The following is a 57,671-nucleotide window of genomic DNA, read 5'->3' on the forward strand; positions in this document are numbered from 1 at the left end:
GGCCAAAAAAAATTGCGAATAGAATTATTTTCCACTTTGCTAATACTATCGTTCTCCAGTATTGTGAGAAGTCAAATGTTTCATCGGCAACAGGTGTATCTGAAGACATTTTACGAGTGTCTTCTGCACTCTTGGTAGAGTTGGTACTCATAATAGTTCCCTAGTCTCGAATCAAAAAAAGCTTTCTTTTACCGTGATAACATCACCTGGCCTTACTTGCGAGCTCAATGTCAAATTTTTAATCACTTCGCTTTTCCCACCTCTTATAACTTCAATTGATTCTTTTGATGCTCGCTCTGTAAAACCACCTGCCAAGACGACCGCTTTTTCAATAGTTAGGTCCTTTCTATAAGGATAACTTCCAGGTCTCTCTACCTCACCATTAATGTAAAATGGGCGATATTCTATGATCGCTACTGTTACATTAGGGTTCTTAAGATAGTCACCAAGCAATAAGTTAGTAATTTTCCCTTCAATCTCTTCTACTGTAAGAGACTCTACGGTTACTTGGCCAATGAGGGGCATTGATATTCTCCCGCTACTACTCACCCTCGCACGTCCTATACTCAATTCTGGCTCTTGGAAAACCGTAATTGATAATTCATCATCAACTGACACGCGATACGAATTCAAATCTTCGGCGAAACAGCAATTCATAACTGAGAATGATATTATAAATACAAGTAAATTTTTTATTTTTGCCTTCATCTTAAATACTCTACTCAATTAACATTTAATTCTATACCAATTTGTACTATGTGAGCATCAAATTTGAATTGCTCTAAGTCGGACTTACGTTCTTGCTTTATAAATTCAACCATCACTTCCATCCAGCTTTTTAAATTTCTCCTTGCACCAATTTTTAATTCGCTACGTATATCTTTTCTATCGTTCTGAAGTTCAATGTCATAGGTGTAAAATTGAAATTCCCCATATGCTCGTAATCTCTCGGTTACCGAGTGCTCTGCGCTAATTGTATAACTATTTCTTATATAGCTTCCAACATTTAGTTGAGCTGACTCATGAATAGAACGTGCTAGCCCAATGCTTACGCTAGTAAATGTATTTGGCGACCAAGTTGAATCAATTGAATATGAGAGCAAGTCAACATCCTCCAATTCGATACCATCTTTAAACTTCTTGATACGGTATCCGGCTTTAACGCTTCCATTCAGTTTTGCAGTTGCTTTATATTCTGCTCCGATCATAAGAGAATAGTCTCTACTAGACTGATCAAAAATATCTGTATTGAGATATTCTATATCACTGATACTGGAGTCCAGGAGCAATCTTGTATTGGGCGCAGCACGATAAAAGAATTGCCCTTCAATATCGAATCTTTCTACGTCTCTAAACTTCTGTTCAATTTTTTTAAACTCTCTTTTATTGTAGTCTAAAGAATATATAAGTTGTCCCTGACTACTATCTCTTCCATAACTCTGTTTTACCTTAATTTCTTGGTACTTGTACTGGTTAAAAGTGTTCAGTCCGACTGTGGACTGGTTATTTATACCTGGCTCTTCAATCGTATCTTGATACTCAGCAGTTAGGCTCGTTTTAAATTTAACTGAGTGTTCAAAATTTGCAATGAAATTAACTTTGTGATTATTATAGTCATATTTTGAATTATTACCATCGTACTTTGAATATTCTCCAGCATATTCGAGTCCATAGGTAGATTTAACATTTCCACCATATAAACTTATATCTGGAGATATAGAAACACTTGTTCCCGATTCTTCGTCGAGGTTACGCAATATGTTACTATTATATCTCGTACTTAAATTCACACCACCAGTCATCCCATAATCTTCTTCTGCTAAAGAATCTTGAACATAAGAAAAAATCAGAAAAAGAAAAAATGCCTTTTTTTTAAAATTTTTCACAAATATTGATTTGTTTACTTTCAGTATTTTCATTTTTACATCATTATTTAATTTACGCATTTAAAAAGTTAAAACTTATTTTAACTAAGACGTTCTCTAAGAATTATTAATAGCCAATCCAGACCCAAACAGTAATTTACCTTTTACATTCTATAAGTTTCGCACATAATACATAGGCTGTTTTTCGAGAAAAAATAGTTTCTTTGTTATACTATTTTTCCAGAATTTACTTTGCTAGAGACGCTAATTCATTGCACACAGTCGAATTCATACAAAAAAGAAGATTCATCGTACGCTTGGGAAAGATGCTACACAAGTATGGTACGCCATCCTTCCGTCTGGAAGCGTATCTGTTGGAAGTGGCGACCTATTTGGGCGTTCGCGCCTCTATTATAGCGACGCCGACTTCTCTTACATTTGTTATCTGGTCCGATGGCCACGAAGATGAATATACTCACGCGGCAAGGTTACAACCTGGTGAATTAGACTTAAATTCCCTTTCTCACGTCGATGGACTGGCAAGTGAACTCCTTTCCAGTAAAGTTACACTATCTGAGGCCGACAGGCTACTGTCAGATATCGATGCCATGCCTTCTCCTTATGCAAAATGGGTAACCGGTTTCTCATTTGCATTGTCAACAGGTGCTTTTGCCATGTTGATGGGTGCAAGCTGGCCAGAAATTGGCTGGTCAGGCCTGTTGGGGCTATTGTCTTACATCTGGTATTTGTGGGCACTGCGTTCCAAACGCGTGAACATGATGCTGGAACCTATGACCAGCTTTATGGCCGGTATCGCAGCCAGTGCTATAGGCCGTTATATCGATCCAGGCATTAATATCCCGCTTATAGTTCTCTCCTCTGTAATTGTACTTGTTCCTGGTTTGGCTTTGACCATGGGGCTATCTGAACTTGCTTCGAGAAATATGGTGTCGGGTACAGCGCGGGTGATGGATGCGTTAATGCAATTATTCAAATTGTATTTTGGTGCGTTCCTCGGTGTTTCTGTTGGTTTTTCTTTGTTTGGTGAAAACATATACGTGCCTGCTGAATCGCTACCTGAATGGGGCACTTGGCTTGCGGTATTCCTGTTAAGCATGTCGCTGGTTGCTATCTTCCGAACCCGCCCTAAACACATTCCCTGGGGAGTGGCGGCTGCATTTATCGCTTACGGTGCATCGGTGTGGAGCGCGGATTTCATGGGCGCGGGAATGAATACCTTTGTAGGCGCTTTTGCGCTGGGCGTATTTGCTAATATGTTTACCCGCATTGCTCGTCAGCCTCATACCATTGTTGGCATGCATGGTTTGATTGTGCTGGTGCCGGGTTCAAAAACCTATATTGGCTTAAATTCTTTTATCTCGGGGCAAGACTTTGTCGCTGCTGAGCATGTTGGACAGGAAGTATTTTTGATATTTATGTCGCTCATCGCAGGGTTAATTTTTGCGAATGTTGTAGCACCAACTAAAAAGGCGCTCTGATGATCTTTTCGATGATTCAGCGCAAATTGCATTTCCGAACTCTTTGATGAACTAAGGCGTATCCAAATTAGTTTAATTTACGGATACGCCCATGCCCGAAACTACTAACGCTGTCGATACCTGGAACGGTCTGCTTAGCGATTTAAGCACCCATCTGCCTGATGTGCTTATCGGGTTTGGTATATTCATCGTCCTCGTGCTTATTGCAGGTCGCCTGTCTAATTTGCTGATCAAGCCGTTTGGCTATGTGTCGCAAAGTCCGCTTATCCGCTCTGTCACCCGCCGCACTATCAGCGCCCTTATCATGCTGTTTGGCTTGTATATCTTCCTTAAAATGGCCGGACTTACGGAATTCGCTGTTGCTATTGTCAGCGGTACGGGTTTGATTGGTCTTATTCTTGGTTTTGCGTTTAAAGATATCGCTGAGAATTTTATTTCCAGTTTGCTGCTTACTGTACAGCGTCCCTTTCGTATTGGCGATGTAGTGCAAATTGAATCGTACACAGGTGTGGTTCAAAAGGTGACGTCCCGTGCCACCACGCTGGTCGATTTTGACGGTAATCATATTCAGTTACCGAATGCTATTGTGTACAAGGGCATTATTAAGAACCTCACGGCTAACCCGAATATGCGCGGACAGTTTGTAATTGGCATTGGCTACGACAATAACATTGCTGAAGTGCGCGACCTCGCCATGGCCCTGTTAACTGAACACCCTAACGTGCTGACTGAACCAGAGCCGCAGGTGCTGATTGATACATTAGGTTCTGCCACGGTAAACCTGAAAGTGTATTTCTGGATCAATGTGGAAACCACCAGCGTGGTGAAAATGGCCTCTTCGCTCATGCGTATTCTGGTAGAGAGCTTTACGCAGGCAGGAATTTCTATGCCGGACGATGCCCGTGAGATTGTTTTTCCTGATGGTGTCCCGGTTCGCCAGTTATCCGGACAGGATAGTTCCGCGCAGGAACAGTCAGGGCAAAAGGGATCTGAGAACAGGCAGTCTGGATCCTCTGTGCCTTCCGTGCCGTCTTCATCTACAAGTACGTCGCCATCCCCTGCCCCGTCTGCGGCTAAACCGGAAAAGGTTGTTGTACCGGCGGCCATTGACCACAGTGAAGACGTGAGCAGTGAGAATGATGATATACGTCGTCAGGCAGAGCAGGCCCGTGATCCGGAAGACGGTAGTAATATTTTATAGAGGGAGTAAAAACCCCGCGCACAGGTCTCAATCGTTCCGGGCGCGGGAAAAGGCCTGAGCGATGAGCTTGTCAGGCCTGAGGGACTGGCGGTGAATTAACGTTTCACTGTGTGTGCTTAGCGCAATAACTTAATGAGTGTTCTGCCAAGGCGCACGTTAAGCGCACCGGCGGCCACAGCTTCTGCTGAGTTCTCTACCACTTTGGCGGCCAGAGATCCGCTTATTTGATTGGCCAGTTCATCGGTAGCCATATCAAACAGGCTTTGTGCTGCCAGGTTCTGTGCCAGCACTTTAAATAATCGCCAGCTGCCGGCAGTGCCGGGGCGTAATCCGAATACTCTTGCGATACGCCGGATGGTACGAAAACTTATCCACGCAATGGCCAGTGTCTGAATAAGATGGTTCGGACTGATAAATGCCAGGCTTCCGCTCACCACAGCTTCTTTACGTAATACTTCTTCGGCTTTTTTGGTTACAGGCACCGCGACCATGCTTTCATACAGGCCAACTGCGTCTGCTGCGGTCATATCTGCATGCAATGCACTCTGGTACTGCTTGTAACATCTGGCGGCGTAGCTGTCTTTGCCGAAACGTTGGGCGTGCTCCCGGATGCGTTTTTCAGCAACGGCGCGGTCGTCAAGCTTTGCCAGTGCGGGCAGATTCAGTGGCGTTTCAATACAGGCTTCTACCGCACGAAAGCCACGCCATTCTTTTACAATGAGCGCGATAAGCGCAGCCACAAAGCCGCCGAGTAGTACGCCAAGACCGGTAGATATCAGCGGATACTCACTGAACTGTGTGACCAGAGAGTCGATGGCATCGAACACCATAAAGCCGGTAACGGTAAGTGCACCCAGCACCAGAGTAATGACTTTCAGGGAAATTCCCTGCTGACCGTCGATATCCCATTCGGAGGTATCTATTTTTGCCGGCATCTGCTGGCTGGGAGCCTGCTGCTGCAGCGGCGTTTCGATGGTACGTGACCGGTATTCCGGCGCTTTATAATCGGTTTCACTCATGTTTAAACCTTTAACTAACGGGTTGTCAGTAAAAACTGAAACAGTTTATCCAGTCCCCTGCCGTTTAACATGCGGGGCAGATAGTCTGCGGGCACCGGCGGATACAACGCAGGATAATGCTCGTCTGCCGACATATCTTTAATACGCACCGGCAGAGGTTCGAACTGTACTTCCACATACTGTTTATGTTTATTGGTGTAACGCAGTGCACCGGGCTTGCTGCCCTCATCGGTGGCCTGAATGGCTGACACCAGAAAATGCTCGTAAGGTACCTCTTCCCGTTCGAGCTTGGCGGTGGCGCCGCCGCATACGTCTTTCAGTAACGCCAGTAATTGCGGCTTTTCAGCGTCGGGGACGAGATCGGCTTTGGTGCCCACAAATGCCACTTTGCCGATTTCCTGTTTACGTAACACGTGTTTCGAGAACCAATCCTGTTCACCGTACACAAACACATCTGCCAGGTGGCTTAAGGTTTCTTTTAACTGGGCCAGATGCTGTTTGCTATGATTCAGCCCTTCGAATAAGTCCACCAGAATAATTTGCTTATCTGCTTCACGGAAGGTACCGGCGCGGAGCGGTTTCAGCCAGTCTTGCTGAAATTCACTGAACCGTGCGTTGAATGCTTTGGTCCAGGGATGGGTAATATCACTGCTTATCTTTGCAGGCAGCGGCGTGAAGCCGGTTTCCCGCCAGTTAAACCCGCTGCCATCGAGCAAAAAACTGCCCGGTTGCAGCATGGCAATACCGGCCTGTTTCGCCTGTTTTAAATAATCACGGTAGCTGCTTGTGAGCGTGAGCATGGCTTCGGGTGTGGGGTCGCTATCGAAATCAAACTGTTCCAGGGTGTGATGCCAGTCTTTGGCGTAGAAACGCTGGGGATCGGTCATTTGCTGGGCCAGCGCGGAATCAGACCACTGGGCAAAAGTTTTGCCGGCCATGGGTAAATCGGTGATCCACTCGCCGGGATAGTCGATGAACTCAAACACCACATGGGTATGAGGAAACAGGTACTTTTTGAACTGACCGGTTTGCTTTAACCGCACCACCATTTTAAACGCATACACGTTCTCAGTGGGCGCAGGCCATTCCCCCTTTTCCAGTGAGGCAATGTGATCGTCGATGGGGAATAACGGAAAGTCGTCTACCGGCTCCAGCCACATGCTGTCTACCAGCTCTGCGGGTAAATGCTTAAGCAGCGGCAAACACTGATACTGATGTTCACTGCGATACTTCAGGATGGTCATTAAACTGGTGAACAGCATGGATTTACCGCTGCGGCTTAACCCGGTAATGGTAAAACGGTGATTTTCACGTGTGAACCAGTCGCCTGCCGAAGTCATGCCATCAAGCAAGGGTTCCAGCGGTGACAACACATTCTTCAGAAAGCTCTTCATTGATACCCGTTATTCGCAACACATACCGGTATGATATGGGGATCACCGGTGAATTTAAAAGCAGTTGTCACATTTGGATACAAATGATGCGGGATTCCCTCCCCCTCATGTTACGTGTAACATCACCGGCATAAGAAACGAAAAGAGAGACGTTATGCCTGCCAAGCGCCCTACACTTCAGGATATTGCCGACATTGTTGGTGTGACTAAAATGACGGTAAGCCGCTATCTGCGGGCCCCTGACTCTGTGGCACCGGCTACGCAGGCCAAAATTGCAGAAGCTTTAACGTCGCTGGGGTACATTAAAAATCGTGTACCGGCCATTTTGTCGAAATCCTCCAGTAAGACCATCGGCATTATTATTCCTTCGTTGTCGAACCAGGTGTTTGCTGATTTGGTGCAGGGGGTTGAGAACGTCACCGCCGCCAATGGCTACGACACCCTGATTGCTCACACGGGTTATAACCCGCAAACCGAAGAGGACAAGATTGATATGATGCTGTCGTATCAGATTGACGGACTGGTGCTCACTGAAACCCAACACACACCGCGCACCAGGCAGATGCTGAAAAAGGCTGGCATTCCGGTGGTGGAAACCATGGAAGTACCCGCCGAACCGTTGGATATGGCTGTGGGTATGAACCACGAACAGGCCGCGTATGAGGTCGTTAAGCGGATGCTGGACTCAGGCAAACAGAATACGGTTTATCTTGCCGCCAGGTTAGACAGCCGTACCCTGCTGCGGCAACAGGGTTACGAACGGGCCATGAAAGAAGCGGGGTTACAACCGGTTACGGTTTCCACAGCGGAACATTCCAGTTTCACCCGTGGTGCACAATTGATGGCGCAGGCCTTGTCGTTCCATCCGCAAACGAACGGCGTGTTCTGTACAAACGATGATATTGCCATCGGCGCGATGCTGCATTGCCGTCAAACGGGAAAACAGATCCCTGCAGACATGGCAGTAGTGGGATATAACGGGCTGGATATCGGCGGCGCAACCACGCCGGTATTAACCAGCGTGCTTACGCCCCGGGAACAAATGGGAGAACAGGCTGCCCGCCTGTTGCTGGCATCGTTGCAGGGAGAGGCGGTAGCAGAGAAGCTGATTACCTTGCCTCACAGCCTGACAGCGGGGGAAACATTGTAAGCTAAAAACCGGTACAAACTAAGTTAGTAAGCGCCAACCAACAATCTGATTAGATACAGTTTCGCGCTTTTAAACGCTCTGTTACCCGGCTGACAATTTCCTGCGGCGTGCTGTCGATGGTGACTGTTAATACATCCTGTTCGCTGATGTCCGGGCGCTCCAGCGCGTCGAACTGACTGTCGAGCATATCCGGTTTCATAAAATGCCCTTTTCTGGCAGCCATGCGCGCTAAAATCACATGCTTAGGCCCGTCGAGAAACACGAACACGAGGTTTTTATTATCTTTGCGAATTGCGTCGCGGTAGCGTTTTTTCAGTGCCGAGCACACAATCACGCCCTTGCGGCTGCGCTGCTCCAGGTTATACACCGCATCATTGATGCGTTCGAGCCAGGGCGCACGGTCTTCATCGTTAAGCGGGGAGCCCTCGCCCATTTTTTTGACGTTGGCTCGGGGGTGTAAGTCGTCGCCGTCGATGAAGGTGGCCTGCATGTCTGCCGCCAGCATTTCAGCCACGGTGGTTTTACCTGAACCACTCACGCCCATGACCACCACAGAGAAGCCTGCCGGCGGTTGTTTGCTCTCGCTTTTACTCATAATGTTGCAGCCTGCTCCACGGTTTTGGTGTTAAATAATTGTTTACCTTTTTAGCGTAACATGTACCATGTTACCGGTAACGTTACTGATTGTGAATGGCTTTAAAGCGTAATTTTTTCTGCCGCCTTTCAGCAAACGCTTCTGAACCTGTAAAACGCTGTGAATAAGAGAACGTGCTATGGATGTTGGAACCGACCCTACTCACCTGTTGCTCACCGGCCTTGGCGCGGTGGTGCTGCTGGTACTGCTTATTATAAAAATGCGGGTGCATGCATTTGTGGCATTGATCCTTGTCAGCGTATTGTCGGCTGCGGTGGCCGGTATTCCGGCTGATGACATTGTGCCGGTGATGATGAAAGGGTTTGGTGGCACGCTGGCCTCTGTGGCCTTGCTGGTAGGGCTGGGCTGCATGATTGGCAAATTACTGGAAGTCACCGGTGGTGCCAGAGTGCTGGCTGATGGTCTTATCAACCGCTTCGGTGAGCAAAAAGCCCCGTTTGCGCTGGGTGTTGCCTCATTGCTGTTCGGTTTTCCTATCTTTTTTGATGCCGGACTGATTGTGATGTTTCCCATACTGATGAGTGTGGCGGCTAAGTTCGGTGGCTCAACAATCAAATATGCATTTCCTGCAGCCGGTGCTTTTGCGGTAATGCATGCTTTTGTACCACCTCATCCCGGCCCGGTGGCAGCGGCTGATTTACTGGGGGCTGATATTGGTCTTCTGTTGCTGATTGGTTTGCTGATTGCCATTCCCACCTGGTATCTGGGCGCGTATTGCTTTGCCCTGTATGCGGGCAGGAAAACCGTACTTTCCCTGCCGCCGCTGTATAAGAACACTGATTCTTCCACATTAACCACCCCGCCGGCATTCGGTACGGTGCTGGCTGTGCTGCTAACGCCGGTGCTACTTATATTTATGGATACCGGTTTGAACACCTTGCAGGTATCCGGCGCGATAAGCGGCGATGCTTTATGGGTTGATATTCTGCGTATGCTGGGTAAAACCCCTGTCGCGCTGTTGATCACTCTGATCCTGTGTTTACTTCTGTTCACCCGGGATCTTGGTCGTGAGAAAACCGAAGCGCTTTGCGGGGAATCGCTGGCACCCATCTGCGGTGTGATTCTGGTTACCGGTGCCGGTGGCATGTTCGGTGGTGTACTGCGCAGCAGCGGGATTGGTGAAGCACTGGCAGGATTATTACAGGACACAGGTTTACCGGTGATTGTGGCCGCGTTTGTGATTTCAACCTGTTTACGGGTCGCACAAGGTTCTGCCACAGTAGCACTGACCACCACAGCGGCTCTGATGGCGCCCATCGTATCGGCCACTACTGGCCTTTCGGCGGTAGACATCTGCTGTATTGTGATTGCCATTGCCGGCGGCGCAACTGTGCTGTCGCACTTCAATGATTCCGGCTTCTGGCTGGTATCCCGCCTGCTGGATATGGATGAAAAAACCACCCTGAAAACCTGGACGGTAATGGAAACCCTGCTCGGCAGCATTGCATTCCTGCTGGCCGCGTTAATGAGTGTGGTGTTTTAGAAAGTTGCCCCGCCAGCACATTTTCTGGCATGCTAACCGCTAATTTCTGTCATCAAACTGATGTATTTTCTGCATGAATACAGACCCGTTGCGCTTTTGCCCGAACTGCAAAAGCGATGCTTTTTCGTTATCTGAAAACCGCTATATTTGTGAAGACTGTAGCTTTACTTACTTCCTGAATGCTGCCACGGCGGTAGCCGGTATTCTGGTGTGTGACGGCCACCTGCTGTTTACCCTGCGGGCGAAAGCCCCGGGTAAAGGTAAATTGGGTCTGCCGGGCGGATTTGTGGATTTTCATGAATCGCTGGAACAGGCACTCGTGCGGGAAACCCGCGAGGAACTGGGTATTCATGTTGCTGACTGGCAATATTTGCTGTCTGCATCCAACACCTATGATTATGCCGGTGTGCGTTATCACACCTGCGATGGCTTTTTTGTTGCCACGCTGAAAAAGCGCCCGGAATTTTCGCTTCAGGCCAGCGAAATTGCCGGTGTAAAATGGCTGAAACCGGGTGATATTAACCCCGACAACATTGCTTTCCCTTCTATGCGCCGCGCGGTGAAGGTATACATTGATTCTGTCAGTTAAACTGCCTGCTCATTTAAGGATAAGAGTATGAAGCGTTTTTTCCTGTCTCTGGGTGTCGTGATTGTTCTGCTTATTGGTGTACTGATATTTAACGCCATGCGTTTTACGCCACAGGAGTCTGCCCCGTCTGCAGACATTACGTTAGTTCAGCCCGACGATGAATTACTAGCTAAACAGCTTTCTGAGGCACTGACCTTTAAAACCGTGTCTTATGAAACCGGCAACCCTGACAACTACGCCAGTTTCACCGCGTTTCAGGAATGGCTGGCCGCCACCTATCCGCTGGTATTTGAAAAAGCAGAACCGGTGCGCCTGAATACTCACACCTTACTGTTCCGCCTGAAAGGTCAGGATACCGCGTTAAAGCCGGTGTTATTCTCTGCCCACTACGATGTGGTGCCTGTTAACCCGGGTACAGAGCACGACTGGACGCACCCACCGTTTGGCGGCGTCATTAAAAACGGTGAAGTGTGGGGCCGTGGCGCACTGGATGACAAAAATTCTGTCATCACACTGATGGCTGCTGCCACACACTTGCTGGAAGAAAACATCACCACGCAGCGGGATATTTATATTGCCCTTACCCACGACGAAGAAATTGGCAGCACGGACGGCGCGATTGCAGTCACCCAGTGGTTTAAAAGTAAAAAGATCACGCCTGCCTGGTCGCTGGATGAAGGTTCTTACGTGCTGGACGGTATTGTGCCGGGTATCGATAAAGGCATTGCCAGTATTAACCTGTCGGAGAAGGGGTATTTAACACTGACACTCACCGCAGAAGGTGAAGGCGGTCACAGCTCCATGCCACCACAGGATACTGCGGTAACTATTCTGGCCGCAGCACTGATGAAGCTACACGAAGCGCCATTACCCGGCGGGCTGGAAGGCATAAGCGAAAAGATGTACAGCGACATCGCCCGGCACATGGATTTCAGCAAACGGCTGTTATTTGCCAATATGTGGCTCTTTAAACCCCTGTTGAATGCTGTTGTAGGTAGCAGCACCAGCGGTAATGCCATGCTGCGCACCACCACTGCTCCCACCATGCTGTCAGGCAGCGTGAAATCTAACGTATTACCCGCCTCCGCAACGGCCACGATTAATTTCAGGCTGCACCCGCGGGATTCAGTGAAATCCGTGACTGAATGGGTGCGCGAAGCCATAAATGATGACCGGGTAACAGTGGAAGCGGGAGAGTTCACCGAGCCTTCACCGGTAGCATCAAGTAGTAACGAAGGCTTTTTACAGATGGTACAGACCACGCGGGCTGTTTATCCGGATGCGATTATTACGCCGGGCCTGACCATTGCCGCTACAGACAGCCGCTTTTACAGCGAAATAACCGACAGTTACCGCTTTGCGCCTATGGTGTTACGTTCAGAAGATCTTGGCAGTATTCACGGCACCAATGAAAAGATATCGGCAGCGAACCTGGTAAAAGCCGTGCAGTTTTATACGGCAATGATGGCGCAGCAATAAGATAAGAATACAGAAAGAAAAAGCCCGCCTGCCCAACCACAGGCGGGCAGGCTGTTAACGGGAAACTTCCATCATTAACCCGTTAACGAGCAACACAGGGTTGTCCGGTTTTACCGGCGCGGGAATGGTGGTTTGCTCTGTCCACGCATTCTCCCATTCAATCAGTGCCTGCTGCTGTGCCGCATCATCAAAAGATGAGTCAGACACCACTGAAGCACGCAGGGCTGACAAGTATTGCGACCAGCGCGGCAGATAGAAATCTTTGTACATGCCCTGCCAGGCTTTAGACGCATAGTCTTTCAGTTTAGGACCGCCCCACACGGTAATTTGCTGGCGGGCGTTCTTCACATAAAAGTCAGATTCTGCTTTGTTGTCACCGTAAGCGGCTGCATCTGACAACCAGGTATGCAGAGATTCCTGATGCCATCCCATCAGCGCATCAAGTTGCGTAACCAGTTTGGTGATTTGTGCCGTCAGCGCATCGCCTTTTTCAATGTCTTTCGCCTGATAAGCCGCCACGGCTTCCTGCAACATTAAATCCACGTGTAGTGATACTGACTGCTTTGTCACGTCCACCAGATCGTAGATAAACAGCGGGGAATCTGCGTATTCGTCAGCCAGAGACAGCAGTTCCATAATGGCTGCGTCGAGGCTGGCGAGATCGCCCGGGCTACCTTCGAATTCAGTGATATCTGTTGTCGGGCGCTTGAACAGTAAGTAAGCACCTGCTGACCCTTCCCACCAGCGGGTGGTCCAGTAACGTACCGAGTACACTCCGTCGATAAGCTTATCCCAGGCATTCAGCAACGCCGGAGACGATTTACCGTACCGCGCGTTGGCGTAGGTGGCTATCCAGCTTTGCATGTCCGGTTTTGCCTGCCAGGGTAAATCGAACAGGAACTCATAAGCCACAGAGTTATTGTGAATACCTTCAGGGAATACACCGAAACCGGTTAATGCACCTTTATTTTCTGAATGCGTTACCACATCCAGCTGCTCTGTGTAATCTGCAAAATCAGCGTAAACAGGGTCTGATCCGCCGTAGTTATGAATGAATCCGAAGATCCACGGCTTACCTTTAAAACCTTCTGTGCGCTGCCACACATGATAACGGTCGTTGCCGATATCGTGGATCATCGCTTTGCTGTCCGGTACATCTTTCAAAAAGGCTTCTATGGATTCCAGATCCCAGAACTCTTCATCGGCACCGAACATCCAGCCCTGCATCACCCAGGTAGCATCCGGCGCAGCCTGTTGAATAGACTGATAAATGCGTTTTCCATAAGACGCCAGGTCGGCGTAACGGTTGTCTCCTGATACCGGCGGCAGCATTTCATTAAACGCATCAGATAAATAATATTCATGTTCGCCGTAGGTGGCGGTGTAGATTTCGATAAAGCGTTTTGCCACTTTATCGAATAACGGATCTGCCGGGTCCAGCCAGTAGGTTTCGTGTTCGAACCCTGTCCATTTGGGCATTTCGTAAATTTTTGCATCGGGGAAACGTTCGGTGAACGCTTTGGGTACATACCCGCTGAACGCCGGAACGACAGGCTTCATGCCGAGCTCGTCCATCCGCGCCAGAATTTTTTTCTGCAGTTTGTGTTTCTTATCAATCCAGCTTTGCGGTAACGGGCCTTCATGACCTTCAATGTTACCCATGCGCTGCCAGGGCGTAAACGCAGGTCCTGAAAAGTACGTATCCAGTTCGCTGTCTGTTACACCGAACTCTTTCCACAGGGCTTGCCACACAAACTCCTGACCTTCCATTGCCACGGGGTTATTCACACCGTGCAGGGCCATCCAGTCTATTTCCTGCTCCCAGCGCGCCCAGTCCCACCAGGGTGTGGTATAGCCGTAGGCACACACATTCAGATACGCGCGCTGATCAAACGGTGTAGCGATTTTCGCCCCGTCGTAGTCAGCAAAGTGTTCAGGCATGGCCACGCGGTTGCCTTCCCAGCTTACCGATAACGCGCCCTGCTCCCGCAGATACTGATATGCACCGTATGCCATGGCAGCATCGCTGTTGCCACTGATTTCCGCCTGTCCGTCTGTCACATTCACTTCGTACCACTCAGGTTCGTTGTCGGTGACTTTGCGGGTGGAAATGTGCCCTGCCTGACCACCGGTGACCCGGCTGAGAACGGCCTGCACAGGCGTTTGCACGGCTACGGTTTCACTTTCACTGGCGCGGGATTGCTCTGCCGGTGTACCGCAACCACTTAAGGCGAACGCCACTGCCAGACACAGGGCACTGACCGGCATAGACATAGGTTTACGCATTGATTTTATCCTGTAAAAAAACGTGCGCTGCGTTAACAGGCAGCGCACACCGCGTTTTTAAAACGAGTACATTGCACTCAGGTAGTAGCTTGTACCCAGTACACTGGTGGTCTGCCAGACCGGCTTCTCATCGGTGTAGTAGGCTTCTTCATCGTTACCGTTAATATTCAGCGCGCCGAAACGCAGGTTCAGTTCTTCAGTCACGTTGTAGCTCAGTACCACGTCTATCTGATCGCGGCCATCTACCACGCGGCCTTCACGGGCAAAGAACGCATCGTTGCTGTCCTGAATATACGGGCTGCGGTGGTTCAGTGCGACCCGCGCGCTGAACACTTCATTTTCCCAGTAGCCGATGAAGTTCCAGGTTTCTTCAGAAGAATTGGTCAGTACAAAGTCTTCACCTTCTTCCGCATCAATGAAGGTATAGTTTGCTGAGAAACCGAAACCTTTGATGGGCAGCCATTCGTCCAGTCCCTGGTTCCAGCCAAGCTCATAACCTTTGATGGTAGTACCGGAGTCATCGTTGTAGGTGCTGGTAATCTCATAAATATTACCTTCATTGTCGGTACAGTCTGCTGCCGTGCCGCTCAGTGCCACACCGTCATAACTGTCCGGACAAACAAACTCGGTCACAGAGCCGTTCTTAATTTCTTTCCAGAACAGGGTTAACGCCAGGCTGTCACCTTCACCGTAGTACCATTCCAGACCTAAATCTGCCTGATCTGCGGTCATTGCCTTCATTTCCGGCTGACCCAGATCGATGGTGTAGGTAGTGGTACCGAAGGAGTTAGACGCTGAGGTTTCTGAAGCAGCAATTTGTGTATTGGACGTCAGAATAGGACGCACCAGCACTTTTGCTGCCGCAAAACGGGCCTGTACTTCATCGGTGAGCTCTAACACCAGGTTCATGCTGGGCAGGAAGTTGGTGTAGTCATAATCGATATCGTATTCACCCACCACCATGCGGATTTCTTCGTTATCCGGATTCTGCTCACCGGTAAGGTAAGTATTGATAGTCCGGTCTGTGGTTTCGTAACGTCCGCCGAAATTACCGCGGAACGGGAAATCACCTAACATGGTATCGAACTCAAGCTCGGAATAGAACGACAAGATGTCACGCTCGATACCGTAAGACGACTGGGCCGCAAAGAAGGTAGGAATGGTCACGCCCTCTGCTACCAGCGCATCGCGGTAAGCCTGAATATCCGGTGCGATCCAGGCATGCTGAATAGACATCTGATTATCGAGGAAGTCCGTCACCATGAAGTTATATTCAGACATCAGCGGTAAGTCTGCAGGGTCTGCATCACCAATGGCGAAACGGTCTGTACGGTATACTTCGCGGTTGAACTCTTCCTGACGGTATTTCACGCCGAATGCGAAAGACGTGAAAATGTCGCCGTCGAGAATGCGTTCAGCATCAAATTGCAGGGCCTTTTCGGAGGTATCCACAATCCGCGTTGCACCGTTCGGATATTCGTTACGGGGCATGTCGTAGGGATACAGCGCCGGGTCGGTGAGATCTTCATCCACATCGAAAATAACATTGCTGCTGTCGGAAATGTCCATAGTGGCAGACACGGTGGTTGCCAGAATAGCGGCTTCTTCGCTTTCTGTGGCATCACCGGCGGTATAGTGCGCCACGCCTGAGATTATCCAGTTTTCCGTTTCGTATTTAGACTGTAAGGTAAAGGCTTTACTGGTCGCGCCTTTTTCCTCGATTTGACGGTTATTTTCCAGCGTGAAATCATCTATTCTCACATTGGTGTATACGCCGTCAACCGGCTCGCCAAGCAGGGTGATGTCATCACGGTCGAACAGGAATACCTGCTGGTTTAAATCCTGATAGGTGTCGTCATCGGCATAAATGGCAGTAAACGTGGTTTCAAAGCTGTCAGTCGGACGCCACTGCACGGCACCGTTCATCAGATAACGCTTGGTTTCACGGTCGATACGACGGTAACGGGGACGGCGGGGATAATCATTGCCTTCGTCGTCCTGGAACCAGCGGCCCATCCAGAAGTTATCGACTCGGTCATCCAGTTCCTGATAACCGGCGTTCAGGAAAATACCCACGGTATCGTCAGCAAACTGATCGATATAGGTAATGTTTCCTTTCGGCGTAACATCGTCAGTAGGTGAAAATTCTGAATACTGACCTTTTACCGATGCCACAATTTTACGCTCACCGTAAGACAGCGGCTTGGTAGTATCGATATTGATTGTGCCGGAAAGGCCACCGGTGTCCATGTCGGCGCTTGGAGATTTAATCACCGAGATGGCAGAGGCCAGTTCAGACTGAATAATGTCGTAACGGAAACCGCCGGTGAAATCGGCGTTTGCCATTGTCTGACCATTAACGGTTGTCCGCGCATATTGCGCACCTAAACCACGAACACTGATCGTGGAGCCACGACCGTTAATGTTGGAAATCTGTACACCGGGAATGCGCTGAATAGCTTCAGCAATGTTCTCGGTGGGGAATTTTCCGATATCTTCTGAGGTGATGATATCGGCAACTTTGGTTTCATCACGCTTGATAGCCGCTGCCTGCACAAGGCTGGAGCGATAAGTCACGTCGATGCGTTCAATCAGGTCTTCATCTGGCGTAGCAGTTTCCTGCGCGAAAGCAACAGGGTTCAGAGCACAGAGCAGCGCACTGGCAATGAGGGTTTTCTTCGGAAGTGCATAGTTCATTTGCGTTTCCCATCAGTTCAACACTTTTATCGTTTCAGCTTCAGGCAACGTCGCTGAATATGTTTTCTTTTATTTTTGTTTTACGGTGATTTTTTCATCATCCTGTTTTCGACGCTATCACCGCGTGTCAACGTTGTCAAACATCAAAATGAAAAATTTATGACACGGTTGTTCCGGAATATCAGGAAATTAATTCAGCGGCGCAGCGGAATCCCTGACCACCAGTTCGAGGCTGAAGCCTTTAGATTCCACGGTGTGAACATCTTTCGCCTGCATCATCTTGATCACCATTTCTGCGGCGGAAGCGGCGATATCAAAATTTGGCTGATTGATGGTAGTGAGGTGTGGCCAGGTTTGAATGGAAAACGGACTGTTCTCGAATCCGGCCACGGAAACATCTTCCGGCACCCGCAGCTGATTCAGGCGCACCATGAACACCGCGCCGGCTGCGATTTCGTCGTTACATGCAAAAATAGCAGTGGGTTTATTGTCATTACTGAGAACCTGTTTCGTCATCGCCATACCCGAATCAAAGGTAAATTCGCCGTCTACGATAAGGTTCTTATCCACTGCAAGACCCCGTGCTTCATGGGCTTCACGAAAACCACGCAGGCGGCCGAGGCTGGATTCATGTGAGGCATGATAGCCGAGAAACGCAATACGCTTGTGCCCGAGATCAAGCAGGTAGTCTGTCATTTTACGGCTGGCTTCCACATCGTCCACGTGGACCACCGGAGCGAGTGTATCCGGCGCTTCTGAACCGGACAGGATGCGTACAACCTTGGCATCACGGTTCAGCAGAAAAGTAACCAGTTCACGGTTTTCGGATAACGGCGGCGTAAGAATCACCCCGCCTATCTGATTTGAGCCAATCATGGCCGCCAGTTCTTTACCCACTTCTTCGGAACGGGAGTCGGTGGGATGAATAACCAGTTCGAACCCGCGCTTGCGGCACTCTGAAATGATGCCGTTCTGCATTTCAATCACATAGTGACTGTTCGGGTTGTCGTACACGAACGCCAGTGAGAAAGGCGCTTTACGCATAGTACGAGCGGTGTGATTAGGCTGATAATTCAGTTTCTGAATACATTCCTGCACTTTGGTGCGTACTTCATCGCTGACGCTGGCTTCGTTGTTGACCACACGGGAAACGGTTTTAAAGGAAACTCCCGCTAACTTGGCCACATCCTTAATTGTCGGCTTCTTCATAGTGACTGCCATGATCAAAAAAATTCCTGTCTTTCAGGAGCATAAAGGCTATGGAGACGGCCCGCAACATTCCTGTCCTGCCATTCTTCTGTCTTATCGTATTTTATTTCATCAAAATAACATTTGACAACGTTGACAAAGCAAGGTTAACGTAAAAACCCTGATTACTAAAGAAGCAGTTGATCATGACAAACACGGCTGATAACACCGAAAAGAAAAACCGTTTATTGTCGCTGGACGTGTTCCGCGGCCTGACCATCATGGCCATGATTGTGGCAAACAGTCCGAATACCTATGGTGAGTTGTCCCATGCATACTGGGATGGCATTCACTTCGCCGACCTGATATTTCCCTTTTTCATCCTCATTGTGGGTGTGGCAATTGCCTTAGGTTTTAAGAATATTCATGCTGATTCCCCAAATCTGAAACCTGTGCTGCAAAAAGTGTGGAAACGCACCTGCATCATGTTCGCCCTGGGATTAGTGGTGAACCTGTTCTACACCCACTTCGAGCAGGTTCGTATTCTTGGCGTGTTGCAACGTATCGCAGTGGTGTATCTGGTGTGCTGCTATCTGGCGGTTTACTGCTCTGTACGTACAATAATTAAAACCGGCATTGCCCTGCTGGTGCTGTACTGGCTGTTTGTGCTGTTTGTGCCGGCCCCGGGTTTACCCGCCGGTCACCTGGAACGGGGCGAGAACATTATTAACTGGTTCGACAGATTCATGCCCGGCATGTTGTGGCGTGGTGAATGGGATCCTGAAGGTTTACTCAGCACCTTCCCTTCTGTGGTTACCGGCATCATGGGTATGCTCATAGGCCGCATTATCATCGCCGCCAAAGGTGAGTTAAGAGATGCCGTAATGCATCTTTTCTTATTCGGCTTTCTCACTTTTTGTGCCGGTTGTGTGTGGAGCCTGGGCTTTCCGTTCATCAAGCAAATCTGGTCCAGTTCCTTCGTACTGGCTACCGGCGGCATCGGCGCAATGATTCTGGCGGTGATGGTGTGGTACACCGATATTAAAGGCCACCGTGCGGGCACGGCCATTCCGGTCATCTTTGGCGCCAATGCGATTACCGCCTATGTGCTGCACGTTATTATTGAGAAGTGCCTGGACTGGGAAATAGCCGGCACATCTGTTCACGGGGCATGGGTTGAGTGGTCTTTGCAGGCAGGCTTCAGCGAATTTGCCAGTGCCACTACCTGGGTAGTGATGTTTGTGGGTATTTGTTTTATTCCCGTCTACTGGCTCTACCGCAAACAGATTTTTATCAAAATCTGATCTTACACCGTCTTTAATTCTCTATTTTATCTATCCAACAGCAAGGAACCCGTGAGTGATTCAGCAACAGTATTTTCTTGGTATCGATGGCGGCGGCACTAAATGCAAAGCCCGCCTTGAATCCCTGAACGGCGAACTGCTTGGCGAAGGGCTTTCCGGCCCGTCTAATCCTGCACAATCTGCAGAGACCGCATATAACTCGGTGAATGCCGCTGCCATGCAAGCATTAAAGGAAGCCGGATTGCCGGCAAATGCACTGTCACAGGTGCATGCCTGCCTGGGACTGGCCGGGGTGAACATTCCAGCCTACCGGGAAATTGCAGAAAAGTGGCAGCTTCCCTTCGCCAGTACCATGATTACTACCGATTTACACATTGCCTGTACCGGCGCACACGGTGGCAGCGAAGGTGCCATTTTAATTACCGGCACGGGCAGTTCTGCCTTTGCCAGCGTGAATGATGTGCATACCTGTATTGGCGGTCATGGATTCCCCCTGGGCGATAAGGCTGGCGGCGCCTGGCTGGGCTGGCGGGCAATCAGCCACACGCTGGAAGCGATGGATGCGTTACAACCGGTTTGTGATTTCACGGAAGCGGTGTGTCAGCAACTTAACGTAATAACACCGGAAGATATTGTCGCGAAGGCCCTGCACTACCGCTCCGGCGATTACGCGGCACTTGCACCGCTGGTACTGGACTTTGCGAAGCAGAATAACGCCGGTGCGCAGGCCATTATTAACGAAGGTACTGTGTACCTCACCAAAATGCTGACAAGATTACAGGCGCTGGATGCACGGCGTATCACCATGATTGGCGGACTGGCATCGTACTGGAGCAGCCAGATCCCTGATACTATTCAACGGCTGCTGAGCCCCCCATTGTGTTCCCCTGAATACGGTGCGGTTTCGCTGGCACGGCAGGCATTTAAGGAGGCCTGAATGGCACACGCAACAAAAATGGCTGCTGAAGCGTCGCAGACCCCTGACGTTTTCCGCACACAATTACGTGACAACGCAGCGCAAATCACTGCGCTGGCGGCAGCAATTAAGCAAAAAGACCCGGAATTTGTGTACATGATTGGCCGTGGCACATCTGACCACGCCGGTGTTTTCGGCAAATACCTCATTGAAACAGAGCTTGGTTTGCCGGTAGCCGCCGCAGCACCGTCGGTGAACAGTGTATTTGGCAAGTCACTGCGGTTACAAAAAGCGTTAGTGTTCGTGATTTCCCAGTCTGGCCGCAGCCCTGACATTCTGGCTCAGGCAAAAATGGCGAAGGAAAAAGGCGCACTGGTTGTTGCGCTGGTTAACGATGAAAGCTCACCGCTGGCAGATCTGGCTGATTTCTTTGTGCCCCTTAAAGCCGGCCCGGAAGTGGCAGTGGCAGCCACGAAAAGCTATCTCGCCACTTTATATGCTTTGCTGACCATTGTTGCTGCGTGCTCAGACAACCGGGCACTTCGCGAAGCACTGAGTGCCTTGCCTGACCGGCTTGACGACACCATTGCACAGGTACCGGTACTCACTGCTGAGGTACTTAAGCCTATGGAGCGCTGCGTGGTACTTGGCCGTGCATTTGGTTATGCGGTGTCCCGTGAAATAGCCCTTAAAATGAAAGAAGTACTTGGCGTTCAAGCCGAAGCGTTCAGTAGCGCAGAGTTCCTGCACGGACCGGTAGCCTTGCTGAACCGTGGCGTAGCCATTATTGACGTACACGTGCCGGATGCTTCAGCCAGTTTTCACAGCGGACAAATTGAAGAAGTGAAGCGCCGTGGTGCGCCGGTATTTCCGCTGTTAAAAGTAGATGACGAGGTGCATCCGCTGGTTGCGCCGCTGCTGATCATGCAGCGTTTTTATCTGGATATCGAAATTGCAGCGAGAACCCTTAACATGGACCCGGATAATCCGGTAGGCTTGAAGAAAGTCACGGAAACGGTTTAATTCATGGGTTATTTTGCTTCACAATTTTTTGATGGCTACCGCCTGCAAAGCAACGTGGTATTCACGGTGGAAAACGGGCGCATTGCGTCGGTGACACTTGATGCTGAGCCGGGGCAACACGATGTACTGGATGGCCTGATCATGCCGGCCATGGTAGATGTACAGGTTAATGGTGGCGGCGGTGTGCAGTTTAATGAAGCGCCGGTGGCAGATTCTTTGTTGCAGATGTCACGCGCATATCTGACTACCGGTACAGGCAGTATTATGCCTACGCTGATCACAGACGATATAGCCGTCATGTCTGCCGGTGCGGATGCTATAGCTGAAGCGCATAAGGCCGACCCTGCCGCCATTCCGGGCGTTCACTTTGAAGGCCCGCACCTGTCTGCTGCGAAAAAGGGCATGCACAGCGCTGCGCATATCCGCCCCCTGAGTGACGACGAATTTGCCCTTTTTACCCGCAAAGACTTAGGCCGGGTATTGCTTACCGTTGCACCGGAAACCGTATCTCCTGAAGACATCACCCGTCTGGTGGACGCCGGAGTGATTGTATCAGCCGGTCACACCAACGCAGATGCAGACACCTGTTTTAAAGCCTTTGATGCCGGCGCAACCGGCGCAACACACCTTTACAATGCCATGTCTGCCCTTACCAGCCGGGAACCCGGCGTGGTAGGCAGCGCGTTATACCGTGATGATGTGTATTGCGGACTGATTGTTGATCATCAGCATGTGCACCCGGTAAGTGCCACTCTGGCTATCCGCCTGAAAGGTGACGACAAGCTGATGCTGGTGACCGATGCCATGGCCCCGGCGGCCAGCGATGCTGACCACTTTATGTATCAGGGCATTAAGGTGCTGCGTCAGGGACCAACGCTGAAACTAGCAGACGGCACACTGGCCGGTTCGGTGCTGACCATGGAAGAAGCCATTCAGCATACCCGTTTTGATTTGAACATTGCGCTGGAAAGTACACTGAAAATGGCCACTTCAACACCGGCAAATTTTCTTGGGCTTTCATCAAGTATCGGCACATTACAAACCGGCTCGCAGGCCAACTGGATAGCGGTAAACGACGCCTTGCAGGTTCAGCGCGTCTGGCGTAACGGGGTTTGCATGTCGTAAGGCTTGCAGGGCCCGTCCCTTTTAATCTGAAGGAAATAATAATGACAACAGGTAAAACCTCTTCTTCCGGCAGTGCGGTATTGCTGCCCATGGCCATTATCGGCACCTTGTTCTTTGTGTTTGGTTTCATTACCTGGCTGAACGGTGCGCTAATCCCTTTTCTGCAAATTGTCTGTCAGTTATCGGGCATGGAAGCGCTGCTGATTGCATTCAGCTTTTATATTGCGTACGTCGTCATGGCGCTTCCCATGTCGTTTGTGTTGAATAAAACCGGTTACCGTAATGCCATGTCGCTGGGTCTGGTAATGATAGCCGCCGGTTGCTTTTTGTTTGTGCCGGCTGCAGAAACCCAAACCTTTGCCCTGTTTATCACCGCACAGTTTATTGTTGGTTCAGGACTGACTATTCTTCAAACAGCATCTAACCCGTATCTGGTAAAAATCGGGCCTTCTGAAACCGCAGCAGCCCGTATCTCAATTATGGGCCTGCTGAATAAAGGCGCAGGCTGGCTGGCACCGGTGGTATTTACCGCACTGGTACTGGGGGAATTCTCTGGCGTAACAGCGCAGAGTATTGCCGCTTTACCGGAAGCAGAACGGGCTGCACAAATTCAGTCTCTGGCTGACAGCCTGGTAACACCTTATATCGGCATGGCCGTTGCGCTGTTGTTACTGGCAGTCGCGCTGCGTTTTTCCGGATTGCCTGAGCTGGATTTAGACAAAGAAGATGAAAGCCTTGATGCCAGCGGCATGAGGAACGGCTCTATTTTGCAGTTTCCCCAACTGGTGCTGGGTGTGGCGGCGTTGTTTTTCTATGTGGGCGTAGAGGTCATTGCCGGTGACACTATCGGGCTTGCCGGTTCTGAGCTTGGCGTGGAAGGCGCATTGGGGCTGACGTCCTATACCATGTTCTTTATGGTGATAGGTTACACCCTGGGACTGGTACTGATCCCGCGGGTATTAACCCAACATCAGTTACTAACTCTGTCAGCTGTACTGGGCATGTTACTCGCGGTTGCCATTCCGTTTACTGACCCTGCCAGTGACAGTATTTCTGCCGTTATCTGGGGCTGGACCGGTGTCACCACGCTGCCCGATCCACTCGCCTGTATTGCTCTTCTTGGCCTGGCCAATGCCATTGTCTGGCCAGCGGTGTGGCCACTGGCACTGGAAGGTCTGGGTAAATTCACTGCCCGTGGTTCAGCCCTGTTAATCATGGGTATTGCCGGTGGCGCAGTATTGCCAATGGTTTTCGGCGCGATTGCTGATGCATACGGTGTTCTGAATGCTTACTGGATGACTATTCCCTGCTACGGTTTCATTCTGTTTTATGCCCTGAAAGGTTGCCGTATAAAGCACTGGTAACTTATTGATGCGGAGCTGGAAGGCTCCGCACCTTTCTCCTGAAAAAGTGTATTTTAACCATTGCTAAATGTGCGAAAAACACGATAATTCAGAGAAGATTTTTGCATATTACGCATAAATGAATTTATTGAATCAAGTCACACTCCGAACTCTTAAGCTATTCATCGCGGTTTATGAAGCCCGCAGTTTGTCAGCCGTCGCCAGGCAGGAAGGGGTTTCACCGTCTCTGGTATCAAGGGCCATTCAGCAACTGGAAGATGCCACGGGGCAGCCGCTGTTTTATCGCAACACCCGTTCGCTGGCTCCCACCGAACAGGGAAAGATATTCTTTCGCTATACGTCAGAAATTGAAAAATCTTTGATGGAGATGCAGCAGCATTTACAGGACTTCGATGGCGAACCCGGTGGCATACTGAGAATTAACGCACCGGTTCAATTCGGACAACATCATGTTGCCCCGTTTCTGGCGGAATTTTCCGAACTGTTCCCGGATGTACAGGTTGAGCTTACTTTAACAGATGCATTTATCGATCCTCATGCAGGTGACGCCGATGTGATTATCCGCATAGGTGCCCTGCCGGACTCTTCCCTGCGGGGAAGAAAAATCTGCGAACAGCGTTACTTTCTGGCGGCATCACCGGCTTATCTTAAGAACAATACACCGCTGACATCCCCTGCTGATTTAAAACAGCACCGGTGTCTGGTGTATAAAGGTTTCAGCGGGACTAACCCGTGGTTTTTCCACGAGCCTGATTCGGGCTGGACACAACAACAATTTGTACCGCTGATGACGTCTAATAATGCGGAAGCGCTGCTGACGGCTGCGCGGGAAGGAATGGGACTGGTTTTATTCCCGGACTGGCTGGTCGGAGAGAGTGTGCGGGAAGGAAAACTGATCCCTGTACTGGATGCGTTTAAACCGGCTATCCGGAAGTCACCACAGGATATTCACTTTGTCTATCCGAAATCACAGCACACGCCGGTAAGCGTGCGCCATTTTATTGATTACATGCTGTCGATATACGGCGATACGCCGTACTGGGCAATCGACTAGTGCTTTGCATTCATGTAGGACACAGCGCAAATAAGCCCGCGCAGTTCTGCAAGACCTTTCAGACGGCCAAGATAAGAATAGCCGGGTTTCAAATCCGCTTTGCCCTGCTCATCACTTAATGTGTGGCCGTGGTCAGGGCGCATGGGAATTTGGCATCCCAGGCTGGACTCGCACTTCAGCAGCGCCTGTACCAGCCCCACCATATCATTGTCGCCGTCGAGATGGGCGGCTTCATAAAATGAACCGTCATCTTCCCGTTTCACATTGCGTAAATGCACAAAGTAAATCCGCTCTGCAAACTCGTTAACCATGGCGATAAGGTCGTTGTCGCCTCTGGCACCGTAGGAGCCGGCACACATGGTGAGTCCGTTTGCAGGGCTTGGCACCGCTTCGAGGATCTTCCTTGCATCCTGTTGGGTAGACACCACTCTGGGCAAGCCAAAAAGAGAAAACGGCGGATCGTCAGGATGAATACACATTTTCACACCGGCTTCTTCTGCTACCGGAATGACGGCTTCAAGGAATTCAAACAGGCTGGCCCGTAAGCCGTCTTCGCCGAGATCGATAAATTGCTGAATAGTATCTCTGATCCCTTCGCGGTTATAAGAGCCTTCACCACCGGGTAATCCGGCAATGATATTTTTCTCCAGCAATTCCCGTTCAGCATCAGACATGGCATCAAACCGGGCTTTCGCCTTATTCAGCAGATCAGAAGAATAATCATTCTCTGCTCCCTGACGCTGCATCACAAACACATCGTAAGCAGCGAAGTCTGAATATTCGAAGCGCAATGCATAACTTTTATCAGGAAGTTGATAAGTCAGATTCGTGCGGGTCCAGTCCACCACCGGCATAAAGTTGTAGCACACGGTCGTGACACCGGCAGCGCCGGCATTGCGCACCGAAGTTTTATAATTCTCGATAAGCTCACGGTAATTACCGGTACGACTTTTTATGTCGTTGTGCACAGGAATACTTTCAATAACATCCCACTGCATGCCGGCATCTTCGATCATCGCTTTACGGGATTTTATGGTTTCGAGTGGCCAGGCTTCACCGGTGGGCACATCATGCAGCGATGTCACGATACCGGTCGCGCCTGCCTGGCGGATTTTTTCTAGCGTAATGCTGTCGCCGGGTCCGAACCAGCGCCATGTTTCAATCATCTGCAACCTCAAATTTGGTCATGCCAATTATTTATAGACTACTGCATAAGCGAGTAAAAGACAATTAAAAACCCTATTTGGCCTTACCAAAATATTTATATATGAAACTTAATCTGGCACCTGGTGGTGATATGTGAATTAGGCGCGGGCTTCTTTGATCATGGTTGCCGTGCGGCGGAAAGAATAATGCAGGCGGGTGAAGATACCGTCTATGAGAGCCAGATTTTCTTCCGGCGCACCTTCCGCTTTGAGAGTGTCGATAATCCGCTTATTGACCGGGGCAAGACGGTCTGTATCATCCCCTTTTGAAGCAGCCAGAAAAGAGGCCGCCAGCGCTTGCTGCCATTCCTGTTCAAGACCAGTTAGTGAGCGCTCACTCAAGCCACTCATTAAACGCCGGATCCGCATAGAGGCGTGTCCGAGGTTCAGGCCTGTCAGGCCCAAGTCGGTTAGTGTCCGGTAACCTGAAGTAATATTTTGCTCGTAACTGGTGAGTCGCAGAAGCCGGTCACACATCCGCGCATTGAACCAGTCTTCATCATGACCGGGACTGCCAATTTTAAGCAAATCCTGATAGGTCACTGAAAGCAGCCGTGACTGTATCCAGTTCGCGCCGGGCCCGGCAAATAACTTAAATATCCAGTATAAAATCATCACGCCGCTGAGGATCGCCAGTGCACTGCTGGTGGTGTAATCCACCGAAAGTGAACGGCTCATGTCGTTAGCCGGTTGCACCAGGATCACAAACGGAATGCAAAAGCCGATGCCGTAGGGCAGAAACGCGCGGTGCGACAGCAGCATTAAACCTAAAAACAGCGGGCCGGATAAAATAAGCACCAGAATGGCGAAGTCACCGCTACTGGCGGCTATCAGGTTCAGGGCATAGAAAATGGCAACAGGTATAGCAAAGCAGGCTCCGATGAGCACACCGCGAATGGCCCTGGTAACCACCACGGGCGCGAGTCTGGCGAACATGATGGAAAATATTACAGGTAAGATCATCAGCATGATGGCTGCCGGTGAACCGGTGCCTACCCATAAAAATGCGCCGGTGCTGAAAACCAGACATGTGCGAAAGCCTGTGGTCACTGCTACCAGCCAGTCGCGGTGAGGTTTAATACCTGAGGCTTTAAGGGTGGATTTTTCTCCCCGCTCCAGTGCCCGGTAAGCACGAAGTATGACCACTAAATCTGCTACCATTTCCTGCGCGGTACGGCACAAACGGAATTCTAATGTGGTCAACTGGTCAGACTGGAAAAGCTTGCTCCATTTGCGCCTTTGCTTCTGTGCCAGCTCATAACATTCGTCGAAACTTTTCAGGCTGCCGATTAGGCCTACATCGTTTCTCAGTTGAGTGAGCAGCGACATCATATTCTCTGACAGCAGTTCAGGATTATTCCGTTGCAGCCGGCCGAATATTTGTACTACAGCAATTAACGACAAGGTTTTATTACAGATAACGGTGGCTGCACGGGATTTTCCCGGCCCGTCCGGACCTTCAAAAACGACAGCGCTGGAGTCATCACTCAGCGCCGTTAAAGACTGTAGGGTATCGTCGATGTGCTTGTGCCGCTCATCGTGTGAACCGTCAGGATCTAATTCTACCGACAGATAAGCCATCGTCTGGTTAATGGTGTTTTTGGCATGATCAACCAGCACCTTCTCTACCCGCTGGGGCCATAAAATCAGCGAAACCAGCATGGCGCACACCGACCCAACGATAAGCTCACTGATCCGGGACTGCGCGATATCAAAAATGCTCTGGCTGCTCACAGCTGAAGGCGTAGCCATGGTCAGCAGAATAATAATACAGGGTGTGACGCAGGCCATGGCAAAGAAGTAAATAAAGTTCACCCGCCGCACCAGTGATGACAGACCGGAATTCAGCCAGGTCCACAGCGCCAGGCAAAACAGGGAAATCCCTGAATAGGCATGAAAATAATGCAGTACCACCATGGCAAAGGCACCGCCAATGAGGGTGCCGAGGATCTGACAAACGGTTTTTTCCAGCACCATGCCGGCTTCCGGACGTACCTGCAGAAAAACCGCAGAGACCAGCGCCCAGTAAGGCCGCTCCAGGTCCATCCACATGGCCACGTACATTGCCATCGCCATGGAGATAACCCCTTTCAGGGCAAATATTAACGAGGCGCGGGAGGGCCTTAGGTAGACAACCAGGAAGGCAGGCAACGAGATTACTCCCCGTCTGTGGCTAACCGGACCGACGCCGACATACCGGCGACGAGGCGGGTATTTTCCGGCACCTTATCCAGTTTAATATCTACCGGTACACGCTGGGCCAGTCTTACCCAGTTAAAGGTTTGCTGCACTTCAGGAAGCAACTGACTGTTTGTGGAGGTATTGGTGTCGGCAATAGCGTGGCCAATGCTGGATACTGTGCCCGACAACGCTTTGCCGCCGCTCATCAGGTGAATAGTGGCTTTCTGACCTTCATGAATGAGAGGAAGCTTTGTTTCTTCAAAATAACCGGTAACGTACAGGGTATTATCAGCAACCACAGAAAGCACCGGCGTGCCCTGATTCACGTAGTTTCCTTCCCGGAGGGTCAGGTTAACTACCCGCCCGCTCGCCGGCGCAGTCACGGTTGCCCGTTCAAGATCGATTTCCGCACTGGCAAGCTGTGCCTTTGCTACATCCAGTGCAGCTTTGGCCATATCGGAACTGATGCGGCTACTTTCCAGCTCCTCGGCACTGATACTGTTACGCTCTCTGAGTTTTTCACGGCGGGTAAACTCATGCTGCGCAAGATCCAGCGCCAGTTGTTTACTGTGCACCTGCGCGTTTAACTCGTCTACGGCAGCCTGATAGCGTTTAACATCAACGCGGAATATCACATCGCCTTTTTGTACTTTCTGATTATCTTTCACCGGCAGGGCTGTTACCCAGCCGGATACATCAGGTGCAACAGTGATGATATCTGCCTGAACGCGGCCGTCCCGTGTCCAGGGCGAATAAAGGTAATGATCCCACACCCAGCGCCCGGAGAAGACAGCGACGGCGATAACCAGAAGTGTCACAATGATGCTCAGTACTTTTCCCATGTTCAACCCGCCAACATCTTCACCGTCGCCGCGAGGTAGCAAATAAACAGCGCGACCTCGAACCAGGGTGGTTTCCACAATTTTTGATATAAACCGGTGGCATATAACCCGTAACGGGTTAATAACGACAACAGAAAGGCTAGCGGAATCATCACCACCATCGGGCTGAAAAGCATGCCGCCAAGGGAAAGTTCGCTAAGCACTGTTACTCCGGAATATTTGCTATGTCCTTAATCTGATTATTAATTGTAGAGCAGAAAAGATCATTCGCCTATCGTGATTATCCGGTGGTTTGCAGCGGATTAATTTCTACGGTGATATGGCCCGTATTGTAATATCATCAGAGTGCCTTTGCTTCGCCCCTCTGCCATTAAGGAGCCTTTGATGTTTTATGTGTTGAAACGCTTGTTGACCGTACTTTTCATTCTGACCGCAGCGCTGAGCAATATGACCCGCGCCGCAGAGCCTGTTCCGGTTATTTTTGACACCGACATCGGCAGCGATATCGATGACATGGTAGCGCTGTCGCTTATTTTAAAAAGTCCGGAATTAGATTTAAAGCTGGTAACCACGGCATCGGAAGATACCCGGTACCGGGCGCAGGTGGCCGCGAAATTTCTGACAAAAGCAGGGAGAACAGATATTCCTGTTGGATTGGGTGAGCGTTTTGAAGGCAAAGCAGAATTTCACAAGCCCTGGGTAGCTGACTTCGCACTGTCTGATTACCAGGGTGACATTATCGAAGACGGCGCCGGTGCTATTATTCAGTTGCTTAAGCAGTCTTCAGATCCCGTTACCATTATCGTTGCCGGCCCTATGCATAATATTGCTGCCGTGCTGGAACGTGCGCCGGAACTGGCTGCGAAAATGCGTATTGTGGGCATGCATGGCAGCATTTATGAAGGATACGGTGATGAGCCTTCTGCCGAGTACAACGTACAAAACAATGTGCCGGCCTTCCGGAAAGTACTTCACGCGCCCTTACACAGTTTCACCATTACGCCTCTTGATACCTGTGGCGATATGATTTTCGACGGTGAACAATATCAGCAACTGAAAAACAGCACCGATAAACAGCTTGAGGTCATTTTTGAGAACTACCCCATCTGGGCGGGCCTCGTTACCTGGGAAAATGCTGATTATCTGGCAACCCGCAGTTCGGTAATGTACGACGCCGTTGCTGTGTACCTTGCCCTTCCCGACCACAGCTGGCTACCCGCTGAGCCCATGCATTTATCTGTCACCCCAGACGGATTTACTGTACCGGCAGACAGTGGCCCGCAGGTTAACGTCGCCTTAGAATGGGCCAACCGTGACGCATTTAAGCAGTGGTTCGTAGAACGGATGCTGACTTCAGCTGATTAAATCATGCATCCAGTTCAGTGACGGCAGCTGTCTGTCGGGTTGATAGAACAAACGGTTCAGGCGTCCGAGCAGATTTACCGTTCTGCTGGGATCGTGATTTTTTACCCGCGACTCACTTTCTGTCAGCATGAACTCCCAGGGCTGTAAATTGATGCTCTCAATTTCTTCTGTGGTTACACCTAAGGATTGTAAGGTGGATAAAATCCGCTCTGTCTTACTTTCATTTACGGGGATGGCATCCTGACCGTACAAATCGTTCAGCGGCGCATTTACGGCCTCAAGGGTATGGTTGATGGCATTCCACACTGTATCGTGATCAAATTTCCAGTCCCGTGGCGCGTAGTATCCCTCAATTTCCCATTCCAGTTCAGCATTGCTGACCGCGATGGAGCTTTCCGCTTCCGGTGAATAAGACAAATCAGGCCGGGCGCCGATATTGTAAGCGTCGACACTGAGCGCCACGCAAATCACTAAATCGCCGCACACCGCCTTATTTTGGTAGAGGGCTTCAAAAGCCGCCCGTTTTACTCCCATCCAGCCATGTACGCGGGAAGGTTGTTCAACAAAGTCCCGCACATCATCGGGTAAGTCTTCGCCGTAGCGGTCAATTAATAAAGGTAACGGACTTTGTTCCGGTGCTTCATCGGGCATCCAGACTTCATATTCCTGGCGGTTATCGCCTTTACCCCGGCTTTTAATGCCATAAGACAAGTTAACCGGCCGGCAAATACTGCGATCCTCATCCACCCGGTGAAAATACTCAGAGCGCATCCGTTTAATAAAGGGCGCATCCAGGCCTGCCAGTGCAGCGGTAGGATAGCGGTAGCCGATTTCACTGTGAGTCACCATGCTGAGCCCGGCCACCTGCTCTGCCAGTTTGGTTTTCACCCCTTTGAGATGATGTACATTGGGCAATACGATGCTACGTTCCGGCTCAATGGTAAGCCTGCGACCATCTTCTGTGACAAATTTAGGCGTTTTGTGAAACGCGTAATGGGTTAATCCAAGGGCCTGAACGGCCTGATCACGATACTGCGACATTTCGCTGAAAAGCGCAGAATGATTACGAATATGCTTGAACAACGGGCGATATAGCGTCATTAACTTCTTCCATGCAGCGACATTAACTTCAGTCTGCCACAAAAATGCGGTGTGGCGAATCCTTGTTTGCTACGTACGGTTACTCATATGGGGTTTACCCATGATGTAATTTTTCCGGAAATGACTGAAATACGTATTCAGGCTGGCCGCAGCCAGTGGTTCACCCGCCAATTTCAGGACTTCAATGCCTACTTCTGCCGTGCATAGCTGAAAATCGTGAGAGGCTTCGCGGAGGGCATAATCTGACAGCGCTTCAGGCTGAATGCCCAGTACAGGAAAAGACTGCAAGTACGCACTTTTACGGAACATGCGGCCGGCTTCACGCCACGTGCCGTCGAGCATGATAAACAAAGGGGTTTTACCTTCCTGCACAGGCACGTCATACAACCGCCTTTCGGGTGCTGCATTCTCATGAGGAAAGATAATAACCGGCATGTAGCGTTCGTCATTTAACAGCGCCAGCAACGCTGGCTGAGGTTCTGTCCGCGACCAGGTAAAGGCATAATTGTACTTAGCCACATCAGCGATTAAACGGCCTGTATTCGACGGTTTGTAGCATTCGCCTTTATACATCAGAAACAGAAAGGCGCTTTCAGCCACAGGTTCCGGTACAGCATCGCAAATACAGTGCACCGCCGGCAGCAGACAACCCTCGCAGCGTATTACGCGACTACCCCGCGTGACAAAAGGCCGCGTTGATTTAGCCAGTTCCTGAATACGCAGTGCCAAAACTGAATTATGCAAAACCAAAATCACTGTTAAGAGGTAAGGCGCGCAGTTTACCCGACCAGCGCGCCGGATACGATAAGCCATCATGGTAAAAATGCGATATATTCAACCAGGTTTCCAGGCCTGCTTTTCAAAAGGAGTTATTTCATGTCGCACCCGGTTGTTGCGCAACTGCAAGCTGTGCTGAGCCCCGAACATATCGCTACAGATCCTGCCGCTACCGAACACTATCGTTCCGGCTGGCGTTCAGGGCAAGGTAAAGCTCTGGCCGTGGTATTTCCGCAAACTCTGGTTGCACTCTGGCGCGTGCTGGAAGTGTGCGTAAACAACAACTGCATCATTATTATGCAGGCCGCGAAAACCGGACTGACGGAAGGCTCTACCCCGTCCGGCGATGATTACGACAGGGAAATCGTGGTGATAAATACTCTGGCCATGGATGATCTCATCATGCTTGAGGATGGCAAACAGGTCATCAGTTTCCCGGGCGCCACGCTGCATAAGCTTGAAGATCAGTTAAAACCTCTTTCGCGCAGTCCCCATTCCGTTATCGGTTCATCCTGTCTGGGCGCATCCATTGTGGGCGGTGTAGCAAACAACTCCGGCGGCGCGCTGATTAAACGCGGCCCTGCCTACACCCAATATGCCTTGTATGCGCAGGTTAATGAACATGGCAGGTTGCAACTGGTTAATCACCTCGGTATTGAACTGGGGTCAGAGCCGGAAGAGATCCTGACAAACCTGGAAAACGGCACATTCGATAAGAACAGTACGGATAACAGTAAGTTTGCCAGCGCGCAGGATTACGCAGACATCATTCGGGATGTGGATGCCTCAACCCCCGCCCGCTACAACGCGGACCCGGGCAAACTCTTTGAAGCCAGTGGTTGCGCCGGCAAGCTCGCGGTATTTGCAGTAAGGCTCGATACCTTTGCCAAACCCGAAAGAGAGCAAACCTTTTATATTGGCGTGAATTACCCCGCGCTTCTGGCGAAGTTGCGCCGGCAGATGCTGGCAGAGTTTACCCACTTACCGGAAGTCGCAGAGTACATGCACCGTGATATTTTCGATGTCGCTAAAGACTACGGAAAAGACACCTTTCTGGCTGTTAAGCACGTGGGTACCGGCAGGCTGCCTAAAATGTTTGCAGCAAAGGGCCGCATTGATGCGCTGCTGAACAAGCAGTCCTGGCTGCCTTCGTTTCTTTCAGACCGCATTATGCAATCTGCCGCCAGGCTGTTTCCCAATCATCTGCCCGACAGTCTGATGCAGTACCGGAACCAGTATGAGCATCACCTCATTCTGAAGATGAGTGATGAGGGCATTGAAGAAGCAGAAGCTTTTCTGACATCATTTTTTGCCGCTGAACATGGCGGTAACTTTATGGTCTGTTCACAAGACGAAGCGTCTGCCGCATTCCTGCACCGGTTTGCCGCAGCAGGCGCTGCACTGCGCTATCAGTTACTGCACGAAAAAGAGGTGGGCGACATCCTCGCGCTGGATATTGCGCTGCGCCGCAACGACATGGACTGGGTAGAAACCTTACCGCCAGAGCTTGACGCAAAAATTGAGAAGAAACTCTATTACGGACACTTTTTCTGTCATGTATTCCATCAGGACTACATTCTTAAAAAAGGTACTGAGGCAAAGCAGGTAAAAGCAGAGATGCTGGCCCTGCTCGATAACCGCGGAGCCAAATACCCGGCAGAACACAACGTGGGCCATCTATATGATGCAGAAGATACCCTGAAAGCCTTCTACCGCTCACTGGATCCGACCAATACGTTCAATCCCGGCATCGGTCAGATGGAGAAAACGAAACGCAACTGTGCATGTTGTTAAACATGCACAGTTAACTTATGTTTCGGAGCTTCAGAACTTATACAGAAATGCGGTGTAGGCAAACTGTGAGTCATCAGGGTAATCACCCTGCTCAAGGGCATCACCTTTCATCAAGTAGGCACCGCCAAACTCAAGACGCAGTTCCGGCATGACCTGATAACGCCATCTGACTTCTAACTGGTTACCCATGAAGTCCTCTTCGCCCTGCTCTACTTTGTGATACCACAGGGCTTTATAACCCACCATGATGTTATGCACACCACCGATTTTGGTTACGCTGCGTAACCCCGGCGCAATAATGTTGCTGCGCTGAAAGCCCTGATACACATCCGTTGGGCCGAAGTCAAAACGTCGCACGCCATAGAGGCCATCAAAGGCGTTAATCTCATCGTCCGCGCTGTCATTGTCGCCGGTAGCAAAGTCAATTTCCGCCCGTAAAAAGGTGCTCTTTGTGACTTGCTGACCTAAATGGGCGTGCACCATCCATGCATTCACATCCAGATCGGTAATGTCGCTGGCTGATGAAGACGCTCTTGCCGTACCCGTTTGACCGATCACTTCAATGTTGCTTTTCCAGTCACCGGCAAAGCTTTCTGAGTAATCCACAGACAAGGTGTATAGGTCGCGGTTCTTCGTCGCCAATTCTTCAGAGTCACTTTCTTTGAACCAGACATTCTGAATCTTCCATTTCTCATCCGGAGACACGGCATACAGACCAAAGTACTTACGCTCACTGAAGCTCTTATCAAATGCACGCTTATTATCTTCTACCAGTTGGGATTGAGTAGGAAAGCGGCTTACGGGCAGAAAATAGAATCCGCGGATATCCCAGTCTTTGACGACGGTATCAACCATCACACCGTCGAAGGCATTGATGGCATTACGATACACACCTTTCGCCATCAAACGGCGACTGCCATGGTCGACGGCCATACGGCCAACGGTGATGGCTTTTACATACTCGTTGAAATCTTTGTAGCGGATAAAGTACTGCAGCGGTTCAAGGGTGTTAACCTGAGACGATTTCAGCGTCGGATCGTTGTCATCTAAAAATGCCCGTGAATCCTGAATTTCCACGGTGGCATTCCAGTTACCGTAATTGGCCTCACCTTTTAATAATACCCGTGAAGAAATACGGTCGTTGGATTGAGTACGCTGGGCTTCTGTGGCCGGAAAAATCGGGTTTTTCAACGTTTCATAGCGCATTCTCCAGGAACCGCTGAAATCAAATTCAACATCCTGAGCAAGAGCCTGAGGAGCAAGTAAAGTACCCAACGCTGCGATAAGCGCCGGACGAATAAATTTACGTATGGCCAAAGTATTAATCCTTTTGCAATCTAAACCGGGTCAGATGTTAGAACCTGAACTATGATGCGAGAAGTATAGATGGTGAGAAACTGAGATGCCCTACACCTTTTGGAGAGATTAGGTATTTGAAATCATACAAAGTATGACTACAATTTTTATGATTACCATAAAGTATAATGTGAAATGCTAATACAGTTTGGTGCTATACCTTATAATTGAGATCAGAAAAAACACTTTGTCAACTGTACATTGCCAATCACCACATAAAGAAGGCGTTATGCTCAACTTCGAAAATATGACCGTTCGTCAAAAGCTGGCAGTGCCACTCAGCTTTGTTGCTCTGCTTATTCTGGTAGTCAGTTTCATAAGCATATCTAACAGCCGCTCACTGGCGCACAACACTGAAACCCTGTCGGCCACATTCACAGAATCAATCAGTACGGCACTGAACGCAGACCGCGATTTGTATCAGGCGCACTCTGCGCTGCTGGACTTGATGCTCGCTGAAGAACTGGGGATCAGTGGCACAGCAAGCCTGATAGAAGATTACGAAGAGAATGCTCAGCAGGCTAACGACCGTATGGCCAAAGTGCTTTCACTCACGAAGGATTATCCTGACGTGGTTAATCAGGCAAAGCAGTTCCGTCAGGATTTTGATAGCTGGGTTCAGTTGAATCAACAGGTCATGGCACTAATCCGCCAGAACAACGTGGGGGAAGCAGCCGCTATTTATCATCAGCAAGGGATGCCACTGTTTGAAGCCTTGCGGGGCAACTATGACCGGATTGGCGAAGCAGTGAAAAATCAGTCGGACAAAATCACCCGTGACAGTCTTGCAGCCAGTAACCAGCAAACCGTGTATCTGATCATAGCCGTGGTGCTGGCTGTTGTTGCCTGTGCAGTAAGTATTATTATCGGTCCACGCCTTATTACCCGCCGCATTAATATGTTGCGCGATGTGCTTGATTCAATCAGTAAAGGCGAAGGCGATCTGACTCAGCGTTTAAGTTCAGATGGCCGCGATGAAATCACCGGCGTGGCACTGGCATTTAATGCGTTAATGGACAACCTTCAGCGGCTCATCAAGCTGATTAAAGCTGACGCTGTGTCGCTGAAAGACGCGGAAACCTCTATGCGCTCATCGTCAGACGATGTCAGACATATTTCCCATGAGCAACGTGACAACCTTGATCAGATTGCTACTGCAATTAACGAACTCAGCTATGCACTGAAGGAAGTTGCCGACAATACCCAGGATGCGCTGAGCGATACCCGCACTGCCAATGAAGATGCAGCAGATAGCCAGGCAGCCGTTTCTACCTCCGCAGCAACGGTATCCAAAACCTCGCAGGCGATCACTCATGCCAGCTCTGTGATTCAGAAGCTGGAAAAAGAAACACAACAAATTTCTTCCCTGCTGGATGTGATCAGCGGCATTTCTGAACAAACCAACTTGCTGGCACTGAACGCGGCAATTGAAGCGGCCCGAGCCGGTGAACAGGGTCGCGGTTTCGCCGTGGTTGCTGATGAAGTCCGCTCGCTGGCTAACCGTTCCCAACAGGCCACCACAGACATTAATGAGATGCTGCTGAATCTTAACAAAGGGGTGTCTGAGGCTGTATCGGCTATTGAGTCCGGCTCGTCACAGATGGCGGAAGTGGTAGAGATTTCAGCGTCGCTGAATGAAAAACTGAATAAAGTATCGTCGTCGGTCACCGGTGCCAACGATCGTATCTATCAGATTGCTACTGCCACGGAAGAGCAAAGCCAGGTAGTGATGAACCTGAATGAAACCGTATCAGCGCTGAACACGCTGAGTCAGCAGGTTATCGCAACCGTTGAACAGGCCGGTGCCGCCAGTCAGCGGGTCAGTGATGTATCCCGCAATATCGACGGTAACGTGAACCGCTTTAAAGTTTAGGACTGAAAACAGCCCTGTAACTTATCAATGAGTGTGACCAGCTGGCGGGCTTCGTCAGCGGTCATACCCTGAAATTTACATAACATCTGTGCAGGTACGGCTTCTGCTGTGGTCTTCGCCGTCCAGCCCGCTTCTGTCAGCAAGACTTTCTTTACCCGCTTATCTCTTCCATCCTGCTTCATCGTGAGCAAGCCCTTATGTTCCAGCTTTTTCAGAATTAACGACATGGCACCGCCGTCTATCAGAGTTTTGTTCAGCAGGCCGGCAATCGTCACATCGTCCTGTTCCCACAAAGCCATCATCACCACGTATTGAGGATAGGTGATATCCAGCGCAGCTAAGAGCGGCCGGTACGCACGGGTAAATGCATTCGACAAAGTATAAAAGCGGTGACAAAGCTGGTTTTCTAACTTCAGCGCTTCAGACATAGCGGCCTCCGGAATAAGATACAAATATTTTGCATGCAAAACACTTGATCTGCAAACCTGATCTCTGCTAATTTATTTTGCATACAAAGTATTTGATTGTATTACGACAACACTGAGGAGATCTTTATGCACAAATTAGATAACGTGATTTATACAGGTAAAGCCACGGTAACCGGCGGCCGCGAAGGTAAAGCAACCTCTGATGACGGCAACCTGTCTGTCACACTGACTACCCCGAAGGAGCTTGGCGGCGCTGGTGGTGAAGGGACAAATCCAGAGCAAATGTTCGCAGCCGGTTATGCTGCCTGCTACATCGGCGCACTGAAGCATGTAGCCGCAGCAGAGAAAGTGAAACTGGGCAAAGACATTTCAATAAAAGGCGAAGTAGGCATTGGCCCGATTGAGGGCGGCTTTGCTATTGCTGTGAAGCTGATTGTTGACCTGGGAGAGCTCGATAAAGCTACTGCGCAATCCATCGCAGACAAAGCACACCAGGTGTGCCCGTACTCCAATGCTACCCGTGGCAACATTGAAGTGGACATCACGGTAGTATAATACGGCTTACGCTGTTTCCGGCGACGCTTTATCACGGGTTTCCTGTCTGAATTTCAGCGGTGACAACCCGGCCTTTTTGGTAAAAAATTTGGTAAAGTGCGCCGGATCTTTAAAGCCAATGCGGTAGGCGATTGAGGTAATGCTGAAATCGGCGAACATCAGATGCCGCTTGGCTTCCACCAGCAGATGCCGGTGGATCATCGACAATGCATTCACGGACGCATGTTGCTGGCAAAGCTGATTTAAGTGCGCCGCTGATACGCCGATTTTTCCTGCATACCATCCCACCTGGTGATGCGTTGTGCCGAACTGGGCGATCAGCGCTTTAAACTGCAGAAACTTTCTTTCCGCCTTGGAATACTGACCGGGCACATCTTCATGTTGCGATGTACACCTGGCAATATGCACAACCATCTGCCTTAAAAGTGCGATGGTCATTTGTTCTTCAAATTGCCCGTGGCCGTCGGCCTCCCGCTTCAGTTGTTTGCAAATAAGCTGCAAATCTTCGCAGGTTTGCGCCGGAATATCCTGCAAAATAGCGCCTTCCTGAAACGCAGCCTGATAGGCTCCCGGTGAGATTTCAGAAATCGCCGCAGACACAATTGACAGTACAAATCCTTCAGACCCGGGTTCCCACTGAAAACCGTGCATGTGGCCTTCAGGAATAGACAATAATACCGGCGCGGATACAGCTAATTGCTGCTCATCCAGCTGAACTTGCCCGCCCCCTTTGACGACGAAAAAAATCTGGTGCAAATCCCTGTGACGGTGAGGCTGAATCATCCAGTCGTGGCGTTCACTGCGTGTGGTCAGCGGCTCACAGTACAGAATGTGTCTGTGTTCCACCTGTTCGTTATCACCATAGAAATCCACCGCGTCCAAAGAATTCAACATAATTTTCACTTTCTACAAAATTGACAATTAAGCACCTTTTTTATGCATTAACTATGCATTCAATCTATATAAAATACAATAAACAATGTTAACAGAGGTTTCACAATGAGCTGGCAACCCAAAGATTATGACGATATTCCGGGCACTTATGTGTTCGACGGACGCGCAGCCAACCCGGCCTATGCGTTAAACAAGTTACTGTTTTCTTTTAATGAAGAAGCCAACCGCCTTGAGTTTGATCAGGGCCCGGCCGCTTACTGCGACAAAATGGGTGTGAAAGACAAATATAAAGATGCCGTAGTGAATCAGGATTTTCTCGGCATGCTGCGTATGGGTGCAAACATTTACTTCATGGCCAAAATGGCGATTCCCCGTGGCACATCAGTACAGGATGCCGGCGCGGCGTTTCAGGGCATTACGACTGAAGAATTTATCGCGAATTTACAAAAACGGGCCGAAAAGCTCGATGAACTGATTAAGGCAAAAGGAGACTACTGGAATGGCTAAGCTTTTAGGCGGTATCACCAGCTCACATATTCCGGCAGTGGGCGCTGCAATATCCAATAATTTAACGCAGGAGCCTTACTGGAAACGCTTCTTTGACGGCTACGGTCCGGCCAAGGCGTGGCTGGAAGAGAAGAAGCCCGACATCGTGATTGTGGTTTATAACGATCACGGCCTGAATTTCTTCCTCGACAAAGTACCCACGTTCGCGCTGGGCTGTGCTGATCAGTACTTCAATGCCGACGAGGGCTGGGGCCTGAAGCCTGTCGCACCTTTCACGGGTAACGCACCTTTCTCATGGCATCTGGCGGAATCACTGGTAGAGCAGGAATTCGACATTTGTACCTGTCAGGAAATGAAAGTCGATCACGGCTTTGTAAACCCTATCCGCGCGCTTTACGGCGACCATGAAATCTGGCCGGCTCAGGCCATTCCTCTGGCGGTAAATACCGTTCAGCATCCTGTACCGACTGCCCGCCGTTGCTACAAACTGGGCCAGGCTTTAGGCAAAGCTATCGCCAGCTTCCCGGACGATCTCAGCGTGGTGATTCTGGGTACCGGCGGTATGTCTCACCAGCTACAGGGTGAGCGCGCAGGCATCATTGATGTGGAATTCGATTTAGAGTGTATGGATAAAATCGCCACTGATCCTGAGTGGTTTGCAGACCTCTCGAACACTGAAATCATGCGCCGCTCAGGCTCTGAAGGTATTGAAACCATCATGTGGATGGTAATGCGCGGCGCATTACGCCACGACGTGGAAGTGGTGCACAAGCACTACCATGCCCCGATTTCCAATACCGGCGCGGGCGTGATGGTGCTGGACAACCATCCTGAATAATCACTTCAGGCATGTTTTGCTTTAGTTAATTAACCGGAGGCATCAGGCCTCCGGTTTTTTATGCTCAGCCCTTAACAGACGCGCTGGCTTTTACCTGCAACCAGAGGCAACATAAGCGTACTCATATTAATGCAGGTGTACTATGCGCTTCTTGTTGTCCCGGCATCTTGCCCAGTTTGTAGCAATTTATGACAAAGGCTCGTTGCGGGCGGCATCGGAGGTACTGAATGTGTCCCAGCCTGCGCTGTCGAAGAGTTTGAGTCAGTTTGAAATGCTGCTGGATGTGAAGTTATTCGACAGAACCGGTGGCCGTTTAAACCCCACTCCCTTCGCAGATATTCTCAGGACCAAAGCCAATATCATCCTTAAGGAAGCGGAGATAACCACCCGTGAAATTGAGAAAATTAAGCAGAACTATTACAAACCTCTCACAGGCAGCGCCGGCCCCGTGTGGCTGTCTGAGATTTTGCCGGATGTACTGCCTTCGCTGTATCACCAGTTTCCTGGCTTGAACATCGGCATTAAGCTTGAATCAGCAGACGTTGCCATTCCCAAAGTACTCAATGGTGATTCTGACATGTATTTCGGCTTTATCCCCGCCGGTGAGCTGGCTCACGGACTCAGTGCTATTCCGCTGTTAGATTTCGAAAGCATGCTGTTCGCCCGCCGCTCACATCCTATCCATGCGCTGCCCGCGAACGAACGCGCAGCGTCCCTTTGCGATTATCCCTGGTCTGCATTCGGGATCTGGGAAGGTGCAATAAACATTTCCATGAAAGAGAATCTGCAACGCAAAGGCATTCCTTTTTCCGGCTTCACCTACGGGATTGAATCTTTACTTGGCCTTGCCCGTATCGGCCAGCAAACCGACCACATTATTATGTCTGTGGATGCGGTGTCAGAAACCTTTGCACAGTACGATTTAATTCCTGTAGAGGCAATTTCACTGAATCAAACTTTCTCGTCCGGCATGGTGTGCCGCACCAGCCTGACAGATTTCGAACCGGTGAATTATCTGCTGGAAGCGCTGAGAACCCGATATAATCAGCCGTAATTTCCCATAAGTTATAGGTTGATAATTTAATATCAATTGTAGTTATCACAATACGCGTGCAACATTAACTTCAAGTTAACCTCCAGTTAACAAAGAAGAGTAAACAGATCCTGTCTGTTTGTAGTTTCTTTCCGGACAACGACTTTTGATTACTGAGAGCACGATGACACACACAAAAAACAGATGCCTGAAAAGCACATTAGCAATCGCCATTGCCTCCACCTTTTGCAACCCCGGTTTTGCTCAGGACACGCCAACTGATGATATGGAAGTCATCGCGGTTACCGGGATCCGCCAGAGCCTCACTGAGGCCATGGGAATTAAAAAAGAATCCTCCACCGTTGTTGATGCGATTTCTGCCGAAGATGTAGGTAAGTTCCCTGACATTAACGTTGCGGAATCCCTTCAACGTATTACAGGTGTCCAAATTAACCGCTCCCGCGGTGAAGGCTCCTCGATAAATATACGGGGCCTGCCTTCCGACTTCGTGCTTGTACGCATGAACAATGTGGCGTTACCAAATGCGTTAACGGATACCGGTTCAGATACCAGCCGCAGCTTTGACTTTACTTCTTTACCCAGTGAATTTGTCAGAACCCTGGAAGTACACAAAACGCCCACCGCGTCTCTTGAGGAGGGTGGCCTGGCCGGCTCGGTGGTGATCCGCACTCCCCGCCCCTTCGACTTTACTGAGCGCCAGCTTGCGCTGTCAGTGCAGGGCAGCAAGGAGTCTAACGCCGAAGATATTGGTCCCCGTGTTACTGCTTTCTACAGCGATGTTTATGGCGACGGTGATTTTGGTCTGACACTGGGTGTGTCTTACATGGAGCGGAATTCCGGCACCCAGGATTTTCTAAATTTCGGTTATACCAGCTTTTCTGAAGCTGAAGGTTTCACCAGCGGTTCTCAACAGTTTGGCGCGTTTACTGAAGACGGGATTGCCAATCCGGAGATCTGCGACGGCTCCGTGGCCTCACGGGACTTATGTAGCGGACAGGACTTCAACGGTAATGGCGTACTGGATGATGGCAGTGTAGCCATTCCCTACATTACCTTTCACACCATGTACGACGAAAAGCGCACCCGCACCAGTGCAATTTTGTCAGCCCAGTGGGCGGCATCGGATAACCTTGAGCTGACGGCTGACGGCTTTTACACAAAATATGAAGTCGACAGCGCACGGGCAGAATTCCTCGCCTTCCCCTACAACTCATTAGGGCCGTACTATCCTGACGAGTCTGAAATCCGGGATATTGACGGACGTGCAGTAGCAACGATGTTCCGCGCCGATAATGTGGATACCCGTGCCGGAAACCGGATAGAACAGCGGGAAGGTGATACCTGGTCGATGACGTTGCTGGGTAAATATCTTACTGATAACTGGACGGTTAACGGTCAGGTAAACCGCTCCCGCTCTTCACAGCTGGCAGACAACCTGAATATTGTGAACAGTACGCTGGTGGATTTAACGCTGCAATCTGAACAGGGCGATGCGGTTACCTCAACCACTTATATGAACGGTTCTGAAGACCGTGTGCTGGACCCGCAGAACTATCGCCTCGTTGGTGTTAACGGTGCCTACAATCAGGCATCATCGGAAGATTTACTGGATATAAAACTCGACGCTGAGCGCTATCTGGATTTCGGCAATATCACGAAATTCAAAACAGGCTTTCATTACGCTGACCGCAATAAAGTGGGTCAAAGTGCCAGACTGACAATGAATGTAGCACAAATTGAATCACTGTTTGGCGACCAGCCTCCGGTGGAGCTCTTTGAACAACTGGGGATCACCGGTACCTCTTCTGCCGCTTTCCTGCTGCAACCGGTATCACCACTGAACGGCGCGTATCTTGAAAACTATCCGGGCCTTATTCAGGAGCGGCTGGCCATTGATACCCGCAGAATGCTGAACAGCTTTTCCCGGGAAGAGCTTATTGCTGCCGGTAATTACGGTATTGATCCCACCCTGTCGGAGGATGTATCCGAAGAAGCGACCAATGCCTATGCCGAAATAGAGTTTGAAAGTGGCGATGGCAATCTGTCGGGTAACTTTGGCGTTCGTTACACCCGCACAGAGCAATTGTCCCGTGGTGCCGGCGCTGACTTAAATCAGATTACCTTCAATCCTAACGGCGGGTTAACCACAGTGGCACCGCTGGGGTTAATCGAGGAATCCAACAGCTACAGTGAATGGCTGCCGAGTCTTAACCTTCGCTATAACCTCACAGATGAATTAATCGCGAGATTTGGTGCCAGCAGAACCATTGCCCGTCCGCGCTTTACAGACATTTCGCCGGTAACGGTAGCGAACGTGGAAGCCAACAGTATTACAGGCGGTAACCCGACACTGGATCCGTTTAAATCGAATAACATTGATGTGGCTCTGGAGTACTACTACGGTGACACAGATATGGTATCTGCAACGCTGTTTTACAAAGAACTGGTGTCTCTTATCCGCTCCGGCTCTACGGTAATAAACCTGCCTGTAACCAATGCATTGACCGGGGAGATTTTTACAGCCCAGTTTATCGACCGCAGTCCGTCCAATGGCGAAGGTGCCAAAATTCGTGGTGCAGAGCTGGCCGGTCAGCATAGTTTCGTTTCACTGCCGGGCTTGCTGTCCAATACCGGTGTTAACGCCAACTATACCTTTATTGATAACAGCGACCCGGAAGCCATTACCGCCGGCTCAAAGCACAACTTCAACGTGGGCGGATTTTACGAGGATGATACCTTCGGCGCGCGTATCTCCTATACCTGGCGCGACAAATTTCTGTCTCAGCTTGTAGCGTTCGGTGGCAGAGGCGCGGTTACTCAAGCATACGGCACGTTAGATGCGTCGGTGAATTATAACGTATCGGAGAATTTCACCGTTGTCGTGGAAGGCGTGAACCTGCTTGATGAAGCGGTAGAAATTAAGTTTACCGACGGCCTGCCCTATCAGGTTGTAGACAATGGTCGCCGGCTGTTTGCGGGATTCCGCGCCACTTTCTGATTTCCAGTGAGTGCCCGGCCAATCCCTCAACACCCCGATATTATGGCCGGGCCTTTTTTTCTCCCCTAGTTTAAGGAATTTACCAGTGAGCTATGTATCTACATTGCTGGCAGCTTCTGCCCGCGTTTCACTTATCACCGCATTTTCGCTGGCAGGGCTCAACAGCGCTATGTCAGCCCCGCAACCGGAGCAACCCAATATCATCGTAATGATGGCTGACGATATGGGCTACGGAGATCTAAGCACCTACGGGCATCCCAATATTGTGACTCCCAATTTAGATGCAATGGCCACAGAAGGGATCAAACTCACCTCGTTCTACGCTGGTCAGGCAGTATGTACACCCTCCCGTGCGGCACTTATGACAGGAAGATATGCCATCCGCTCCGGTATGCAGCAGGTATTGATGCCTGATTCAGATCGCGGCCTGCCCCAGTCTGAATTTACGATGGCTGAAATGCTTAAATCTCAGGGGTATCAAACTGCCATGGTAGGAAAATGGCACCTGGGCGATAAAGCCGGATTTTTACCGGTGAACCATGGCTTCGATCAGTATTTCGGTTTGCTTTACAGCAATGATATGACTGATCCGTGGGTAACAGCAGAATTGATGGGCAGAGAAAGCATGTCTCCGCTGCAAATGTTCCGTAACGATAAGCCTGTGGGCGTGATCAAAGACCAGGCTGTACTCACCACATCTTACACCGAAGAAGCTGTTGCTAATATCGGCGCATTTTCTGACGACAAACCTTTCTTTTTATATATGGCCTGGTCCATGCCCCATTTACCGGTGGCAGCACCGGATTTTCAAAAAGGAAAATCCGCAGGCGGATTATATGGCGATGCCGTATCAACGATTGACTGGAGCGTTGGTGAAGTTATGAATGCACTGGAAGAAAAAGGTATTGCGGACAACACCATTATTGTATTTTTCAGTGATAACGGCCCGTGGCAAAACCTGCCCGACAGAATGGTTCAGGGCGGTGTGGAACGCTGGCATGTGGGCAGCGCCGGCACGTTAAAAGGTTCAAAAGGCACCACCTATGAAGGCGGTTCCCGTGTCCCTGCCATCATTCACTGGCCTGACAGTAAAATTAACGGCTCGGTCAATTCAGAATTGATTTCAGCGCTGGATTTATTCCCGACATTCGCCACATTAAGCGGCGCAACTTTGCCTGAAGATCTCACACTGGACGGCGCGGATCTGTCAGATTTTCTGAAAGGTAATACTCCGCATAGCAAAGACAATTACTTCTATTATTTCCGTGGTGATGTGGCAGAAGCCGTCAGAGATAAAAAATGGAAACTGCGTCTGTCTCCTTTTGATGAATTCAGCGGTGAGATGGCCAGTGCCGGTACTACCCGTGTTAAGCCTGAACTGTATAACCTTGAAGATGACCCGTCAGAGCGCTTCAATGTGGCAGACTCTCATCCTGATGTCGTTGACCGGCTGACAAAACAACTGGCGCGGTTTGCTGAAGAGACACAGTCACAAACTTTCGCCGGTAAATGAGATTTCACAGCCAGGCGATGCAAACCGGATTTCAACATCCGGTTTGCTTATTACAAAATTCGCTGTCTGCGGTGCCTTTTGCTACTGACGTGCATGCAAGCCAATAGTGGTGCCTACGAACCCCCCGGCCTTTTGTGTGCTTAACAGAGTTGCATCAAGAGTATCGCCTGCAGAGATCCACTTTCCGTTGTCTTTGTAAGAAAAAGCGATCTTGCTTCCCTTGCCCTCAACTTTCAGGGTTACCGGCTCACCCGCAGAGGTAGTAAGCTGTCGCTCTGAAATAACATTCACTTTGCCGTCGGCTACTTGCTCAATGAAGGCAGAATATTTACCATTTTTCCCATGCAAGCCGAAGAAATAGTGGTAGTCCGCACTCTGAAAAGCAGCGAGACCTGCGGTAGCCGTTGAATCAGCGGGTATCGTCACTTCAGTGGTCGCAGCAAAATCTGCCGCAGCCTGATGGGTTCCTATATAGCTTACTTTTTCCTTACTTGAGAGTAAGCCCGGCAATGGTGTGATATTCAGCTCACCATTTCCGGTACTCAACCAGTCGCGGTCGAACTCGCGCAAACCTTGCCAACGAAAACTAAGCTTCTTGTCATCGAAGCTGTCTTTCCATGAATAAAAATCGGTCCCCTGTGCAGCCCGGGTACCAGCCGGACGATTTACCGTAACCGGTACAGGCGTTTCAGGTGGCAGGATAAGAGGCCATTCGTTTTGCCACTCCACAGGCAACAAAAAGGTATCCCGGCCCGTGTTGTATAAGTCGAAATCGTACGGCCGCGTGCCAAGAAACACCGCCCACCATTCGCCCTCTCCGGTTTGGATAAAGTCTGCGTGCCCGGCAGTATCCACAGGGTTGGCACGGGGATAGGTTAAATCCCTCTGTGTCAGAATCGGGTTATTTTCATAGGGTACAAAGGGGGCATCCAATGAACGGGAGCGAAATACGACCTGCGAGTGTTGCGGACCTGTACCGCCTTCAGCACATGACAAATAGTACCAGTCACCGATTTTATAAATATGCGGACCTTCAATCCATATGGGCTTCTTAGATATATCTACACCACCATTCACAAGTAACTGCCGGCTTTCAGCTAATACTTTTTGAGACTGAGGGTCATATTCCCACATCCAGATTGCACGATGCCCCTGATAAAGAGGTTCTCCGGGAGGCGCGTCATTATGGGTGATGTAAACCCGCCCGTCTTCATCGAAGAAGATATCCGGATCAATTCCCCCGACTTCAGGCAACCAAATTGGTTCAGACCATGGCCCTTCCGGGTTTTCAGCTGTAATAATAAAGTTTCCTCCATTATCGACTGACGTAGTGATGATATAAAATAAACCGTTATGGTAGCGAATGGTGGGTGCAAATATTCCCCTGGAGACCGACGCACCTGCAAACTCCATCTGCGACTTGCGATCGAGGGCATAGCCGATAAGGGTCCAGTCTGTAAGGTTCTTACTATGTAACACCGGTAAGCCGGGCGTGTAACTGAAAGAAGATGTTGTCAGATAATAATCATCCCCCCTTTTGGTGACAGAAGGGTCAGGATAAAAACCTGGTAATACCGGATTCAAAAATTTCCCCTCCGGCGCTTCTCCGGGGCCCCCCGGAGTTGAGTACTCAAACCAGTTAAAAGTTACTTTACCTGAAGTGTGGTCAGGATTTATTGCAGTACCGGATGTGACTGACTGTGAATTACATCCCGCCAATACAAGACCGGCAATAATAGAACAGATGAATGTTTTGCTTTTCATGAAATAGCCCGGGTTGAAGTTTAATTTGCATTACATGTGATAGTAAAAGCGGCTTCAATCCTGAGGAGTTATGAAAAATCTTAAACCCGATTGCGTTTTTGCTAACATAAAGAAATAAACGTTACTTTTTAGTTACATTGCAGTTACGTTTATTAGTATTACTCTCGCAATTGCTCTTTTTCTCCCGGACTATGAGGCTTACCTGGCAAATTGATATTAAGGGAAAGACGGGTGAGTACGGGTAATTGTTACAGATATTTTTTTCTTATCTGATGTGTGTATTTTCGTCCGTTACACTGGCTGCTCACAATCCTGTAGTTAACATGGATTTACCTGACGTTTCCGTGGTGCAAGCCGGGAATAAATACTACATGAGCAGCACAACAATGCACTTAAGCCCCGGGCGGCCCGGTTGCCTTCAACTACTATCAGGTTGGGAAACGTTCAGAGATATATTAACCGGAAATACTCAGAAATCTTCTGTATCAATATCTGCCTGTGCACCTGCGCCATAGCGGGCACCCTGCACGGTTTGACGGTTGATGATGTCATCAGCCTGTGCAAATACCTGCTTATCCAGAGACACTGCGCTGGCCTTTAAATCTTCCGTTAAGTGCGCTTCTGACTTCGTACCGGGCAAAGCGTGAATATGCTCGCCTTGTGCCAGAACCCAGGCAATAGCCAGTTGAGCCGGCGTGACACCGTTTGCTTCAGCAAGGGCTGCAAACTCAGCGTAAAGCTTTTGATTCGCTGTCCAGTTGTCACCCTGAAAACGTGGCATGCCTTTACGGATATCACCATTTGCCAGTGCTTCCGGGTTGTCGATACCACCAGCCAGATAACCACGGGCCAGCGGGCTGAAAGCCACAAAATCGATACCCAGTTTCTGACAGGTTTCCAGTACGGCAATTTCTGCGTTGCGTGTCCACAGAGAATATTCTGTTTGCAGCGCAGCAATAGGGAATTCATTGTGGGCTTTCTGCAAAGAATCTGCTGACACCTCAGACAAACCGATGGCACCGATTTTACCGGCTTTCACCATATCACCTAGCGTACCCACACTTTCTTCCACCGGCACGTCTTTGTCGATTCTGTGCAGGTAGTACAGGTCGATGTGGTCGGTCTGCAGACTTTGCAGAGCGGTATCCAGGGTTTTTACCAGAGTATCCGGACGCCCGTCGATGACACGTTTGCCGTCAACGCCTGTCATGCCGCATTTGCTGGCCAGAAAGATGTCTTTACGAAAACCTTTAATGGCTTCACCCACCAGCTTTTCGTTACTGCCAAAACCGTAAAGCGCGGCAGTATCGAAGTGGGTAACGCCTTGTTCAAAAGCAGAAGCCAGCAACTTGCTGGCCTCCTGCTGAGAGACTGAAGCGCCGTAAGCGTGGTTGAGGTTCATGCATCCAAGGCCGATTTCGGATACCAGACGACCAGCCAGCTTTCTTTGTTTCATTCTCTCTCTCCCGTTAACTTTTATACCGCTTCCGCATCATGCCGGATACGCTGGCTGTAGTTGCCTGACGCTGTCGATACACGATACGGAAGACAAGCAGCATCAGCTGTTAAGTTGCTGCTCCAGATCATGAAGTACTTTATAACAGTTAATGACTTTGTGAACACTACTGTTCGGATCGCGGCCTTCTTTGATGGCAGACAGGAACTCGCGGTCCTGAAGCTCGATACCATTCATCGACACATCGACTTTGGACACATCAATGGCATTTTCGCGGCCATCCACCAGGTCATCGTAACGGGCAATGTAAGTGCCGTTATCGCAGATATAACGGAAGAATGTACCCAGCGGGCCATCGTTGTTGAACGACAGTGACAGTGTACAAATTGCACCGTTTTCAGCCTGCAGCTGAATTGACATATCCAGTGCGATGCCCAGCTCGGGATGGATTGGTCCCTGAATCGCATTCGCTTTAACGATAGGAGAACCCGCCTGATATTCGAATAAATCCACAGTGTGGGCAGCATGGTGCCACAGCAGGTGATCGGTCCAGGAACGGGGCTCGCCTTTGGCATTAATATTTTTACGACGGAAGAAATACGTTTGTACATCCATCTGCTGAATATTCAGTTCACCGGCTGTGATTTTATTATGTACATACTGATGCGAAGGATTAAAGCGGCGGGTATGACCCACCATGCACACTTTGCCGGTTTCCTGTTGGGTTTTCACAACCGCTTCTGAATCTTCCCAGCTGTCTGCCAGCGGAATTTCGACCTGTACGTGTTTGCCGGCTTTCATACATTGAATTGATTGCGCAGCATGCTGTTGTGTAGGGGTACAGAGGATAACGGCATCAGCATCGGATTCCAGTGCATCGTCCAGAGACGTATACACATTCGGAATACCGTATTCGTTTGCCACGGCTTGTGTCTTTTCTAAATTTCGGCCAACCAGACCAACAACTTCAGCGTCATCGATATTTTTCAGGCCATCAAGGTGTTTGATCCCGAACGCACCGGGACCCACTACGATTACTTTCATTTTATTCTCCCAACTCATTTCTGTTCAGCCAGCCGGACCAGCATCATTCCTGAAGGCACCGGCGGCGATGATTAATCCGCCCAGTAAAGGCGCATGGGGTTATCAATTAATAATTTACGCTGTAACGCTTCTGTGGGGGCGATTTTAGGGATCATATCCACCAGGTGCCCGTCATCCGGCATATGTGTTTTCATGTTCGGATGCGGCCAGTCTGTTCCCCACAGTACGCGGTCTTCAAAACGGGTAACCACTTCACGGGCGAACGGCACTACGTCTTCGTAGCCGCCTTCCGGCCCTACAATGGACAAGCGCTCAGGACAACTTACTTTTGACCAGAAATTCTTATTCTCTTCCAGCAGTTTCAGAAACAGAGCAAACTCAGGTCCGTCTACCGGTTTTGTTACGTCAGGCCGGCCCATGTGATCAACCACAACAGTGGTAGGCAGGCTGGTGAAGAAATCATACAGCTCAGGCAGTTCCTGAGATTCAAAATAAATCACGATATGCCAGCCAAGAGGCTTAATTTTCTCAGCGATAGTGCCCAACGAGTCGAAGGGCAGCGCGTCTACTAACCGCTTCACAAAGTTAAAGCGAACGCCCCGTACACCAGCGGCATGCAGAACCTGAAGCTCTTCATCAGTAATATCCGCTTTTACGGTAGCAACGCCGCGGGCAAGACCATCAGAATGGTTTAGTGCGTCAACCAGTGCACGGTTGTCAGCGCCGTGGCAGGTAGCCTGAACAATAACGTTGCGGCTGAAACCCAGATAATCACGTAATGCCCACAACTGATCTTTAGACGCGTCGCATGGCGTGTACTTGCGCTCCGGCGCGAAGGGGAATTCATTACCGGGACCAAACACATGGCAATGGGCGTCAACAGCACCTTCCGGTACGACAAACTTCGGCCTCGACGGTGACTCGCACCAGTGCAGCCAGTCGGCATCAACAGTAAAACCACTCATTAATTCATTCTCCTGCTGACAGTGAAAGGAGCGCAAAATAATTCAGGCACCGGATTTCGCTGTCAGAAACGATTCAGTTGCGGCGTAATAACTACAAGCCGTTTCAGGGCTAACAGTATGCTACCGCGAATTAACAGATGCTGTTAAGAAATGCGACGACAGACATTAGTTTTTTCTATAACGATACGAAAAATACAAGTAAAAAAGCACTATTTACAATTCAGTTTTTTAAATAAGAATTAAAAGGCTTTCGCCCCTTTCATCAGCATTCAAAACAGATTTTACAGCCATAAATAAATTGTCATAAACAGATACCAGTGCAGCAGAACTTTTACAGCTCACTCCGGCGTCTGAATTCCCCCGCCGTAGTACCTTCCGCCTGTTTAAAGAAACGACAGAAATAACCGGTATCTTTGAACCCTAAAGTATCAGCAATTTCATCCAGCGATTGCCGGGTGTAAATCAGTCGCCGCTTCGCTTCATTTACCAGTCTTTGGTGGATCAGCTTTTTCGGGGTGGTATTGAGATGCTGCTGACATATGCGGCTAAGGGTAGAGACAGAAATGTACAATTTAGACGCATAATCATTCACATTCAAATGTTGCTGATAATGTTTGTCGATGAGCTCGCGGAAACCCAGCAATACCCTGGAGTCCCGGCCCGATGTACCGGCAAGATTACGGGCTGTATTTTGTTGCCTGGCAACCAGCACAAACAAAAGTTTAAGCAACATATGGATGCTCACTGTGGCGCCGGGATCATTACTGCGCATTTCACCGGCCAGCATATGCAGATAAGCAACGAACCGTTCAGACTGATGCTTGTCCTGAAATTCAATAGCTTGTGAAGACCATACTGCACCGGTAAAGTCCGCGATAGCGCTGTCACTGCGCAATGCATTTACCACATCGGCATTAACAGAGAGCACGTAGCCGTTGGTGTCCGGCGCGAAGGTAAATCCGTGCACTACGCCGGGTGGTAGTGTCACTACCCAGTCTCCCTGAAGCGTCAGCTTTTCATCATCCCGTTGCACTGTCCATTCATCATCAAACACACAAATAAGCTGGAATAATTTGCCGTGGCGGTGAGGCGAAATCTCCCATCCCAGTCCCGCACTGCGGGCGCGGATATCTTCCAGATGAACGAAGTCAGCACTGAGCTTTAAGAACGACTCACCATACAAATCATAGAAGGGGATCTCATCTGGTTTCACGGCGAAAGAGTACTTCACGAAAGAAAATTATGATTAAAAAGTACAACAGCTGTTTACAAAACCCAAGGTTTTTTACATCCTGCAAGTCATCCCGAACTATCAAACAATCATTTTCAATCCATAATAATCATATCTGATATTTATATTTTCGATATCACGTAGAGAATTGCCCCCCAGGAAAACCTTATTCAGCCTGACCTCACAGGGCATGCATAGTCTGAACTAATACATTATTAAAAATATAGTATTTTACTTTTGTATACGCATTGTTAAATCTTGGTAACAAATTACACACCTGTCGGTTAATACTGAGAGTTATAACGATGAAAACACCCATGCCACTACACAAACTTTCTCTTGCTGTTATTGCAGGATTAAGCGTTTCAATGAGCGCCACTGCCATTGCTCAGGACACACAAACAGAAGACGAGGAAGACGTAGAAGTCATTTCCGTTACCGGTACGTTGATCGAAGGGGTTAATCCCGTCGGTTCCAACGTCATCGGTTTGAATCAGGAAAAAATCATTGAGCAGGGTGTGACCTCTGCTACCGATTTGCTTCGCCGCATTCCACAAATGGCAGACTTCAACGCCGTGCCAGAAAATACCCTCACAGCCTCAATTCCTTTTGAGCCACCGCAAATTCGCGGTATTGGCGGCTTGAGCGGAATGGCTACTCTGGTCATGTTGGGGGGGAATCGCCTTGTTCCGGTTGGCCCGATGAACTGGGTTGATTCGTCGATGATCCCCGCAAGTTTGCTTGAGCGCGTAGAAGTGATTCCCGACGGTGGTTCGTCTATCTATGGTTCTGACGCTGTTGCTGGTGTCATCAACTTCATTCCTAAGAAAGACATGGAAGGCGGTGAACTTAGCGTACAATATGGTATGGGTGCGGGCGACTACGACCGCATTGATATTTCCGGCGGCTTTGGCACAAGCTGGGATAAAGGCACACTGGTCACTGCATTCTCTTACGGCGACCGTTCACCGATGTACGGTAAAGATCAGGACTTCATTAAAGAAGATCTCACGGATGTTGGCGGTGCAGATTACCGTTCTACGTCCTGTACGCCCGGCAACATTCTTTTAGACGACACCTTGTATGGTTTGCCTGGTGTAGATGCATCATCACCGAACTACTGTTCTACCTACGACGACCAGTCTTATTATCCGGAAGAAGAGCGTTATTCACTGTTCGCCAACCTGACTCAGGAACTGTCCAGCCGCTTAAGCCTGGATGTGCTGGCGTACTATTCACGCCGTGAAGCCACAGATTACGATCCTTCAGATATTCGTGCTTCCGCAACGATTACCTCTGACAACCCGTACTTTATCGCTGTGGGTGATGAGACCTCTAACACGGTTTCATTCTCTTACGCGGATGTATGGGGCAGCGCCGGTGCAAACCCGTCAATGTATGAGCAATGGCAGGTTACGCCCACCCTGACTTATCAGCTTACCGATACGTGGAAAGTTAAGGGTACCGTTAACTATGGTAAGAGTACGTCTTACTATCATGACTACTCCATTAATGCGAATGCTCAGCTGGCAGCACTTTCTGCCAGTACCACTGAGACAGCACTGAACCCTTATGATGTATCACAAACCAGTGCCTCTGTACTGGCTGGCATTAATAACTGGCTTGACGACACAAGTACCGATCAGGATTTAACGGAATTCAAAGTCATTGCCAACGGCGACATGTTTGAAATTGCCGGCGGTATGATGCGGGCAGCAGTAGGCTCAGAATACCGTGAAGAGTCCTTCTATCAGTCTGTAACAGCTGGCGAAGTGGGTAACCCTTCTACCTCTTCAGTACGCGACATCGACCGTAACGTTAAGTCGGTATTTGGTGAAATCTACATCCCGCTTGTTGGTGATGACAACATGATGCCGGGTATCCAGCATCTGGACGTGTCTATCTCCGGCCGTTACGACAAGTACAACGATGTTGGCTCAAGCTCAAACCCGAAAATCGCAGTGACCTGGAACCCTACCGAAGACGTTACCGTCCGCGGTACATGGGGTACGTCTTTCCACGCACCGGCACTGGCTGATTTAGCGGCACCGCTGCAATATGAATTGTTCCTGCCAATCAGCCCGCTGCGTTCATCAGACAGCCCGTTCTTCCCTGATTTCTTTAAGCCGTCATTTACTTTAAGCGGTGCGTCAGAAGGTATTAAGCCTGAAACCGCAGAAACCATGTCGTTAGGGACTGACTGGTACGTCACCGACTCCACGAAGGTGTCACTGACTTACTGGAGCATTGCATACGAGGACCGTCTGGATCAAAACGCTGGTTTCTACTTCGGCCCGGCTTATTACGATGCAGAAGTGAACGAAGACTACTACATTGTGAACCCGTCATCGGTGGAAGAAATCATCGCAAAATTCGGCGACTTCCCTACCCAGGGTTACGAGAGTCTGCAAGCCATGGTAGATATTTACGGCTTACCTTATGTGGTGAGCGACCAGCGTAAATCGAACATGGGCGCGTACGAAGTTGATGGTCTGGACTACTCGGTACAATGGTTCGGCGATATCGATTTAGGCGAACTGGACTTCTCATTAAGCGGTACCTACATCATGAACCGTGACAAAGAGAACGTAAAAGGCGCAGGCTTTAACGACACGCTGGCACTGGGTGATTTCAACGAAGCCATTTCAGCGTTCAACAGTGTGGCTACACTGGGCTTGCGTCGTGACGACTGGTACTTCTCCGGTACGGTTTACTACCGTGGCAGTGCTGATGTAGCAGAGGAACATATCGATTCCTACACCACCTTGTCGCTGTTCGCCAGCTACGACTTCAGCATGGATACGCAGGTGACGTTCAACATAGATAACGTAACGGACGAAGATCCTCCGTTCCGTAACATCGATGAGGGTGTGGCTTATAAGAGCATGGGCCGCTTCTTATCCGTTGGCTTCAGAACCCGTTTTTAATTTATCTTCCTACGCGGAGGGCTGCCACGAAAGTGCCAGCCCTCGTTATCATTTTTAAGGGGCAAGTTTATGACCAAACCCGTAAACCCGTTTCTGTTCGCATTATCCAAAGTGGCGCTGGGCCTTTCTCTGCTTTCATTTAACAGTACTGCAACCACACTCGAAGACGACTTCATCACCCCGCCCCAATCCGCTAAACCTTTAGTGTGGTGGCACTGGATGAACGGTAACGTTACCCATGAAGGAATTGAAAAAGATCTCGCCTGGATGGATAGGGTTGGCATTGGCGGTGTACAGAACTTTGATGCCCAGCTCATGACGCCTAAAATTGTCGATACTGCACTGGAATATATGACACCGGCCTGGAAAGACACTTTTGAATACGCGCTGGGCGAAGCGAATAAGCACAATTTTGAATTCGGCATTGCCGCCTCGCCGGGCTGGAGTGAAACCGGTGGTCCCTGGGTAAAGCCTGCTGACGGTATGAAAAAGTTGGCGTGGAGCGAAATTACCATTGACGCCAGACAGAAAAAAGCCGTTCGGGTGCCGCAACCGCCTCAAAATACGGGTGCGTTCCAGGATTTCTATGGTGCAGAGGAAATTTTTGCTGATCCTACACATGCCGAAAAAGAGACACCGGTTTACTACAAAGATATTGCCGTTATCGCCTTCCCTGTTCATGAACAGCGCATTCAGCCTGTTTCCGTAACAACCAACAATGACGACGAGCTCGACCTCGGTATACTGTCTGACGGTTCATACAGCAGCGCGACCAAAACACAGTCTCATCCGGACAAAGACGTTGAAATCACCTTTGATTTTGGTGAGCTAAAAAGCGTTCAAAGCCTGTCGTTTGCCATGCCACCACCGGGCATGTTTATCCCGGCGCCCTTTTTACCCACACTGCAAGCCAGTGAAGACGGCGTAACGTTTGCCCCTGTGGCAACCATTCCTGTAGGAACAACCGCGCAAACCACGATCAGTTTTCCGGAAGTTAAAGCGCGATTCATGCGTATCGTGATGTCGCGTAATCCGAACGGCAAATTTTCCCTGCCATCGTCATCTGCGCCCGGCGCTGCACCACCTCCGGGCTTTAATTTACCTACCGGAGAAGCAAAATCAGAGCCGGTAGATTTGCTGGAAGTAGCCTTTTATCCGCAAGCCAGAGTGCATCGTTTTGAAGACAAAGCCGGCTTTGGTATTGCCCCGGATTATCACACGCTTTCTTATCAACACACCGGTGAAGGTGTGCCTGCGGACGCTGTGATTGACATTACAGACAAGCTGAATGCAGACGGTTCACTTAACTGGCACCCGGAAAAAGGCTTGTGGAAAATTATCCGCATTGGATACAGCCTGACCGGTAAAGAGAATCACCCTGCCACAGAAGCCGCCACCGGCCTTGAAGTCGACAAATACGATGCCAGCGCGGTGAGTGCCTATATTGATCACTACCTCGACATGTACAAAGATGCCAGCGGTCAATATGCATTGGGAGAAGGCGTAAAAGCGCTGCTGAATGACAGTATTGAAGTCGGTGCATCGAACTGGACACCAAAAATGTTTGAAGAATTCAAACAACGCCGCGGTTACGACTTAACCCCCTGGTTACCGGCACTGGTTGGTGTGGTTATTGGCAGCGCTGAACAAACCGATAAATTTCTCTACGACTACCGCTTAACCTTAGGCGAAATGCTGGCAGATAATCACTA

The 57,671-nt window shown here is 49.7% G+C and carries 46 protein-coding genes (2 of these 46 only partly in view); 23 read left to right on the forward strand and 23 right to left on the reverse strand.

Translation table 11 applies throughout. From position 1 onward, the window contains the following. The 3 genes in view from ACXAH4_RS03935 to ACXAH4_RS03945 are tightly spaced (at most 20 nt apart) and all read right to left on the reverse strand, a layout consistent with a single transcriptional unit that may run on beyond the window. On the reverse strand, positions 1-151 hold the beginning of the coding sequence (locus ACXAH4_RS03935) for a GumC family protein (RefSeq protein WP_474880799.1). 2,108 nt of this gene lie to the left of the window's left edge; the window shows 151 of its 2,259 coding nt (coding positions 1-151); it begins with the start codon at positions 149-151; the stop codon falls past the left edge of the window. Positions 152-171: 20 nt separating this feature from the next. Then, on the reverse strand, positions 172-708 hold the full coding sequence (locus ACXAH4_RS03940; RefSeq protein WP_474880801.1) for a polysaccharide biosynthesis/export family protein: 537 nt from the start codon (positions 706-708) through the stop codon (positions 172-174). Positions 709-722: 14 nt separating this feature from the next. After that, positions 723-1,919, reverse strand: a complete 1,197-nt coding sequence (locus tag ACXAH4_RS03945) for an outer membrane beta-barrel protein (protein WP_474880803.1) — start codon at positions 1,917-1,919, stop codon at positions 723-725. Between the two features lie 218 nt (positions 1,920-2,137). Between ACXAH4_RS03945 and ACXAH4_RS03950 the strand changes: the two genes are divergently transcribed. Both ACXAH4_RS03950 and ACXAH4_RS03955 read left to right on the forward strand, forming a co-directional pair. Beyond that, positions 2,138-3,364, forward strand: a complete 1,227-nt coding sequence (locus ACXAH4_RS03950) for a threonine/serine exporter family protein (protein WP_474880804.1) — start codon at positions 2,138-2,140, stop codon at positions 3,362-3,364. Between the two features lie 91 nt (positions 3,365-3,455). Then, positions 3,456-4,565, forward strand: a complete 1,110-nt coding sequence (locus ACXAH4_RS03955) for a mechanosensitive ion channel family protein (protein ID WP_474880806.1) — start codon at positions 3,456-3,458, stop codon at positions 4,563-4,565. 116 nt (positions 4,566-4,681) lie between these two features. Here ACXAH4_RS03955 and ACXAH4_RS03960 read toward each other — a convergent pair whose 3' ends face one another. After that, the gene (locus ACXAH4_RS03960; protein WP_474880808.1) at positions 4,682-5,584 is read right to left on the reverse strand and encodes a DUF697 domain-containing protein; all 903 of its coding nucleotides are present in this window, start codon (positions 5,582-5,584) and stop codon (positions 4,682-4,684) included. 14 nt (positions 5,585-5,598) lie between these two features. Continuing rightward, positions 5,599-6,978 (reverse strand): YcjX family protein, encoded by a 1,380-nt coding sequence (locus ACXAH4_RS03965; RefSeq protein ID WP_474880810.1) that lies wholly within the window; start codon positions 6,976-6,978, stop codon positions 5,599-5,601. Positions 6,979-7,132: 154 nt separating this feature from the next. On the opposite strand from ACXAH4_RS03965, the gene ACXAH4_RS03970 reads away from it, so the two are divergent. After that, positions 7,133-8,128 (forward strand): substrate-binding domain-containing protein, encoded by a 996-nt coding sequence (locus tag ACXAH4_RS03970; RefSeq protein WP_474880812.1) that lies wholly within the window; start codon positions 7,133-7,135, stop codon positions 8,126-8,128. A gap of 49 nt (positions 8,129-8,177) precedes the next feature. On the opposite strand, the gene ACXAH4_RS03975 is transcribed toward ACXAH4_RS03970, so the two are convergent. Continuing rightward, positions 8,178-8,723, reverse strand: coding sequence for a gluconokinase (locus tag ACXAH4_RS03975; RefSeq protein ID WP_474880814.1), 546 nt, complete (start codon positions 8,721-8,723; stop codon positions 8,178-8,180). Between the two features lie 178 nt (positions 8,724-8,901). On the opposite strand from ACXAH4_RS03975, the gene ACXAH4_RS03980 reads away from it, so the two are divergent. The 3 genes from ACXAH4_RS03980 (at position 8,902) to ACXAH4_RS03990 (ending at position 12,334) form a co-directional block, all read left to right on the forward strand. Continuing rightward, positions 8,902-10,266, forward strand: coding sequence for a GntP family permease (locus tag ACXAH4_RS03980; RefSeq protein WP_474880816.1), 1,365 nt, complete (start codon positions 8,902-8,904; stop codon positions 10,264-10,266). Positions 10,267-10,339: 73 nt separating this feature from the next. Beyond that, a complete protein-coding gene (locus ACXAH4_RS03985) occupies positions 10,340-10,855 on the forward strand; it encodes an NUDIX hydrolase (RefSeq protein WP_474880817.1) in 516 nt (171 codons plus the stop codon). A gap of 27 nt (positions 10,856-10,882) precedes the next feature. Continuing rightward, the gene (locus ACXAH4_RS03990; RefSeq protein ID WP_474880819.1) at positions 10,883-12,334 is read left to right on the forward strand and encodes a M20 family peptidase; all 1,452 of its coding nucleotides are present in this window, start codon (positions 10,883-10,885) and stop codon (positions 12,332-12,334) included. A gap of 54 nt (positions 12,335-12,388) precedes the next feature. Here ACXAH4_RS03990 and ACXAH4_RS03995 read toward each other — a convergent pair whose 3' ends face one another. From ACXAH4_RS03995 to ACXAH4_RS04005, 3 genes are all read right to left on the reverse strand, one after another. Further along, on the reverse strand, positions 12,389-14,620 hold the full coding sequence (locus tag ACXAH4_RS03995) for an alpha-N-acetylglucosaminidase (RefSeq protein ID WP_474880821.1): 2,232 nt from the start codon (positions 14,618-14,620) through the stop codon (positions 12,389-12,391). 57 nt (positions 14,621-14,677) lie between these two features. Further along, positions 14,678-17,317, reverse strand: a complete 2,640-nt coding sequence (locus ACXAH4_RS04000; protein WP_474880823.1) for a TonB-dependent receptor — start codon at positions 17,315-17,317, stop codon at positions 14,678-14,680. Between the two features lie 189 nt (positions 17,318-17,506). Continuing rightward, positions 17,507-18,538: a LacI family DNA-binding transcriptional regulator gene (locus tag ACXAH4_RS04005; protein ID WP_232373457.1), complete on the reverse strand. Its 1,032-nt coding sequence runs from the start codon at positions 18,536-18,538 to the stop codon at positions 17,507-17,509. 173 nt (positions 18,539-18,711) lie between these two features. On the opposite strand from ACXAH4_RS04005, the gene ACXAH4_RS04010 reads away from it, so the two are divergent. The 6 genes from ACXAH4_RS04010 (at position 18,712) to ACXAH4_RS04035 (ending at position 25,291) form a co-directional block, all read left to right on the forward strand. After that, a complete protein-coding gene (locus ACXAH4_RS04010; protein WP_474880825.1) occupies positions 18,712-19,809 on the forward strand; it encodes an acyltransferase family protein in 1,098 nt (365 codons plus the stop codon). A 55-nt stretch (positions 19,810-19,864) separates the two neighbouring features. Beyond that, positions 19,865-20,746 (forward strand): glucosamine kinase nucleotide-binding domain-containing protein, encoded by an 882-nt coding sequence (locus ACXAH4_RS04015; RefSeq protein ID WP_474880826.1) that lies wholly within the window; start codon positions 19,865-19,867, stop codon positions 20,744-20,746. Then, positions 20,747-21,748, forward strand: coding sequence for a glucosamine-6-phosphate deaminase NagB-II (gene nagB-II, locus ACXAH4_RS04020; RefSeq protein WP_474880827.1), 1,002 nt, complete (start codon positions 20,747-20,749; stop codon positions 21,746-21,748). Between the two features lie 3 nt (positions 21,749-21,751). Further along, complete coding sequence (gene nagA / locus ACXAH4_RS04025; RefSeq protein ID WP_474880829.1) at positions 21,752-22,873, forward strand: N-acetylglucosamine-6-phosphate deacetylase; 1,122 nt, start codon at positions 21,752-21,754, stop codon at positions 22,871-22,873. Positions 22,874-22,914: 41 nt separating this feature from the next. Then, positions 22,915-24,237: a sugar MFS transporter gene (locus tag ACXAH4_RS04030; protein WP_474880830.1), complete on the forward strand. Its 1,323-nt coding sequence runs from the start codon at positions 22,915-22,917 to the stop codon at positions 24,235-24,237. A gap of 118 nt (positions 24,238-24,355) precedes the next feature. After that, positions 24,356-25,291 carry a LysR family transcriptional regulator gene (locus ACXAH4_RS04035; RefSeq protein ID WP_474880832.1) on the forward strand — a complete coding sequence of 312 codons (936 nt, stop codon included), beginning with the start codon at positions 24,356-24,358 and terminating at the stop codon, positions 25,289-25,291. Here ACXAH4_RS04035 and uxuA read toward each other — a convergent pair. The 4 genes from uxuA to ACXAH4_RS04055 all read right to left on the reverse strand — a co-directional run bounded on the left by uxuA (position 25,288) and on the right by ACXAH4_RS04055 (position 29,722). Beyond that, complete coding sequence (gene uxuA, locus ACXAH4_RS04040; RefSeq protein ID WP_474880835.1) at positions 25,288-26,457, reverse strand: mannonate dehydratase; 1,170 nt, start codon at positions 26,455-26,457, stop codon at positions 25,288-25,290. The genes ACXAH4_RS04035 and uxuA overlap by 4 nt on opposite strands. Before the next feature lie 138 nt (positions 26,458-26,595). Then, positions 26,596-28,647 (reverse strand): FUSC family protein, encoded by a 2,052-nt coding sequence (locus ACXAH4_RS04045; RefSeq protein WP_474880836.1) that lies wholly within the window; start codon positions 28,645-28,647, stop codon positions 26,596-26,598. 5 nt (positions 28,648-28,652) lie between these two features. Next, the gene (locus tag ACXAH4_RS04050) at positions 28,653-29,519 is read right to left on the reverse strand and encodes an efflux RND transporter periplasmic adaptor subunit (RefSeq protein WP_474880838.1); all 867 of its coding nucleotides are present in this window, start codon (positions 29,517-29,519) and stop codon (positions 28,653-28,655) included. 2 nt (positions 29,520-29,521) lie between these two features. After that, a complete protein-coding gene (locus ACXAH4_RS04055) occupies positions 29,522-29,722 on the reverse strand; it encodes a DUF1656 domain-containing protein (RefSeq protein ID WP_119499689.1) in 201 nt (66 codons plus the stop codon). Between the two features lie 181 nt (positions 29,723-29,903). Between ACXAH4_RS04055 and ACXAH4_RS04060 the strand changes: the two genes are divergently transcribed. Continuing rightward, positions 29,904-30,884: a nucleoside hydrolase gene (locus tag ACXAH4_RS04060; RefSeq protein WP_474880840.1), complete on the forward strand. Its 981-nt coding sequence runs from the start codon at positions 29,904-29,906 to the stop codon at positions 30,882-30,884. Here ACXAH4_RS04060 and ACXAH4_RS04065 read toward each other — a convergent pair. Both ACXAH4_RS04065 and ACXAH4_RS04070 read right to left on the reverse strand, forming a co-directional pair. Continuing rightward, complete coding sequence (locus tag ACXAH4_RS04065; RefSeq protein ID WP_303573449.1) at positions 30,873-31,985, reverse strand: hypothetical protein; 1,113 nt, start codon at positions 31,983-31,985, stop codon at positions 30,873-30,875. The genes ACXAH4_RS04060 and ACXAH4_RS04065 overlap by 12 nt on opposite strands. Before the next feature lie 69 nt (positions 31,986-32,054). Continuing rightward, positions 32,055-32,714 (reverse strand): tRNA-uridine aminocarboxypropyltransferase, encoded by a 660-nt coding sequence (locus tag ACXAH4_RS04070; protein ID WP_474844150.1) that lies wholly within the window; start codon positions 32,712-32,714, stop codon positions 32,055-32,057. A 147-nt stretch (positions 32,715-32,861) separates the two neighbouring features. On the opposite strand from ACXAH4_RS04070, the gene dld reads away from it, so the two are divergent. Beyond that, complete coding sequence (gene dld, locus ACXAH4_RS04075; protein WP_474843853.1) at positions 32,862-34,556, forward strand: D-lactate dehydrogenase; 1,695 nt, start codon at positions 32,862-32,864, stop codon at positions 34,554-34,556. Positions 34,557-34,586: 30 nt separating this feature from the next. Here the strand turns inward: dld and ACXAH4_RS04080 are convergent, their stop codons facing one another. Further along, positions 34,587-35,873 (reverse strand): alginate export family protein, encoded by a 1,287-nt coding sequence (locus tag ACXAH4_RS04080; protein ID WP_474849139.1) that lies wholly within the window; start codon positions 35,871-35,873, stop codon positions 34,587-34,589. A 268-nt stretch (positions 35,874-36,141) separates the two neighbouring features. On the opposite strand from ACXAH4_RS04080, the gene ACXAH4_RS04085 reads away from it, so the two are divergent. Then, a complete protein-coding gene (locus ACXAH4_RS04085) occupies positions 36,142-37,785 on the forward strand; it encodes a methyl-accepting chemotaxis protein (RefSeq protein ID WP_474880841.1) in 1,644 nt (547 codons plus the stop codon). Here the strand turns inward: ACXAH4_RS04085 and ACXAH4_RS04090 are convergent. Further along, on the reverse strand, positions 37,782-38,213 hold the full coding sequence (locus ACXAH4_RS04090; protein WP_474880843.1) for a MarR family winged helix-turn-helix transcriptional regulator: 432 nt from the start codon (positions 38,211-38,213) through the stop codon (positions 37,782-37,784). The genes ACXAH4_RS04085 and ACXAH4_RS04090 overlap by 4 nt on opposite strands. A 126-nt stretch (positions 38,214-38,339) precedes the next feature. Here ACXAH4_RS04090 and ACXAH4_RS04095 point away from each other — a divergent pair, with 126 nt between their 5' ends. Further along, positions 38,340-38,768, forward strand: coding sequence for an organic hydroperoxide resistance protein (locus ACXAH4_RS04095; protein ID WP_474880845.1), 429 nt, complete (start codon positions 38,340-38,342; stop codon positions 38,766-38,768). Positions 38,769-38,774: 6 nt separating this feature from the next. Here ACXAH4_RS04095 and ACXAH4_RS04100 read toward each other — a convergent pair whose 3' ends face one another. Continuing rightward, positions 38,775-39,662 carry a helix-turn-helix domain-containing protein gene (locus ACXAH4_RS04100; RefSeq protein WP_474880846.1) on the reverse strand — a complete coding sequence of 296 codons (888 nt, stop codon included), beginning with the start codon at positions 39,660-39,662 and terminating at the stop codon, positions 38,775-38,777. A gap of 105 nt (positions 39,663-39,767) precedes the next feature. Between ACXAH4_RS04100 and ACXAH4_RS04105 the strand changes: the two genes are divergently transcribed. The 5 genes from ACXAH4_RS04105 to ACXAH4_RS04125 all read left to right on the forward strand — a co-directional run bounded on the left by ACXAH4_RS04105 (position 39,768) and on the right by ACXAH4_RS04125 (position 46,572). Beyond that, complete coding sequence (locus ACXAH4_RS04105; protein WP_474880848.1) at positions 39,768-40,169, forward strand: protocatechuate 4,5-dioxygenase subunit alpha; 402 nt, start codon at positions 39,768-39,770, stop codon at positions 40,167-40,169. Then, the gene (locus ACXAH4_RS04110; protein ID WP_474880849.1) at positions 40,162-41,007 is read left to right on the forward strand and encodes a class III extradiol dioxygenase family protein; all 846 of its coding nucleotides are present in this window, start codon (positions 40,162-40,164) and stop codon (positions 41,005-41,007) included. Before ACXAH4_RS04105 ends, ACXAH4_RS04110 begins: the two co-directional genes overlap by 8 nt. Positions 41,008-41,149: 142 nt before the next feature. After that, on the forward strand, positions 41,150-42,061 hold the full coding sequence (locus ACXAH4_RS04115; RefSeq protein ID WP_474880850.1) for a LysR family transcriptional regulator: 912 nt from the start codon (positions 41,150-41,152) through the stop codon (positions 42,059-42,061). A 163-nt stretch (positions 42,062-42,224) separates the two neighbouring features. After that, positions 42,225-45,059, forward strand: a complete 2,835-nt coding sequence (locus tag ACXAH4_RS04120; protein ID WP_474880852.1) for a TonB-dependent receptor — start codon at positions 42,225-42,227, stop codon at positions 45,057-45,059. 85 nt (positions 45,060-45,144) lie between these two features. Continuing rightward, positions 45,145-46,572, forward strand: a complete 1,428-nt coding sequence (locus ACXAH4_RS04125; protein WP_474880854.1) for a sulfatase family protein — start codon at positions 45,145-45,147, stop codon at positions 46,570-46,572. 81 nt (positions 46,573-46,653) lie between these two features. On the opposite strand, the gene ACXAH4_RS04130 is transcribed toward ACXAH4_RS04125, so the two are convergent. The 5 genes from ACXAH4_RS04130 to ACXAH4_RS04150 form a co-directional block, all read right to left on the reverse strand. Next, positions 46,654-48,336, reverse strand: a complete 1,683-nt coding sequence (locus ACXAH4_RS04130) for a glycoside hydrolase family 43 protein (RefSeq protein ID WP_474880856.1) — start codon at positions 48,334-48,336, stop codon at positions 46,654-46,656. A 469-nt stretch (positions 48,337-48,805) separates the two neighbouring features. After that, positions 48,806-49,792, reverse strand: a complete 987-nt coding sequence (locus ACXAH4_RS04135; RefSeq protein ID WP_474880857.1) for an aldo/keto reductase — start codon at positions 49,790-49,792, stop codon at positions 48,806-48,808. 102 nt (positions 49,793-49,894) lie between these two features. Further along, positions 49,895-50,836, reverse strand: a complete 942-nt coding sequence (locus ACXAH4_RS04140; RefSeq protein WP_474843870.1) for a Gfo/Idh/MocA family oxidoreductase — start codon at positions 50,834-50,836, stop codon at positions 49,895-49,897. Positions 50,837-50,907: 71 nt separating this feature from the next. Then, on the reverse strand, positions 50,908-51,801 hold the full coding sequence (locus tag ACXAH4_RS04145) for an amidohydrolase family protein (RefSeq protein ID WP_474880859.1): 894 nt from the start codon (positions 51,799-51,801) through the stop codon (positions 50,908-50,910). Positions 51,802-52,132: 331 nt separating this feature from the next. Beyond that, complete coding sequence (locus ACXAH4_RS04150) at positions 52,133-53,014, reverse strand: helix-turn-helix domain-containing protein (RefSeq protein WP_474843874.1); 882 nt, start codon at positions 53,012-53,014, stop codon at positions 52,133-52,135. Between the two features lie 335 nt (positions 53,015-53,349). On the opposite strand from ACXAH4_RS04150, the gene ACXAH4_RS04155 reads away from it, so the two are divergent. Then, positions 53,350-55,959 carry a TonB-dependent receptor plug domain-containing protein gene (locus ACXAH4_RS04155; RefSeq protein WP_474880861.1) on the forward strand — a complete coding sequence of 870 codons (2,610 nt, stop codon included), beginning with the start codon at positions 53,350-53,352 and terminating at the stop codon, positions 55,957-55,959. A gap of 69 nt (positions 55,960-56,028) precedes the next feature. Next, positions 56,029-57,671, forward strand: partial view of a glycosyl hydrolase gene (locus ACXAH4_RS04160; protein ID WP_474880862.1) — the beginning only. It continues 1,696 nt past the right edge of the window; only the first 1,643 of its 3,339 coding nucleotides appear in the window; the start codon lies at positions 56,029-56,031; the stop codon falls past the right edge of the window.

The organism is Alteromonas sp. ABV2_168, from assembly GCF_056161165.1.

Excerpts from the sequence above, each read along its gene's own strand:
- ACXAH4_RS04130 (WP_474880856.1), bottom strand. The coding sequence starts at position 48,336 with ATGAAAAGCAAAACATTCATCTGTTCTATTATTGCCGGTCTTGTATTG.
- ACXAH4_RS04085 (WP_474880841.1), top strand. The coding sequence starts at position 36,142 with ATGCTCAACTTCGAAAATATGACCGTTCGTCAAAAGCTGGCAGTGCCA.
- ACXAH4_RS04155 (WP_474880861.1), top strand. The coding sequence starts at position 53,350 with ATGCCACTACACAAACTTTCTCTTGCTGTTATTGCAGGATTAAGCGTT.
- ACXAH4_RS04110 (WP_474880849.1), top strand. The coding sequence starts at position 40,162 with ATGGCTAAGCTTTTAGGCGGTATCACCAGCTCACATATTCCGGCAGTG.
- ACXAH4_RS04090 (WP_474880843.1), bottom strand. The coding sequence starts at position 38,213 with ATGTCTGAAGCGCTGAAGTTAGAAAACCAGCTTTGTCACCGCTTTTAT.
- ACXAH4_RS03985 (WP_474880817.1), top strand. The coding sequence starts at position 10,340 with ATGAATACAGACCCGTTGCGCTTTTGCCCGAACTGCAAAAGCGATGCT.
- ACXAH4_RS04005 (WP_232373457.1), bottom strand. The coding sequence starts at position 18,538 with ATGGCAGTCACTATGAAGAAGCCGACAATTAAGGATGTGGCCAAGTTA.
- ACXAH4_RS03965 (WP_474880810.1), bottom strand. The coding sequence starts at position 6,978 with ATGAAGAGCTTTCTGAAGAATGTGTTGTCACCGCTGGAACCCTTGCTT.
- ACXAH4_RS04115 (WP_474880850.1), top strand. The coding sequence starts at position 41,150 with ATGCGCTTCTTGTTGTCCCGGCATCTTGCCCAGTTTGTAGCAATTTAT.
- ACXAH4_RS04140 (WP_474843870.1), bottom strand. The coding sequence starts at position 50,836 with ATGAAAGTAATCGTAGTGGGTCCCGGTGCGTTCGGGATCAAACACCTT.
- ACXAH4_RS04120 (WP_474880852.1), top strand. The coding sequence starts at position 42,225 with ATGACACACACAAAAAACAGATGCCTGAAAAGCACATTAGCAATCGCC.
- ACXAH4_RS03940 (WP_474880801.1), bottom strand. The coding sequence starts at position 708 with ATGAAGGCAAAAATAAAAAATTTACTTGTATTTATAATATCATTCTCA.
- ACXAH4_RS04010 (WP_474880825.1), top strand. The coding sequence starts at position 18,712 with ATGACAAACACGGCTGATAACACCGAAAAGAAAAACCGTTTATTGTCG.
- ACXAH4_RS04035 (WP_474880832.1), top strand. The coding sequence starts at position 24,356 with ATGAATTTATTGAATCAAGTCACACTCCGAACTCTTAAGCTATTCATC.
- ACXAH4_RS04000 (WP_474880823.1), bottom strand. The coding sequence starts at position 17,317 with ATGAACTATGCACTTCCGAAGAAAACCCTCATTGCCAGTGCGCTGCTC.
- ACXAH4_RS04050 (WP_474880838.1), bottom strand. The coding sequence starts at position 29,519 with ATGGGAAAAGTACTGAGCATCATTGTGACACTTCTGGTTATCGCCGTC.
- ACXAH4_RS03975 (WP_474880814.1), bottom strand. The coding sequence starts at position 8,723 with ATGAGTAAAAGCGAGAGCAAACAACCGCCGGCAGGCTTCTCTGTGGTG.
- uxuA (WP_474880835.1), bottom strand. The coding sequence starts at position 26,457 with ATGATTGAAACATGGCGCTGGTTCGGACCCGGCGACAGCATTACGCTA.
- ACXAH4_RS03970 (WP_474880812.1), top strand. The coding sequence starts at position 7,133 with ATGCCTGCCAAGCGCCCTACACTTCAGGATATTGCCGACATTGTTGGT.
- ACXAH4_RS04105 (WP_474880848.1), top strand. The coding sequence starts at position 39,768 with ATGAGCTGGCAACCCAAAGATTATGACGATATTCCGGGCACTTATGTG.
- ACXAH4_RS04135 (WP_474880857.1), bottom strand. The coding sequence starts at position 49,792 with ATGAAACAAAGAAAGCTGGCTGGTCGTCTGGTATCCGAAATCGGCCTT.
- ACXAH4_RS04145 (WP_474880859.1), bottom strand. The coding sequence starts at position 51,801 with ATGAGTGGTTTTACTGTTGATGCCGACTGGCTGCACTGGTGCGAGTCA.
- nagB-II (WP_474880827.1), top strand. The coding sequence starts at position 20,747 with ATGGCACACGCAACAAAAATGGCTGCTGAAGCGTCGCAGACCCCTGAC.
- ACXAH4_RS03955 (WP_474880806.1), top strand. The coding sequence starts at position 3,456 with ATGCCCGAAACTACTAACGCTGTCGATACCTGGAACGGTCTGCTTAGC.
- ACXAH4_RS03980 (WP_474880816.1), top strand. The coding sequence starts at position 8,902 with ATGGATGTTGGAACCGACCCTACTCACCTGTTGCTCACCGGCCTTGGC.
- ACXAH4_RS04030 (WP_474880830.1), top strand. The coding sequence starts at position 22,915 with ATGACAACAGGTAAAACCTCTTCTTCCGGCAGTGCGGTATTGCTGCCC.
- dld (WP_474843853.1), top strand. The coding sequence starts at position 32,862 with ATGTCGCACCCGGTTGTTGCGCAACTGCAAGCTGTGCTGAGCCCCGAA.
- ACXAH4_RS03945 (WP_474880803.1), bottom strand. The coding sequence starts at position 1,919 with ATGAAAATACTGAAAGTAAACAAATCAATATTTGTGAAAAATTTTAAA.
- ACXAH4_RS04060 (WP_474880840.1), top strand. The coding sequence starts at position 29,904 with ATGTTTTATGTGTTGAAACGCTTGTTGACCGTACTTTTCATTCTGACC.
- ACXAH4_RS03995 (WP_474880821.1), bottom strand. The coding sequence starts at position 14,620 with ATGCGTAAACCTATGTCTATGCCGGTCAGTGCCCTGTGTCTGGCAGTG.
- ACXAH4_RS03990 (WP_474880819.1), top strand. The coding sequence starts at position 10,883 with ATGAAGCGTTTTTTCCTGTCTCTGGGTGTCGTGATTGTTCTGCTTATT.
- ACXAH4_RS04095 (WP_474880845.1), top strand. The coding sequence starts at position 38,340 with ATGCACAAATTAGATAACGTGATTTATACAGGTAAAGCCACGGTAACC.
- ACXAH4_RS03960 (WP_474880808.1), bottom strand. The coding sequence starts at position 5,584 with ATGAGTGAAACCGATTATAAAGCGCCGGAATACCGGTCACGTACCATC.
- ACXAH4_RS04065 (WP_303573449.1), bottom strand. The coding sequence starts at position 31,985 with ATGACGCTATATCGCCCGTTGTTCAAGCATATTCGTAATCATTCTGCG.
- nagA (WP_474880829.1), top strand. The coding sequence starts at position 21,752 with ATGGGTTATTTTGCTTCACAATTTTTTGATGGCTACCGCCTGCAAAGC.
- ACXAH4_RS04100 (WP_474880846.1), bottom strand. The coding sequence starts at position 39,662 with ATGTTGAATTCTTTGGACGCGGTGGATTTCTATGGTGATAACGAACAG.